42 protein-coding genes, 1 tRNA gene, 10 pseudogenes and 1 CRISPR repeat array are annotated in these 57,242 nt (G+C 45.5%); of the genes and pseudogenes, 36 read left to right on the top strand and 17 right to left on the bottom strand.

The annotated features are described in order from the left end of the window. The 9 genes and pseudogenes from JCM12259_RS06245 to JCM12259_RS06205 all read left to right on the top strand — a co-directional run. A pseudogene (locus JCM12259_RS06245) lies at nucleotides 1–670 on the top strand (relaxase/mobilization nuclease domain-containing protein); the annotation flags it as partial. A 376-nt stretch (nucleotides 671–1,046) separates the two neighbouring features. Next, entirely contained in the window at nucleotides 1,047–1,517 is a 471-nt protein-coding gene (gene msrC / locus JCM12259_RS06240) for a free L-methionine (R)-S-oxide reductase MsrC (protein ID WP_025065804.1), read from the top strand. Between the two features lie 96 nt (nucleotides 1,518–1,613). Further along, nucleotides 1,614–2,174, top strand: a complete 561-nt coding sequence (frr, locus tag JCM12259_RS06235) for a ribosome recycling factor (RefSeq protein WP_025065803.1) — start codon at nucleotides 1,614–1,616, stop codon at nucleotides 2,172–2,174. Between the two features lie 90 nt (nucleotides 2,175–2,264). Beyond that, nucleotides 2,265–3,197, top strand: a complete 933-nt coding sequence (gene rsgA / locus JCM12259_RS06230) for a ribosome small subunit-dependent GTPase A (RefSeq protein ID WP_025065802.1) — start codon at nucleotides 2,265–2,267, stop codon at nucleotides 3,195–3,197. 79 nt (nucleotides 3,198–3,276) lie between these two features. Next, nucleotides 3,277–5,316 carry a TonB-dependent receptor plug domain-containing protein gene (locus tag JCM12259_RS06225; RefSeq protein ID WP_025065801.1) on the top strand — a complete coding sequence of 680 codons (2,040 nt, stop codon included), beginning with the start codon at nucleotides 3,277–3,279 and terminating at the stop codon, nucleotides 5,314–5,316. Nucleotides 5,317–5,491: 175 nt separating this feature from the next. After that, nucleotides 5,492–7,524: pseudogene (locus JCM12259_RS14185) on the top strand (glycoside hydrolase family 20 protein). A gap of 658 nt (nucleotides 7,525–8,182) precedes the next feature. After that, nucleotides 8,183–9,748, top strand: coding sequence for an acyl-CoA carboxylase subunit beta (locus JCM12259_RS06215; RefSeq protein WP_021583959.1), 1,566 nt, complete (start codon nucleotides 8,183–8,185; stop codon nucleotides 9,746–9,748). A 52-nt stretch (nucleotides 9,749–9,800) separates the two neighbouring features. Beyond that, nucleotides 9,801–9,959: a hypothetical protein gene (locus JCM12259_RS16920; RefSeq protein WP_021583957.1), complete on the top strand. Its 159-nt coding sequence runs from the start codon at nucleotides 9,801–9,803 to the stop codon at nucleotides 9,957–9,959. 6 nt (nucleotides 9,960–9,965) lie between these two features. Beyond that, the gene (locus JCM12259_RS06205) at nucleotides 9,966–10,394 is read left to right on the top strand and encodes a biotin/lipoyl-containing protein (protein WP_025065800.1); all 429 of its coding nucleotides are present in this window, start codon (nucleotides 9,966–9,968) and stop codon (nucleotides 10,392–10,394) included. A gap of 213 nt (nucleotides 10,395–10,607) precedes the next feature. Here the strand turns inward: JCM12259_RS06205 and JCM12259_RS06200 are convergent, their stop codons facing one another. Then, nucleotides 10,608–11,585 (bottom strand): ROK family protein, encoded by a 978-nt coding sequence (locus JCM12259_RS06200; protein ID WP_025065799.1) that lies wholly within the window; start codon nucleotides 11,583–11,585, stop codon nucleotides 10,608–10,610. A 214-nt stretch (nucleotides 11,586–11,799) separates the two neighbouring features. On the opposite strand from JCM12259_RS06200, the gene JCM12259_RS06195 reads away from it, so the two are divergent. From JCM12259_RS06195 to JCM12259_RS06180, 4 genes are read left to right on the top strand one after another with little or no spacing between them, the layout of a single operon-like run. Beyond that, a complete protein-coding gene (locus JCM12259_RS06195; protein WP_025065798.1) occupies nucleotides 11,800–12,468 on the top strand; it encodes a LysE family translocator in 669 nt (222 codons plus the stop codon). A gap of 59 nt (nucleotides 12,469–12,527) precedes the next feature. Next, the gene (locus JCM12259_RS06190; protein ID WP_025065797.1) at nucleotides 12,528–13,076 is read left to right on the top strand and encodes a DUF4924 family protein; all 549 of its coding nucleotides are present in this window, start codon (nucleotides 12,528–12,530) and stop codon (nucleotides 13,074–13,076) included. A 13-nt stretch (nucleotides 13,077–13,089) separates the two neighbouring features. Next, entirely contained in the window at nucleotides 13,090–13,971 is an 882-nt protein-coding gene (gene rfbD, locus JCM12259_RS06185; RefSeq protein ID WP_148299586.1) for a dTDP-4-dehydrorhamnose reductase, read from the top strand. 15 nt (nucleotides 13,972–13,986) lie between these two features. Then, nucleotides 13,987–15,552 carry a peptide chain release factor 3 gene (locus JCM12259_RS06180; RefSeq protein WP_025065795.1) on the top strand — a complete coding sequence of 522 codons (1,566 nt, stop codon included), beginning with the start codon at nucleotides 13,987–13,989 and terminating at the stop codon, nucleotides 15,550–15,552. Nucleotides 15,553–15,820: 268 nt separating this feature from the next. Here JCM12259_RS06180 and JCM12259_RS06175 read toward each other — a convergent pair whose 3' ends face one another. From JCM12259_RS06175 to JCM12259_RS06165, 3 genes are all read right to left on the bottom strand, one after another. Beyond that, nucleotides 15,821–16,429, bottom strand: a complete 609-nt coding sequence (locus JCM12259_RS06175; protein WP_025065794.1) for a UpxY family transcription antiterminator — start codon at nucleotides 16,427–16,429, stop codon at nucleotides 15,821–15,823. A gap of 120 nt (nucleotides 16,430–16,549) precedes the next feature. After that, nucleotides 16,550–17,113, bottom strand: coding sequence for an anthranilate synthase component II (locus JCM12259_RS06170; protein ID WP_025065793.1), 564 nt, complete (start codon nucleotides 17,111–17,113; stop codon nucleotides 16,550–16,552). Beyond that, complete coding sequence (locus JCM12259_RS06165) at nucleotides 17,114–17,827, bottom strand: phosphoribosylanthranilate isomerase (RefSeq protein ID WP_025065792.1); 714 nt, start codon at nucleotides 17,825–17,827, stop codon at nucleotides 17,114–17,116. It abuts the gene before it with no gap. Nucleotides 17,828–18,074: 247 nt separating this feature from the next. On the opposite strand from JCM12259_RS06165, the gene JCM12259_RS17530 reads away from it, so the two are divergent. Together JCM12259_RS17530 and rpe are read left to right on the top strand one after the other, a co-directional pair. Next, a complete protein-coding gene (locus tag JCM12259_RS17530; protein ID WP_257720271.1) occupies nucleotides 18,075–18,200 on the top strand; it encodes a hypothetical protein in 126 nt (41 codons plus the stop codon). A 13-nt stretch (nucleotides 18,201–18,213) separates the two neighbouring features. Next, nucleotides 18,214–18,900: a ribulose-phosphate 3-epimerase gene (gene rpe / locus JCM12259_RS06155; RefSeq protein ID WP_025065791.1), complete on the top strand. Its 687-nt coding sequence runs from the start codon at nucleotides 18,214–18,216 to the stop codon at nucleotides 18,898–18,900. On the opposite strand, the gene JCM12259_RS06150 is transcribed toward rpe, so the two are convergent. The 3 genes from JCM12259_RS06150 to nspC form a co-directional block, all read right to left on the bottom strand. Continuing rightward, complete coding sequence (locus JCM12259_RS06150) at nucleotides 18,876–19,472, bottom strand: RNA polymerase sigma factor (RefSeq protein ID WP_025065790.1); 597 nt, start codon at nucleotides 19,470–19,472, stop codon at nucleotides 18,876–18,878. The two genes, rpe and JCM12259_RS06150, sit on opposite strands and share 25 nt — an antisense overlap. A 582-nt stretch (nucleotides 19,473–20,054) precedes the next feature. Then, nucleotides 20,055–20,867 (bottom strand): hypothetical protein, encoded by an 813-nt coding sequence (locus tag JCM12259_RS14180; RefSeq protein ID WP_036888642.1) that lies wholly within the window; start codon nucleotides 20,865–20,867, stop codon nucleotides 20,055–20,057. A 112-nt stretch (nucleotides 20,868–20,979) separates the two neighbouring features. Beyond that, nucleotides 20,980–22,149, bottom strand: a complete 1,170-nt coding sequence (nspC, locus tag JCM12259_RS06140; RefSeq protein WP_025065789.1) for a carboxynorspermidine decarboxylase — start codon at nucleotides 22,147–22,149, stop codon at nucleotides 20,980–20,982. A gap of 116 nt (nucleotides 22,150–22,265) precedes the next feature. On the opposite strand from nspC, the pseudogene JCM12259_RS14175 reads away from it, so the two are divergent. The 11 genes and pseudogenes from JCM12259_RS14175 (at nucleotide 22,266) to JCM12259_RS06080 (ending at nucleotide 34,775) form a co-directional block, all read left to right on the top strand. Next, nucleotides 22,266–22,873: pseudogene (locus JCM12259_RS14175) on the top strand (thiamine phosphate synthase). 41 nt (nucleotides 22,874–22,914) lie between these two features. Continuing rightward, nucleotides 22,915–23,852 (top strand): annotated as a pseudogene (locus JCM12259_RS14170) (ribose-phosphate pyrophosphokinase). A gap of 296 nt (nucleotides 23,853–24,148) precedes the next feature. Next, nucleotides 24,149–24,922, top strand: coding sequence for a CRISPR-associated endoribonuclease Cas6 (gene cas6, locus JCM12259_RS06125; protein WP_025065788.1), 774 nt, complete (start codon nucleotides 24,149–24,151; stop codon nucleotides 24,920–24,922). An 18-nt stretch (nucleotides 24,923–24,940) separates the two neighbouring features. Next, nucleotides 24,941–25,510 carry a hypothetical protein gene (locus JCM12259_RS06120; RefSeq protein ID WP_025065787.1) on the top strand — a complete coding sequence of 190 codons (570 nt, stop codon included), beginning with the start codon at nucleotides 24,941–24,943 and terminating at the stop codon, nucleotides 25,508–25,510. Beyond that, nucleotides 25,507–27,647: pseudogene (cas3, locus tag JCM12259_RS14165) on the top strand (CRISPR-associated helicase Cas3'). Before JCM12259_RS06120 ends, cas3 begins: the two are co-directional and overlap by 4 nt. A gap of 4 nt (nucleotides 27,648–27,651) precedes the next feature. Next, nucleotides 27,652–28,956, top strand: coding sequence for a hypothetical protein (locus JCM12259_RS06110; protein WP_025065786.1), 1,305 nt, complete (start codon nucleotides 27,652–27,654; stop codon nucleotides 28,954–28,956). Then, entirely contained in the window at nucleotides 28,953–30,011 is a 1,059-nt protein-coding gene (locus JCM12259_RS06105; protein ID WP_025065785.1) for a hypothetical protein, read from the top strand. The genes JCM12259_RS06110 and JCM12259_RS06105 overlap by 4 nt, the downstream gene beginning before the upstream one ends. Before the next feature lie 314 nt (nucleotides 30,012–30,325). Next, complete coding sequence (gene cas4 / locus JCM12259_RS06100; protein ID WP_025065784.1) at nucleotides 30,326–30,838, top strand: CRISPR-associated protein Cas4; 513 nt, start codon at nucleotides 30,326–30,328, stop codon at nucleotides 30,836–30,838. After that, entirely contained in the window at nucleotides 30,835–31,848 is a 1,014-nt protein-coding gene (gene cas1b / locus JCM12259_RS06095; RefSeq protein ID WP_025065783.1) for a type I-B CRISPR-associated endonuclease Cas1b, read from the top strand. The genes cas4 and cas1b overlap by 4 nt, the downstream gene beginning before the upstream one ends. 15 nt (nucleotides 31,849–31,863) lie before the next feature. Then, nucleotides 31,864–32,127: a CRISPR-associated endonuclease Cas2 gene (gene cas2 / locus JCM12259_RS06090; RefSeq protein WP_025065782.1), complete on the top strand. Its 264-nt coding sequence runs from the start codon at nucleotides 31,864–31,866 to the stop codon at nucleotides 32,125–32,127. A 215-nt stretch (nucleotides 32,128–32,342) separates the two neighbouring features. Continuing rightward, nucleotides 32,343–34,382: a CRISPR direct-repeat array (repeat unit 29 nt; unit sequence GGACTAATTGTACATTATTGAATTGAAAT). Nucleotides 34,383–34,698: 316 nt separating this feature from the next. Continuing rightward, nucleotides 34,699–34,775, top strand: a tRNA-His gene (locus JCM12259_RS06080). 134 nt (nucleotides 34,776–34,909) lie between these two features. Here the strand turns inward: JCM12259_RS06080 and JCM12259_RS06075 are convergent. Both JCM12259_RS06075 and JCM12259_RS06070 read right to left on the bottom strand, forming a co-directional pair. Then, nucleotides 34,910–35,353, bottom strand: coding sequence for a lipocalin-like domain-containing protein (locus tag JCM12259_RS06075; RefSeq protein ID WP_025065781.1), 444 nt, complete (start codon nucleotides 35,351–35,353; stop codon nucleotides 34,910–34,912). Between the two features lie 7 nt (nucleotides 35,354–35,360). After that, on the bottom strand, nucleotides 35,361–36,923 hold the full coding sequence (locus JCM12259_RS06070) for a capsule assembly Wzi family protein (RefSeq protein WP_025065780.1): 1,563 nt from the start codon (nucleotides 36,921–36,923) through the stop codon (nucleotides 35,361–35,363). A gap of 158 nt (nucleotides 36,924–37,081) precedes the next feature. Here JCM12259_RS06070 and JCM12259_RS14160 point away from each other — a divergent pair. After that, nucleotides 37,082–38,187 (top strand): annotated as a pseudogene (locus JCM12259_RS14160) (hypothetical protein). A gap of 197 nt (nucleotides 38,188–38,384) precedes the next feature. Here JCM12259_RS14160 and JCM12259_RS14155 read toward each other — a convergent pair. From JCM12259_RS14155 to JCM12259_RS06045, 4 genes and pseudogenes are all read right to left on the bottom strand, one after another. Beyond that, nucleotides 38,385–38,890 (bottom strand): annotated as a pseudogene (locus JCM12259_RS14155) (histidine phosphatase family protein). Nucleotides 38,891–39,176: 286 nt separating this feature from the next. Beyond that, nucleotides 39,177–39,569: a hypothetical protein gene (locus tag JCM12259_RS06055; RefSeq protein ID WP_025065779.1), complete on the bottom strand. Its 393-nt coding sequence runs from the start codon at nucleotides 39,567–39,569 to the stop codon at nucleotides 39,177–39,179. 123 nt (nucleotides 39,570–39,692) lie between these two features. After that, nucleotides 39,693–40,400, bottom strand: coding sequence for a hypothetical protein (locus JCM12259_RS06050; RefSeq protein ID WP_025065778.1), 708 nt, complete (start codon nucleotides 40,398–40,400; stop codon nucleotides 39,693–39,695). A gap of 13 nt (nucleotides 40,401–40,413) precedes the next feature. Beyond that, entirely contained in the window at nucleotides 40,414–41,004 is a 591-nt protein-coding gene (locus JCM12259_RS06045) for a hypothetical protein (RefSeq protein WP_025065777.1), read from the bottom strand. Nucleotides 41,005–41,437: 433 nt separating this feature from the next. Between JCM12259_RS06045 and JCM12259_RS06040 the strand changes: the two genes are divergently transcribed. From JCM12259_RS06040 to JCM12259_RS14145, 5 genes and pseudogenes are all read left to right on the top strand, one after another. Then, nucleotides 41,438–42,091 carry a DUF308 domain-containing protein gene (locus JCM12259_RS06040; RefSeq protein ID WP_025065776.1) on the top strand — a complete coding sequence of 218 codons (654 nt, stop codon included), beginning with the start codon at nucleotides 41,438–41,440 and terminating at the stop codon, nucleotides 42,089–42,091. 108 nt (nucleotides 42,092–42,199) lie between these two features. Further along, a pseudogene (locus JCM12259_RS14150) lies at nucleotides 42,200–43,970 on the top strand (hydroxymethylglutaryl-CoA lyase-like TIM-barrel protein). A 21-nt stretch (nucleotides 43,971–43,991) separates the two neighbouring features. Beyond that, a complete protein-coding gene (locus tag JCM12259_RS06030; protein WP_025065775.1) occupies nucleotides 43,992–44,252 on the top strand; it encodes a SemiSWEET family transporter in 261 nt (86 codons plus the stop codon). 127 nt (nucleotides 44,253–44,379) lie between these two features. Further along, the gene (locus JCM12259_RS06025; protein ID WP_025065774.1) at nucleotides 44,380–44,916 is read left to right on the top strand and encodes an HDIG domain-containing metalloprotein; all 537 of its coding nucleotides are present in this window, start codon (nucleotides 44,380–44,382) and stop codon (nucleotides 44,914–44,916) included. A 104-nt stretch (nucleotides 44,917–45,020) separates the two neighbouring features. After that, a pseudogene (locus tag JCM12259_RS14145) lies at nucleotides 45,021–47,851 on the top strand (putative LPS assembly protein LptD). A gap of 80 nt (nucleotides 47,852–47,931) precedes the next feature. Here the strand turns inward: JCM12259_RS14145 and JCM12259_RS06015 are convergent. The 3 genes from JCM12259_RS06015 to JCM12259_RS06000 form a co-directional block, all read right to left on the bottom strand. Continuing rightward, nucleotides 47,932–49,305 carry a hypothetical protein gene (locus JCM12259_RS06015; RefSeq protein WP_025065773.1) on the bottom strand — a complete coding sequence of 458 codons (1,374 nt, stop codon included), beginning with the start codon at nucleotides 49,303–49,305 and terminating at the stop codon, nucleotides 47,932–47,934. A gap of 397 nt (nucleotides 49,306–49,702) precedes the next feature. Further along, a complete protein-coding gene (locus JCM12259_RS06005) occupies nucleotides 49,703–50,356 on the bottom strand; it encodes a DUF4230 domain-containing protein (protein ID WP_025065771.1) in 654 nt (217 codons plus the stop codon). Further along, entirely contained in the window at nucleotides 50,337–51,017 is a 681-nt protein-coding gene (locus tag JCM12259_RS06000) for a DUF4230 domain-containing protein (RefSeq protein WP_025065770.1), read from the bottom strand. The genes JCM12259_RS06005 and JCM12259_RS06000 overlap by 20 nt, the downstream gene beginning before the upstream one ends. A gap of 82 nt (nucleotides 51,018–51,099) precedes the next feature. On the opposite strand from JCM12259_RS06000, the gene JCM12259_RS05995 reads away from it, so the two are divergent. Continuing rightward, nucleotides 51,100–51,678, top strand: coding sequence for a DUF4738 domain-containing protein (locus JCM12259_RS05995; protein WP_025065769.1), 579 nt, complete (start codon nucleotides 51,100–51,102; stop codon nucleotides 51,676–51,678). Nucleotides 51,679–51,735: 57 nt separating this feature from the next. Beyond that, nucleotides 51,736–52,503, top strand: coding sequence for a tRNA (guanosine(46)-N7)-methyltransferase TrmB (trmB, locus tag JCM12259_RS05990; RefSeq protein ID WP_025065768.1), 768 nt, complete (start codon nucleotides 51,736–51,738; stop codon nucleotides 52,501–52,503). Between the two features lie 5 nt (nucleotides 52,504–52,508). Here trmB and JCM12259_RS05985 read toward each other — a convergent pair whose 3' ends face one another. Further along, entirely contained in the window at nucleotides 52,509–54,581 is a 2,073-nt protein-coding gene (locus JCM12259_RS05985) for a glycosyl hydrolase 115 family protein (RefSeq protein WP_051559203.1), read from the bottom strand. 675 nt (nucleotides 54,582–55,256) lie between these two features. Here JCM12259_RS05985 and JCM12259_RS17525 point away from each other — a divergent pair. Further along, nucleotides 55,257–55,391, top strand: a complete 135-nt coding sequence (locus tag JCM12259_RS17525) for a hypothetical protein (protein ID WP_262499173.1) — start codon at nucleotides 55,257–55,259, stop codon at nucleotides 55,389–55,391. Nucleotides 55,392–55,424: 33 nt separating this feature from the next. After that, nucleotides 55,425–57,027, top strand: a pseudogene (locus JCM12259_RS14135) (hypothetical protein). Nucleotides 57,028–57,242: the final 215 nt, after the last annotated feature.

The raw sequence follows: 57,242 nt of genomic DNA, 5'->3' as shown, positions 1-57,242 counted from the left end.
CAAGGCAGCAAGGGTGACTGAGGAAGTAAGCAGGGAGAAAGACTTGACCATTGCAAAAGAGGTCAAGGCGGAAAGGAAACACCAAAAGGTAAAAGCCAATCCCACGAGAGAACAGACAAAGCAACAAGTACAGAATATCTGCTACACCTTGCTTGACAAGTACAAAGGTACAAGCATCACCGGGCATTCCATGTTCCTTTACGAGTTGAACAAGAACGGCATTACCATAGAGCGTATGAAGAACAAGCAGGGCAAGGTCTATGGTTTGAAGTTCTCATACGGAGAACATACATTCAAGGCATCCGAAATCGGCAGAGAGTTCGGCTACCGTTCTTTGCAAAAGAATTTTGAACCAACTAACAAGGAAGAGTCAAGGAAACCACATCAAACAGTACAAGAGCCAACAGACAAGAACAAATATCCCGATACAGGTTATCAACTCATACCTCCAAGCCGCTCCTCAATTTCACGAGACAATGACACACCACAAGTGCAGAATCCCATTGGTGCGGTGGCAGACACCATCGTTAGCGCAGCCGATGAAGTTGTGGAAGAGTTAGGCGATTTGATTACACCTACTACGCAAGGCAATGACTATGCCGAAGCTGCATGGCAGCGCAAACTCAGATACCAAGCTAACAGAAAGAAAGGACGTGGAAGAGGATTATAACCCTAATCTGAACAAAAATGCAAAAAGAAGAATATCTCATTAAAAACGCTTGCTATTCGGTAACAAAGTATTATCTTTGCAAACGGAATAACAAGCGTTCTTTGTTAGGCAGAAAACAGCGAAGCCGAGTAGTTCGCTCGTTTCTAAATCGTTACCTGTTTAGTTATACTAACAATGTAACTTCTTTATTTTCAATTAGATACATTTTAATAATTATCTTGCACGACGTTTAACGGTTAGTTGGCCGACAACTAACCGTTAATCGCAGGGCAATTTATTTTTTATGTTTCATCCATTGATCAAAAGCCCTGTGTTGACCGCTAATTTTTCATGATGAGAATTGCACAATAGTTGGATTTATATTACCTTTGCAGGCATGGAGACAAAGGAAGAGCGATATAGAATGTTGTACTCGCAGATCAGCGAACTGATTGCCGGCGAACACAATGAAATGAGTGTCTTGGCCAATGTCGCGGCTGCTATGCACGATGCTTTTGCCGATTGCTATTTTTGGGTAGGCTTCTATTTGGTGCGCGACGGGGAGTTGCAGCTCGGTCCGTTTCAAGGTCCGGTGGCCTGTTATCGTATCAAACGCGGGCGCGGTGTGTGCGGAACGGCTTGGGATAAGGCGCAGACTCTTGTGGTCTCCGATGTGGAACAATTTCCGGGACACATCGCTTGCAGTAGCCAATCGAGGTCAGAGATCGTGGTTCCGATATTCGACAAACGGGGCGAAGTGTATGGCGTGATCGACATCGATAGCACGGAAGTGGGCACATTCGATGCTGTCGATCGGCAGTATTTGGAGGAGTTGGCCCGCCTTGTGGCCGAGTCTCTGGCTCGTTGACATCGATCGTGATCTTTAAAAACTTGGAGAAAGTGTTGGCTAATTGCTAATTAATCTCTAAATTTGTGCATCATTGTAACTAACATAGACTTAAATATGATTGACGTTAAAGCAACACTGAAAGACGCAGAGGAGCGTATGGAGATGGCTGCGATATATTTGGAGGAGCAGCTCTCACGTATTCGGGCCGGTCGGGCCAATGTAGCGATTCTTGATGGAGTGCGTGTTAACTCTTACGGATCGATGGTTCCGCTGAACCAAGTGGCCAATATCTCTACGCCGGATGCTCGTACTATCGCCATCAGACCATGGGATAAGAAAGCCATCAAAGACATCGAAAAGGCTATTATGGATAGCGATGTGGGGATCACTCCTGAAAACAACGGTGAGATTGTGCGTTTGGGCATACCCCAACCCACGGAGGAGCGCCGCCGCGAATTAGCTAAGCAATGTAATAAGATCGGCGAGAAGAGCAAGGTGGAAGTGCGCAATGTGCGTTCGGAAATCAAAGAGAAGTTCAAGAAAGCCATTAAAGACGGTTTGTCGGAAGATAACGAGAAAGATGCCGAAGCTGATTTGCAAAAGATTCATGACAAGTTGATCAAGAAGATAGATGACTTGTTGGAGATGAAGAATAAGGAGATTATGACCGTATAGAAGTGAAAAAGTGAAAGGGAGGAAAGGTGAAAAGACAGTTTGTATGAACCTTTTCACCTTTCTCCTTTTTTCCCTTTCCCCCTTTAACCCATGCGTGGACTTGTTATTAAAAACACCGGAAGCTGGTACACGGTGCGTACGGACGACGGACAAATCGTGGAGAGTAAGATCAAGGGTAACTTTCGGTTGAAAGGTATTCGCAGTACAAATCCCGTTGCCGTGGGCGACTATGTCGAACTGATTCGTAATCAGGAGGGCACAGCCTTTATCTCTTCCATCGAAGAACGGCGCAATTATATCATCCGAAAGGCCTCTAATCTGTCGAAGCAAAGCCATATTTTAGCGGCCAATATAGATCAAGTCTTCCTCTTGGTGACGGTGAATTATCCGCAGACCAACAGTGTTTTTATCGATCGTTTTTTAGCTTCGGCGGAGGCTTATCGTATTCCTGTGTGCCTGATATTCAACAAAACAGATATTCTTTCGGCCGAAGAGCAACATTATCAAGATATGATGATGACGCTCTACGACACCGTCGGTTATGCTTGTCATGCGATTTCGGCAACTTCGGGAATGGGAATTGAAGGTTTGAAGACATTGCTCCGAGATAAGGTTACGCTGTTGAGCGGCAATAGTGGGGTAGGGAAGTCCACCCTGATCAATACGCTCATACCAGACGTACATCTGCGAACGGCCGAAATCAGCGATGCTCATAACACCGGGATTCATACCACAACGTTTAGTGAAATGCTTGCAGTGCCCGGCGGGGGATATGTTATCGATACGCCCGGAATCAAAGGGTTCGGCACTTTTGATATTGAGCCCGCAGAATTGACAAGTTATTTCAAGGAGATATTTCACTTCTCCAAAGAATGTCGCTTCAGCAATTGCACGCATACGCATGAACCTGGTTGTGCCGTGCGTAAGGCCGTTGAAGATCATTATATAGCCCAAAGTCGCTATCAATCTTATCTCAATATGCTTGCGGATAAGGACGAAAATAAATATCGCGAGGCCTATTGAGTCATGCGGAAAAGACCAAGATGTATCTTCTCTTTCTTTCCTTTTTACTACCTTTGCACTCGTTTTAATAAAACGAGTAATGAAAAAAAACAGTTTTAACAAGCGCTCGATTATCCGATTCAAGCACTTCTCTCGCAAGGGCTATGCGCTCTTCAACTGTTTGGGAAGAGAAGTTGTTGTGGGTACGCTGAGCATTGCGACCTTGACTTATGCCAAGGCTGACAGTGCAGCAGTGAGATCCATGATGGCTGCCGACTCTCTAAACAGACAAGAGTTGAAGCTCGATGAGGTGGTGGTGACTGGTTCGCGAGCGCCGCTGACTGCCTTGCAGTCGGCCAAAGTGGTGGCTGTCATTACGCGCGAAGATATTCATCGTGCGGCGGCAGCGAGTATCAACGATGTAATGAAATTAGCCACGGGCGTGGATGTCCGTCAACGCGGTGGCTTTGGAGTACAGACGGACATTTCGATCAATGGCGGAACGCACGATCAGGTAACAATTCTTCTGAACGGCGTCAATATCAGTAATCCGCAAACGGGTCACAATGCAGCCGACTTTCCTGTTTCCTTAGAAGATATCGAGCGTATTGAAGTGCTCGAAGGTGCATCGGCCCGTATCTTCGGTTCGTCTGCTTTCAGTGGAGCAATTAATATTGTGACACGTAGCAAGATCGATGGCGACAGGCTCAGAGGTAGCGGTGAAGGTGGTTCTTTCGGTACATTCGGCGGCAGTGTAGGTTATGAAATGGGGTATTTGAATGTGGGACATCTTTTAGCAAGTGGCGGTTACACGCGGTCTGACGGTGGAACGCCGCACAGCGATTTTGAAAAGGGACATTTCTATACCAACTTCCAATTAGGTAAAATCGACTTATTCAGACTCAATTTTCAGCTTGGATTGAATACGCAACGGTATGGTGCCAATACGTTTTACAGCCCGAGATTTGATAATCAGTTTGAAAAAACGGCGCATCTGATTACTTCCACATCGTTGACTCTTCACAACCTGGTCAAAGGATTAGACATTGTAGCCGGCGGCAGTTTCAATCGGTTTAAAGACCATTTCCAGCTGATTCGTGGGAGAGAAGGGGCTGCCAACGGTGAGAATTATCATCGCTTAAATGTTTATGGAGGTATGCTCAATGCCAATATGGCGTGGACATTGGGCAAGACAGCTATCGGAATCGATTACAGTCATGAACAATTGTTGAGCACGGCTTATGGTGAAGAGCTTGCACCCGACGATTATCGCCATATCAGCGGAAGTGATCGTCAATACACACGCAAGGGTCGACGCGACAACACCAATCTCTTTTTAGAGCACAATGTGGTGCTGGATCGTTGGACTTTCTCGGCCGGACTCTTAGCCAATCGCCATACGGGGCTTGATCATCGATTCCGTTTTTCTCCCGGTATTGACATTGCTTATCGTCCCGATGATCATTGGAAGATTTTTGCTTCATGGAATCAAGCGATGCGCATACCCACTTACACCGATCTCTATACGGACAATAAGGCGCAGAAAGGTGATAAGAATCTGAAGCCCGAGCGTAATTCAACATTTAAACTCGGTGCGCGTTATCGCACTACCGGACTTGAAACGACAGTCAACTCCTTTTATAGTCGAGGACAAAATATGATCGACTGGGTGTTTGAAAATGCTACTGCCACGCGCTATCATGCGTTGAATATCGGAAAACTCGATAATATGGGAGCTTCCATCGATGCTTCCGTCTATGTGACTGAAATATCTTCGCATTCGTTTCTCACGCGTATCAAAGCCGGATATGCTTATATTCATCAGACGCATGAAACTTCACAACCGATCTTCAAGTCGCTTTATGCGTTGGAATATTTGCGTCATAAGGTCACGTTGACAGTGGATCATCGCATTTGGTCACATCTGTCAGCGAATTGGGCATTGCGTTGGCAACAGCGGATGAATGGTTATCATCCTTACACGAAGATCGATTGCAAGGTGCAATGGGATGTTCCGACCTACAATCTCTATATCAGAGCCGATAACCTCACGGCTCACAGATATTATGATATTGGCGGAGTTAAGCAACCGGGATTATGGTTGATGGTAGGCGGCGCAATCAAGTTAGAACTCAATTAACGGTTAATCAGCGTGCAACTAAGCGTTAAATGGCGTGCAACTAAGTGTTAGTTGTCGGGCGATAAACGCTTAGTTGCGAATTATAGGCGTAGGAAACGTTTTGATCTCTGAATTTATTTGTAATTTTGTGAACTGATAACTAAGACGATTCACAATATTAATAATTCATCAATTTATGAAGAAGAGATTGCTCGTTTTTCTTTGTGTCTGCTTCGGAATCGTGTTTGCGGTGCAGGGACAGAATGTCATTCCGCAACCCAATCAATTGATGTGGGACGACGGCGAATTTGTTTTCGATGTCCATACAGCACTCTATACCAATCTCAAAGGCCGCGACAGAAAATTCATCCGTGCGTATGCGGCGGCTTCATTGCCTGTCAAGCGAGTGAAAACCAAGTCCACAGAGACGCGCAATACGGTGCAATTGCTGTTGACCGACACTGCTCCCATGATGGAAGCAGAGGGTTATCGGCTCACGGTTAGACCTGAGTCGATAATTGTGCGGGCTGCTTCTGCTGCGGGATTGTTCTATGGTTTGCAGACGCTGCGCCAACTCTGCGACAGCGGGCACATCCGAAGTGTTTCGATCACAGATTCGCCTCGTTTTGCTTATCGCGGTGTGATGCTCGATTGTTCGCGTCACTTTTGGTCCAAAGACTTCATCTTGAAACAGATCGATGCACTGGCTTACTTCAAGCTCAATCGCTTACATTTGCATCTGACGGATGCCGGCGGCTGGCGAATGGAGAGTAAGAAATATCCCCGACTGACGTCCGAAGGTGCTTATCGGACACAGAGCGACTGGCAGAAATGGTGGAATGAAAACGATCGTCGCTATTGTCACAAAGGCGATTCGGGCGCTTACGGAGGTTTCTATACGCAACGCGAATTGCGCGAAATCGTGCGGTATGCTGCACAAAGACACATCACCGTGATTCCTGAAATCGAAATGCCGGGCCACAGCAATGAGGTCAACCATGCCTATCCTGCACTTTCTTGCACCGGTGAAGCACTCTCGGATCTCTGCGTGGGCAATGAGAAGACGTTCCGATTTTTGGAAAATGTGCTCACGGAAGTGATGAAGATATTTCCCTCGGAGTATATACACATCGGCGGCGACGAGGCTTCGCGTGAGGCTTGGCAGAGTTGCCCGAAGTGCCAAAAAAGGATGCACGACGAACAACTCGCCACCACTGCCGAACTCCAAAGTTATCTCACGGCTCGCATCGAACGGTTTCTCAATGCGCACGGACGCAAATTGTTGGGTTGGGATGAGATTCTCGAAGGGAGGATCGCACCCCATGCAGCTGTGATGTCATGGCGAGGCGAACAGGAGGAATTGATGCTTCTCATGCCGGACACCATGTGATTATGTCTCCCGGAGGCACTTGTTATTTCGACAAAGCGCAAGATGTGCCGTGGACACAACCCAAGTCATTTGGTGGTTATCTGCCTTTGGAGAAGGTGTATGGTTATGATCCCGTGCCCGATAAGTTCAAAGGCACTCAAGTGGAGCGGTTTGTCAATGGTTTGCAGGGCAATCTCTGGACCGAATATGTGACCACTGAAAATCATGTAGAATATATGCTCTATCCCCGTCTGTTGGCCATTGCCGAACGAGGATGGACTCGCCGCCCGGCTCCCTATGCCGATTTTCATCGTCGGGCGCTTGCTGTGGTAGCCTGGATGCAGCAAAATGGGTATCATCCTTTTGATTTGAGTAAGGAGATCGGGCGTCGTTCCGAATCTCGACAACCCATTAATCATTTGGCCCGCGGTAAGAAAGTGATCTATTATGCACCTTATGAGGAGAAATATAAAGCTGCCGGCGAAGGCTCGCTGACAGATGGATTGCGCGGGAATTGGGATTTCGGCGATGGTGTTTGGCAGGGTTTCATCGGCGAGAGACGCTTGGATGCTGTTGTAGATATGGGTACTCTGACAACCATTCATCGTGTTTCGGCCGATTTCTTGCAGTCCATTGGTCCCGATATTTTTGCTCCCGCCGATGTCATTATCTCTGTTTCGGACGACGGAAAACATTTTACACCTATATATAATAGGCACACCAACCGAGACAAACAGCGTGAGTTTTTCATCGCTAATCATCGATGGACCGGTGATGTCACTGCGCGTTACATCCGCTTCCAAGCCCAAGCCGATCGACAAGGAGGCTGGATATTTACCGATGAGATCATAGTGGAATGATGTTGATACCTCTTCCGAGCATGAAAATAGATATTAGTGTTAAAATAAAAACAGACCATCCGATACATCATAATAGGATGGAGAAATGGATATTTTACCATAGCCGATGTGTTGGAAGTTAACCAATTAGCTATCCGGTTAATTTCCGACTAATCAGAAATTAACCGATCAGCCAGTCAGTTAATTTCTGACACCCATTTTGATCAGAAAAATAAAATTTGATCTATTTCGACCTCTATTTTGATTAGAAAATAGAGAAAAGATTAGTTTCTGTCATCTTTTTTGATGTGATCTTGACGTATTATAGGTGTTCGTAAAGTTAGGATTAGTGAAATCTTGATATTTATGTGTTCGTCGAGCGCATATTATATAAATCAGTCGGATGCACTTAGGAGAATCTTTCTGCCCTTTTGTTGCTATTGAATTTACGGTATGAAGATGTTTGGGCGTCATTCTGCCAGATAATCAAGGAGTGGAAATTGATGGCATGGAGTATTGAATTAGATTGTCTTGGTCGCAAGAGTTATTGATTTTCGTTAGCTCCGACTTCTATTCATTTGATACACCGGTATGGGTGTTATTTTCTGTTTTTTTTCCATATTACGATGATTCTTCGTATCTTTGCGCATATTTTGTGACAAAGAACAATAATTAATTTATGAGTAAGCAAACAGAGAAAATCAAAGAACTTGTCGCCAAACGCGAGCAAGCTCGTCTCGGTGGTGGCGAGAAAGCCATCCAAAAACAACACGAACGGGGCAAATATACTGCTCGTGAACGTATTGATATGCTTGTCGATAAAGGAAGTTTTGAAGAATATGATATGTTTAAACTCCACCGTTGTCATAACTTCGGAATGGAGAAGAAGCAGTATCTCGGCGACGGAGTCGTGGCCGGCTCTGCTACGATAGACGGCCGGTTGGTCTATGTTTACGCCCAAGACTTTACGGTAAACGGCGGTTCTCTGTCAGAAACGATGTCTCAGAAGATCTGCAAAATTATGGATATGGCGATGACGATGGGAGCTCCTGTGATCTGTATGAACGATTCGGGCGGTGCCCGTATACAGGAAGGCATCTGCGCATTGGCCGGTTATGGCGAGATATTCGAGCGTAATATCCTGGCTTCGGGCGTTGTTCCGCAGATCTCGGCTATACTCGGTCCGTGTGCAGGCGGTGCCGTTTACTCTCCTGCTCTCACCGACTTTACGCTGATGATGGAGAATACCAGCTATATGTTTCTTACCGGTCCAAAAGTCGTTAAAACAGTTACAGGCGAAGACATCGACTCGGAACATTTGGGAGGAGCATCTGTTCACTCCACGAAGAGTGGTGTAACACACTTCACGGCGAAAAGTGAAGAAGACGCAATGCAACAAATCAAGACATTGTTGAGCTATATTCCGTCGAACAATACAGAAGAGGCACCGCGCATCGAATGCAAAGACCCGATCGATCGGATGGAAGACAGCCTTAACGAACTGTTACCCGACGATCCGAACAAGGCTTATGATATGTACAAAGTGATTTCCGCAATCACGGATAACGGTGAGTTCTTCGAGGTTCAACCGAAATTTGCAAAGAATATCATCACCGGTTTTGCTCGTTTCAATGGTCAGAGCGTAGGTATTGTGGCTAATCAGCCAGCCAGTTATGCAGGCGTTCTCGATGTGAATGCGTCACGCAAAGGCGCCCGCTTCGTTCGTTTCTGCGACGCTTTCAATATCCCCATCGTCAGTTTAGTCGATGTTCCGGGCTTCCTTCCAGGTACAGGACAGGAGTATAACGCCGTAATTTTGCACGGTGCTCAGCTGCTCTACGCTTATGGCGAAGCCACAGTGCCCAAGATAACCATCAATATCCGCAAGAGTTATGGCGGTAGTCACATTGTGATGGGATGTAAACAGCTTCGCTCTGACCTTAATTTCGCTTGGCCGACAGCCGAAATTGCCGTGATGGGAGCATCCGGTGCCGTAGCCGTTCTCTGTGCGAAAGAGGCCAAACAGAAAAAAGATGCCGGCGAAGATGTAGCTACTTTCCTGGCCGAAAAAGAAGAGGAATACACCGAAATGTTTGCCAATCCTTATCAGGCAGCTCAATATGGCTATATCGACGATGTGATAGAACCGCGCAATACACGCTTCCGCATCTGTCGAGGTCTGGCACAACTGGCAACGAAACGGCAGAATCTTCCAGCTAAAAAGCACGGATGCATGCCAATGTAATTCATAATTCACAACTCATAATGCATAATTCATAATTCGGAATACATATATTATGTTGAAGAAAGACAAGCATATTTATGCGGCAATAGCATTGGCTCTGCACGAGTTCAGGGGCAATAACGTGCACGACAAAGAGCCGGGCATCATTACGATAGCGCCCCGTGCGACAATGTGGAATGCCAAATTCATTTCAATGACAGCTAAACCCTAAGAGCAAATGAAGGAATATAAATATACAATTGATGGCAAAGAATACAAGGTTGCCATAGGTGACATCGAGGAAAATGTTGCTAATGTAACAGTCAATGGTGAGGAATTCAAGGTTGAAATGGAGCCGGAACCCGAACAGGAAAAGAAAAAAGTAGTTGTCCAAGCAACTGCCCAACCGGCTGCTTCGGAAGAGAATACAGCGTCGGCAGCACCTGTCAATACGGCTAATGCAGTGAAAGCACCGCTGCCGGGCGTAATTACTGAAATCAAAGTTGCCGTTGGCGATGAAGTGGCTGTGGGCGATACGGTCGTTGTTCTTGAAGCAATGAAAATGGCTAACAATATCGAAGCCGAGAAAGCGGGTAAGGTTACGGCTGTCTGTGTGAAGCAAGGCGAGAGCGTGATGGAGGATACTCCGCTTGTGGTTATCGAATAATTACGAGCGCATAAGCTCAGTCAGATCAGTGCATGCACGAGTTAGAGTCAGTGCATGCACTCTTTTTGTTTAGTGCATGCACTGTTTTCATTTAGTGCATGCACTAATTTTTATTTGCTCATTCACTGATTTTTCAAGCGATATAGAATGCATCAAGCCGAATAACATGCGTTATTCGGCTTGACAGTTTATTGGGTGTTGTTTCGGAGATCTCTATAAATCCCATCCCACGGCAGATGCGCCGAGCACGGCAGTAGAGCTTCCATCGAGACTACTCAACAAGAATTTGGCTTTGCCCTTGAAGATTTTCAAGACATGTTTATTGTAACTATCCTCGAAAGGTTTCATCAGGAGATCACCTGCTTTAGATAGTCCGCCAAAGAAAATGAAAGCTTCAGGAGAAGAGAATGCTGCGAAATCGGCACATGCTTCGCCCAAAATCTCGCCGGTGAAGTCATATACCCGAAGTGCCAGTTTGTCTCCTTGGTTGGCTGCCATGAACACATCGAGTGAGGTGATGTCCGCTGCTTTCATTTCGCGCAATAGTGAAGGCTCGCTCGACTTGGTGAGAAACTCGCGAGCCGTGCGTGCTACACCCGTTGCCGAACAATAGGTTTCGAGACATCCTTTGCGTCCACAGCCACAGGTACGGCCGTTTTCGCGACGGATGATCGTGTGTCCGAGCTCGCCTGCAAAACCGTCACTGCCATAGACAAGCTGTCCATTGACGACGATTCCAGATCCTACGCCCGTGCCCAGCGTGATCATAATAAAGTTTTTCATGCCGCGAGCCACACCGTAAGTCATCTCTCCCACGGCCGCTGCATTGGCATCATTGGTCAGCGCAACGGGGATGCCCAGCTTCTCGGAAAACATATCGGCCAAAGGCACTACACCGTCGTGGCCCCACGACAGATTGGGAGCGAATTCGATGGTGCCGCTGTAATAGTTGCCGTTGGGTGCACCGATGCCCATGGCTTTGATTGTGTCAATGCCGCCCACTTGGTTGATGATCAGTTGAAGCGCCTCGTTCGAAGCATTCACATAGTCTTCCACTTTGTCATAACCCTGTGTCTTGATGGATGTAGTGGCCTTGATTTCGCCGCGGCTATCGACGATTCCGAACACCGAATTGGTGCCGCCTAAATCCAAACCGATTACATACGGTTTAATCTCTTGTTGCGTGTTCATGTTCCTTTATATTTTTTTAGTTATCGTTTAATGGTCGTTTGCTTTGTATTCAACGGTCTTTCGCGTTACGTTTAGCATGCTTTTGCATGCCGATTAAGCGTTAAACGCAGCGCAAATCATTTGTAGCGCAAAGATAAGAAAAAACTCTTAGCAGGCAAACTTTTAATTAGAAAATTTGTCCAATCCGCATAATTTTTGCAATTTTGCATCCATTATGTCATTTCCATTTCATATAGACATTCTGAGCCTGATATTCAAGGGGATTTTGATCGGTATTATTGCGTCTGCACCGATGGGTCCGGTGGGCATTCTATGTGTGCAGCGAACGCTTAACAAGGGGCGTTGGTATGGTTTCGTGACAGGTATCGGTGCCGCTGTGAGTGACATGATTTACGCGCTAATCACGGGTTTGGGAATGAGTTTTGTGATGGATCTTATCAAGAATCCGCATAACAGTTTCGTTCTTCAAATCACTGCCAGCATCATTCTTTTGATCTTCGGCGTGTATTGTTTCAGAGCGAATCCAACGAAAAATATGCACATCAGCGGCAGCAAGAAAGGCACATTGATTCACAACGGCGTGACTGCTTTTCTGGTGACTTTCTCCAATCCGCTGATCATCTTTATGTTTATGGCGCTGTTTGCGCAGTTCACTTTTGTCATTCCCGACCACAAATTCGAGATGAGCATAGGCTTCACGGGGATTGTCTTCGGCGCATTGCTGTGGTGGTTTGGGCTGACTTGGCTGGTGGATAAGGTCAGAGGCAAATTTGATAATGATGGAATCCTGTTGATCAACAAGATCATCGGGGCTGTGGTGATTGTCTTTTCGCTGGTGGTTCTTGTGGGGACGATCTTCAATATTTACACGTTTCATTACTGAATCCGCTGTTAGGAGTAGATTCACAAAGTATTGATCGGATAACGAAAGCATTTCACAACATGTATATCGCACAACAACTGAGACAAAAAAGCATTGCCGAATATCTGCTCTATATGTGGCAGGTGGAGGATTTGATACGTGCTTATGGCTGTTCGTTGGCCCGAATCCGTCGCGAATATATCGACCGATTCGATTACACGGAGGCGCAAAAAGACGAGATGGCAGATTGGTATGGTAATCTGGTTAGGATGATGAACCAAGAGGGATGTCGTGAAAACGGGCATCTGCAAATCAACAACATCCTGCTGCAAGATCTCGTGGAATTGCATGTCCAACTCTTACAAAGCAGCAAATTCCCGTTTTATAACGCTGAATATTACAAAGTTTTGCCGTTTATTGTGGAGTTGAGAAACCGTGGAGAAAAGGATATCAACGAGATCGAAACATGCTTCAACGCACTCTATGGTGTGATGATGCTGCGCCTGCAAGGCAAAGAAATCTCGCCCGACACCAATCACGCCGTGAGCGAAATCACGACTTTTATCGGTATGTTGGCCGACTATTATCACAAGGATAAGACAGAAGGGCTCGTCTTCGAAGACGAATAAACGGGCTGACTATATAAATCAAGGAGTAAAAACAAGAATTATGAATATATTGATTACAGGTTGCAACGGCCAGTTGGGCAATGAAATGCAACTGCTGGAAAGAGAGAATCCGCAACACAAGTGGTTTAACACGGATGTCGACGAACTCGACATCACCAATCAAGCGGCTATCGAGAGTTATGTCGCCAACCATGACATCAACGGTATTGTCAACTGTGCCGCTTATACGGCAGTGGACAAAGCCGAATCGAATAAGCAACTTTGCACGGCGCTCAACACCGAAGCACCGGCTTATTTAGCGATGGCCATGGAGAAGCGAAGCGGCTGGTTGATTCAGATTTCGACCGATTACGTGTTTGATGGAACCAAACATACGCCTTATACAGAGACCGACACGCCTTGCCCCGACAGTGTGTATGGCAGCACAAAGTTGGCCGGCGAGCTGGCCGTTCAGAAACTCTGTCGCCGCACAATGATTATCCGCACGGCATGGTTGTATAGCACCTTTGGTAATAATTTTGTCAAGACGATGATCCGTTTGGGACAAGAAAAAGATCGATTGGGCGTGATTTTCGATCAAATCGGTACGCCGACATATGCGCACGACTTAGCTGTTGCGATCTTGACAGCCATAGAGCAGGGTGTGGAGTCGGGTGTTTATCACTTCTCCAATGAAGGAGTCATCAGTTGGTATGACTTCACCAAGGCCATCCATCGCATTGCCGGAATCACCAATTGTGATGTTTCCCCTTTGCACACGAGTGAATATCCCACACCGGCGAAGCGTCCGGCCTATTCGGTCTTGGATAAAACCAAAATCAAGGAAACGTTTCATCTCACGATTCCTTATTGGGAAGAGTCACTCGAAAAGTGCATCAAGCAATTACAAAAATAAGCTGAACAGCCACGAATGAACGAAATAGAAAGAAGACGAACCTTTGCGATTATCTCGCATCCGGATGCCGGTAAGACCACACTGACGGAAAAATTTCTGCTCTTTGGAGGACAGATCCAAGTGGCTGGAGCCGTCAAAAGCAATAAGATTCGCAAAACGGCAACATCCGACTGGATGGAAATCGAAAAGCAGCGCGGTATCTCTGTGTCTACATCTGTGATGGAGTTTGATTACGAGGGGTATAAAGTCAATATCCTCGACACGCCCGGTCACCAGGATTTTGCAGAAGACACGTATCGCACTTTGACTGCTGTTGACTCGGCAATTATCGTTGTCGACAGTGCGAAAGGTGTTGAGACACAAACCCGCAAACTGATGGACGTGTGTCGGACACGCAATACGCCGGTCATCATTTTTATCAATAAAATGGATCGCGAGGGGCGAAATCCATTCGATTTGTTGGATGAACTCGAAGCCGAGTTGCATATCAAAGTGCGCCCGTTGTCGTGGCCCATCGACCAAGGAATTAAATTCAAGGGTGTGTATAACATCTATGAAAACAAGCTCGATCTGTTTAAACCGGATAAACAACGTGTCACCGAAAAGGTGGAAGTGGCTATCGAAAGCAAGGAGTTGGATCAACACATTGGGGGAAAAGAGGCTGCTCAGTTGCGCGAAGATTTAGAATTGGTGGCCGGAGTTTATCCTTCGTTCGATATCGAAACTTATCGCGCAGGCGAAGTTGCCCCCGTTTTTTTCGGAAGTGCATTGAATAATTTCGGTGTCCAAGAGCTGCTCAATTGTTTCGTAGAGATTGCTCCCCCGCCCGGAGCCACTCAGGCAGAAGAGCGCAAGGTGTTTCCCGACGAGCCGAAGTTCACGGGTTTTATCTTCAAGATCACAGCCAACATCGACCCTAATCATCGTTCGTGTATCGCTTTTTGCAAAGTTTGCAGCGGGAAGTTTGTTCGCAACCAACCATATTTGCATGTCCGGCAGGGTAAGACGGTGCGTTTCAGTTCGCCCACACAGTTTATGGCGCAACGCAAAAGCACCATTGACGAGGCTTACCCCGGCGATATCGTCGGTCTTCCGGATAACGGAATCTTCAAAATCGGTGATACGTTGACCGATGGCGAACAGTTGCATTTCCGCGGATTACCGTCGTTCTCGCCCGAAATGTTCAAATACATCGAGAATGACGATCCCATGAAGACCAAGCAACTCAATAAAGGTATCGAGCAACTGATGGATGAAGGCGTGGCGCAGTTATTCGTCAACCAGTTTAACGGGCGCAAAATTATCGGCACGGTAGGCCAATTGCAGTTTGAAGTGATACAATATCGGTTGGAGAACGAGTATAATGCGAAATGTCGTTGGGAGCCTGTGCATCTCTATAAAGCCTGCTGGATCGAGGCAGATGATGATCAGGAATTAGACAACTTCAAGAAACGTAAGTATCAATACATGGCCAAAGATCGCGAAGGCCGCGATGTTTTCTTAGCCGATTCTGGCTATGTGTTAAGCATGGCACAGCAAGATTTCAAGCACATCAAGTTTCATTTCACCAGCGAATTCTAATGCCAGCTTTGGGGATAAGCACGCACGCAAAACAAGAAATATCAGTTTCATCCACGGATAATTGACTCAAATTCGTAAAAATGGGTTTTCATCCGCGGATAATTGACTCAAAATCGTAAAAAAGGGTTTTCATCCACGGATAATTGGTTCAAAATCGAAAAAATGGGTTTTCATCCGCGGATGATTGGCTCAAAATTGCAAAAACAAGGTTTCATCCCTGGATAATTGGCTCAAAATCGTAAAAACAGGATTTCAGCACCTGATGATTTCACATAGACTGACAACACCAACGGCTCACTTTGATCATCACACCTATTCCCGGCACTTCTTTCAGCAAATAATACTTTTTGCTCTGTCGCACGAGTTTGCCGCTCAAACCTTTCAAAGGTCCGTATTTCACGGTAACGGGGCTACCAATCTTCAGCTTGGCATCGTCTCCGCTAATGTATTTTCGTATTTCCAATTCAGGATTACACATCAACTGAAATTCTTTCATTTGCTTAGCGGGAATTTCATAATAATCAAGATGCTCGCGATCTTTGCGTATGATAGAGATTTTATGTGGTATTTCGTTGACAATCTTACGGATTGCTTTCTCTGAAATGACTTTTTCTATAAACGCAAGATTACGAACAACAGGTTTCAGGATCTGGCGTTTGTGATTCTCTTTATCAACAATCCATGTGTATTCCATCGGTATAAAACAAGTTATTCCTTTTGCTTCGAAGTAGTCGGCGATTTCTTTTTGCTTAGATGAAAAGATACGCACGGCATACCACGGGTTAGCCATCTCTTGATTTTTCTGCGCTTCATCAATCACATTTTCATTTGAGTTTGGCTCCATCTCTGCCTGATTTTCCGATAAATTACAGTTCATATATAACTCTATTCTTGTGCTGCAAATATAAAGAAAACGTTTGAATAAAACGAGGCGAACATCTATCTTCTTTCTCAAATCTATCTTTTTGCTCGCTGATATGTCCTTTGTTTCTGCCTATCACATAGCCAACCAATTCCGCATAATGGTGCGACCTTGTGGCGTAAGGACGCTTTCGGGGTGGAATTGAATGCCGCGGAGATCTTGATTTTTGTGTTTCAATCCCATGATTTGCCCATCATTACTGAGGGCGGTTACTTCCAGAACTTCGGGAAGGCCGGTGCGATCCACCACCCAACTGTGGTATCTTCCCATTGCGATTTGTGACGGAAGAGCTGTGAAAATCGGATCGTTTCCCAGTTGAACTCCCATCGTTGCAATGCCGTGATAGACTTCGGGAAGATTCAAAAGGCGGGCACCATACACTTCGGCAATAGCTTGATGTCCCAAGCACACACCGAGAATGGGTTTGCGACCGGCATAAGTGTTGATGACATCGAGCAGCAAACCCGCTTCTGACGGGAGTCCCGGACCAGGACTAAGAAGGATTTTATCGAATGTGGCAAGTTGTGAAAGACTGAAACAGTCATTGCGCCAAACAGTGACATCAGCACCGAGTTCTTTCACCAAATGCGCAAGATTATAGGTGAAAGAGTCGTAATTATCGATGATAACAATTTTCATCTATCTTTTGTTCTGCCTGATTTTGCTGATAAAAGCATTTAATTTGTCCACATCTTTCACCGCAGGAGCGATCTCGAAATACAGATTGAGATTAATGCCGACACATTTAGGATGGTCGAAATCAAGGACTTTATCTGTATCGTCAGGGCCAATTCCACCGCTCAAAAGAAAAGGAATCTCACCATCATAGTGTGCCAAAAGCGTGGGATCGAAATGTTTCCCCGTGTCGTCCGCAGTGTTGTTGCGCGTGTCGAAGATAAACAAATCCACAGCCCCCTCATATTCCCGACATTGGTTCAGATCACTTTCTGTTCGCACTCGAATCGTTTTGATGATCTTGATTCCGGGTCGGATGTCGGGATCAATCGTGCTGCGGAGATTATCGCAAGTGGTACGTGGCTCGTTGCCGTGGAGCTGCACGTAATCCAATTGATAATTATATACCCGCGTAATGATGTTCTGCGGCATATCATCGATAAACAAACCGACGCGCTGCAATCTCTTTCCTTGATTCCGTTTAACCGCCTCGCTGCTGCCAGAAACACTCTCCAAACGCTCCTGACTATAATCGGGAACGATGCCGGCGCCTGATGGAATCATCCGCACAAAGCGCGGACTCTTAGGATAAAAGACGAATCCCAGCAGGTCGATATCCAATGCCGATACAGCGCGAATATTCTCGGGATCACGCATTCCACATACTTTGATGATCATAGTTATATCGTAAAGATCTGTTTGAAAGAAAAAGCCTGTCGTGAGAAAACGGCAGGCCTCTTCATTGTTTTGTATAAATGTTGGACTATTCATTAAACGATTGCAAAGGTAAGGATATTTTTTCAAACACCCAATATTCTCATTCTTTTTTCCTTGAAGCAATCAAATTTTTATTCGATAGACATATAATAAACAGGTCGTTGCATCGTTAGATAAGCATTATGAATCATGAATAAAAGATTTGCCTATGACTATTTTTACTCCTGAAAAAGCTGTTCCGTCAGAAAAAACATTGAATTTCATCCGACAAGTGGCATACAGTTATCGCGTGATCAAGATCAACGGGAAAATCCAAGTGTACAGTTTGAATTAAAAGAGCAACAGCAATGAGCGTATTAGTATCTCCCTCTCTGCTCTCGGCCAACTTCTTAGAGCTGGGCCGTGAAATAGAAATGATCAACCGGAGTGAAGCCGATTGGCTACACCTTGATGTGATGGATGGCGTTTTTGTGCCCAACATCTCGTTTGGCTTCCCCGTTTTAGAAGCTGTATCCAAGGTTTGTAACAAACCGTTGGACGTGCATTTTATGATCGTTCATCCCGAGTTTTATATTCATCAAACGGCTCGAACGGGTGCCATGATGATGAGCGTGCATTACGAAACCTGCATTCATCTGCATCGCGTGATACAAGAAATCCACGCTGCCGGCATGAAGGCGGGGGTCACTTTGAATCCGTCTACGCCCGTGAGTGTGCTCGAAGACATCATCAGAGATGTCGATATGGTGATGTTGATGAGTGTAAATCCCGGTTTTGGAGGACAAAAATTCATCGAGAATACGATCCGAAAGGTGCAGCGTTTGCGCCGAATGATAACCGAATCGGGCAGCAATGCCCTGATCGAAGTTGATGGAGGCGTACAGCAAGAGACTGCTCCCCGGCTTGTGCAAGCAGGAACAGATGTCTTGGTCAGCGGCAGCTATATCTTCAAAGCGGCCGATCCGCTTGCTGCCATCCATGGTTTGAAAGCTTTGGGAAACTCCTTTGCTCAGTCCAATTGCAAAACAACATGATGTTTTTGGGCCATTCGCCGCATATTCATCACGGCATAACGCATACGTCCGAGTGCCGTATTGATGCTGACATGAGTTAGTTCTGCAATTTCTTTAAACGACATTTCCTGATAAAACCGCATGAAAACGACCTCGCGTTGTGTGGGGGGAAGCAGATCCATGATCTTCTTCACGTCGCTCATCACTTGGTCGTTTACATAGTGATTTTCTATATTCAAATCGAGAAAATTGGTCGGATTGACATTCGTCAGATCATTGTCCCGACCTTGTTCCACTGTTTTGTCCGTTCGTTTTCGCCGATACCAGTCCATCATCACATTGTGAGCGATGCGTAATATCCATGCTCCGAACTTCCCGGTAGTGGTATATTTGCCCGCATGCAACTTGGTAATGATCTTCACGAAAGTCTCTTGAAACAGATCGTTAGCCAATTCACGGTCGCGAACCACGAATAGGATATAGGAAAAAAGCCTCGACTGATTACGCTCCAACAACACGTCGAAAGCCCTATTGTTACCATTTACGTATGCCAAAGCGAGTTCCTCGTCTGTCATATCCGTTAGATTCTTCATCTCTTACATGTTATGATTGAGTAAATGTTTACCAATAGGCGTTGCGAATTTATTGTATTGAGAACATTAAAAGTTGTTGCAAAGATAGATATTTTTGTGGATTTGTGCAAATATCTGGTGAAAATTGTCTGCTAAGTTTATCTTGATGTGAAGGTAGGGTGCACGTTGCTTTTTGGGCGGTTTTCACTTCTTCCCAAAGCAAATAACGCTTTTTTCGCGCGCTGAAAAGCTGTTAGTTGGCATGCAAAATACCGTGAGTTGGGAGCTGACTAAGCGTGAGTTGAAAGCTGTTTTGATGTGATCCTTTTCCTGTTTTAGGTCGACAAAAGAGGTTGGTGCAGGAAGCTACCAACCTCGAGGGACGATTTCGAAAATCTCGAAATCACAAAATATATCGGCAAATATAGTTTTTATATTCTAAAAAAACAAATTTTCGGGTCGTAATGTCGTATTTTTAACATTGAAAGCAGCATTTTGGTCTTGACGATCAGATGATAACCCTGCGTGTCATATACACAAAACGGGCCTATCAAAAATGCTTGATAGGCCCGTGTCGGATATCTGTCTGATGAAAAGCAAGCGTCAGAATCCTTCCTCGTCACTCACATCTTCGGCTTCGAGATCGAGATCTTCGGGCTCTGTTTCGAATGTCGTGCGATAACTCTCTTCCATGAGTTTGTCTTCATCATATGAATCCTCATCCTCGTCATTATATTTTCCCTCGCGCTCGGTTTGGTCTCCATCCTCGCTTTCTATATTCGGAAGACTCGACAATGCATCATCCTTCTGGTCTTTGATACGTGTTTGCGACTCTTCCAATTCGGATTTTTCTTTGGCAAAAATAGCTTCGATCCATGTGCCTTTGGGGATCTCTAACACATCAAAACCATCTTGTTTTTTCTTTTCATACATGCCTCCGGCTTTGTGCAGACGGTCTTTCGGCAGCGTGGTCGTACAGATTTCAAATCCGTGTTCGATCACATCTTTAATGCTTTGGGGCAGAGAATCCCATCCACCACCGAAGTTCCGATCTATCACTTCCAGGAGTTTGTGAGCCGAAATATGGCGAATATTTTCATAAGTGAGATCGGTAACGCGCATGATGGGGCGTTTCTTGATGGCCCATTTCACCTTTGCACCGTCTTCGGCTTTTATTGATCCGATTTTAAATCCGCGATCTTCATACTTCTTTATGATCTCAGGCTTGTCTGCTTTCACTTCTTCAATCTCGAAAGCACTGCGCAGAATATCAATGTAATGACGCATATTGTCTTTCAGATCGGCATCTTTTTCTGCCATTTCCCATAACCGAAAGACATCGTTTTCCTGAACATTCCAGACATTACTTTTGGTGAGTGTCTTCATCGTCAATGCATTCTTGCTTTTCTTAATCATACGTTTTGGTTCTCTGTGTTATATGCCTGCAAAAATAAATACTTTACACTTATCTCACAAACTTTTTCTTTAAAAAGTGAGGTTATCAATGTCTTGCAGAATGGGTGTTGACTTAATCCATTCGCATCTTATAATCATCGTAGCTGTATTCGCGCAGGATTTCGAGTTCGCCGTCTGTGTGTACGATACCGATAGACGGATGATGGATGCCGTTGAACATGCAAGTCTTGACGGTGGTATAATGTATCATGTCTTCGAAAATAATGTTTTCGCCGATAGATAAGGGGTGATCAAATTGCCAAGACGACATAAAATCACCAGACAAACAGCTGTTCCCACCCAATCGATATATGTTTTCGCCTGGCTCATCAACGGTATCTTCTTCAATGATTTTCGCTCCACGAACTTCTGGCATATAGGGCATTTCCAGACAGTCAGGCATGTGACAAGTGAAACTCACATTCAAGATAGCCGTTCGGATACCTCTGTCTTCAACCAAATCCACCACTTGTGAAACCAGCGGACCTGTCTGCCAGGCAAATGCACTACCTGGTTCTAAGATGATTTGAAGGTTGGGATGTCGCGATCGGAAGCCTTGCAGCAAATTGATGAGCATTGAGATATCATAGTCTTTGCGTGTCATGAGATGGCCTCCGCCGAAATTGATCCATTGCAAATGAGGCAACCAACGTCCGAATTTCTCTTCAATGCGTGCCAATGTTCGGGCGAAAACGTCTGCGCCACTCTCACAATGACAATGGCAATGAAAGCCGACGATATCGTCGGGTAATGTTTCGGGTAACTTGTCTGCACTTACGCCGAATCGTGTTCCGGGTGCACAGGGATTATAGAGTGCCGTCGCCACTTCCGAATATTCAGGATTGATGCGCAGTCCTAAACTGATAGCGGGATTGATTTCTCTGACGATGGTGTGATAACGAGCCCATTGCGACAATGAATTAAATGTGAGATGGCTTGAGCAATGAGCTATTTCTGTGATGTCATGATCCGTATAAGCCGGCGAATAAGTGTGTGCCCGACCTCCGAATTCACGATATGCCAGGAGAGCTTCGTTGAGTGAACTGGCTGTCGTAGCATGAATATACTCACGAAAAATGGGGAAAGTTTTCCACAAAGCAAAGGCTTTGAATGCTAAAATAATCTCTACATCGGCCATGCGCGCTACATTTCTGATCAGTTCGAGATTATGCCGCAGTCGCGCTTCTTCTATTATATAAATAGGTTTGTCGACCTCTTTAAAAGATTCTACATCAATCTTCATATCTTGGATTTGAATATTGCCAGGAGTATTTTCGCGCAAAGTTAGTATTTTATCACAGATAAATTGCAGGATCAAATGATTTTTCCTACTTTTGCAATCGTAAACGAATCCAGATAATGAAGCTTGTCATAATGACTAAATCCACATTTTTTGTGGAAGAAGACAAAATTCTTACTGCACTCTTCGATGAGGGTATGGACAACTTACACCTTTTCAAACCCGATTCATCTCCATTGTTTTCAGAGCGCCTATTGACTCTCTTATCTGATGAAGAGTGTCGGAAAATCACTGTTCACGAGCATTACTATTTAAAGAGTGAATACCGACTTGCCGGGATACACATTGATCAAATGGACGCCGAAGCCCCGAAAGGTTATCGCGGGCACATCAGCCGCAGTTGCACCAATATTGCTCGGCTGAAAGAGATGAAGAAAAAAGCAAACTATGTGTTTCTGCAAAACATCTTCAACAGCAAGTTAATTCCCAGCCAACAATCCACGTTCACGATGAGCCAACTCGAAGAAGCAGCCTCGCGCGGCTCATAGACCGCAAAGTTTATGCGCTTGGCGGGATGGATATCGATGCCATCCGCACGGCGCGCGAACTGGGATTCGGAGGCGTAGTCATCAGCGATGATCTTTGGGATCGATTCGACATCCACAACGAAACCGATTTCAAACCACTTCTCAACGAATTCGTCCGTCTGCGCCGAGCAGTAGGATAAACCGAGACCAACAAACATCAATCACATAAACGCAAAACAAAATGAGTGAAAAAGACTCCTTTTTAGTATTCTCGGGAACCAATACGAGATACCTTGCAGAAAAGATCTGCGCCAGTTTGGGATGTCCGTTAGGCAACCTCTTGGTAACAAGATTCTCCGACGGAGAGTTTGCCGTCTGTTACGAAGAATCCATTCGCGGACGCGATGTATTCCTGGTTCAGAGTACATTCCCCAATTCCGACAACTTGATGGAATTGTTGCTGATGATCGATGCAGCCAAAAGAGCTTCGGCGCGCAACATTATCGCCGTCATCCCTTACTTCGGCTGGGCCCGACAAGACCGCAAAGACAAGCCCCGCGTAAGCATCGGTGCCAAACTTGTGGCCGATCTGCTGAGCGTGGCCGGCATCGACCGACTCATGACCATGGATCTTCACGCAGATCAAATCCAGGGATTCTTCAATGTGCCCGTAGACCACCTCTATGGGTCGGGCGTCATCCTTCCCTATCTCCAAAGCCTCCAGCTCGACGATCTTGTGATCGCATCGCCCGATGTCGGTGGCTCCAAACGCGCCAACACCTACGCCAAATACTTCGGATGTCCGCTGGTTTTGTGCAACAAACGCGCGCTCGCGCCAATGAAGTAGCAACGATGCAGATCATCGGAGATGTGAAAGACAAAAACGTGGTCATCGTAGACGACATGGTCGACACTGCCGGAACGATCACCAAAGCGGCCGATATCATGAAGCAAGCCGGTGCCAAGAGTGTGCGGGCCTGCGCTTCCCATTGCGTGATGAGCGGACCGGCTTCCGAACGCGTACAAGACTCTGCCCTCGAAGAAATGGTTTTCACCGATTCGATCCCTTATTCCCACCGTTCGGCCAAAGTCAAACAACTGTCCGTGGCCGACATGTTTGCCGAGACCATCCGTCGCGTGGTCAACAACGAGAGCATCTCTTCACAGTATTTGATTTGATCCCTTGTACCAACATTTTCATCGAACGTGTTGATCAATCAAAGACAAATGGCATGACGGCAACAAAAGCCGTCATGCCAAACGTTTTATAGAAACGTAACCACACGCACAGCGTCCCCAGGCCCTCTCTACCCCTTTCTTATGAGTCACTCAGTAGTGTAAAAATGAAGTTTAATGGCTTCCGCGTGGCGTGGAAACGCGAGGGGAAAAATGGTTTTATAGAAAACTTATAGAAAATTTGGAGCATTTCCTTTTTTTTATTTAAATTTGCGACAGTAAACTAAAAACATTCAAAGATGAGATTCAAAATAACATTGCAAGTACACTCTCAACAATATGGAAATGCGTTTCCAATCAATTATCAATATGAGTTATCGGCAGCCATCTATCAGATTTTGTCGTACGCAGATAGTGATTATGCCGAATGGTTGCACAACAATGGTTTTCAGAGTGATCATGGAAGTAAAAGCTTCAAGTTATTTGCGTTTTCTCATCTAATCGTACCGAATTACGGAATTAATAAAGAGGATGAAAGATTACTCTTGAAATGTGACACCGTAACGTGGTTCATCTCGTTCCTACCCCAGAAGAGTACATGTAAATTCATTGAAGGAGTTTTCAAGGAACAGGTATTTCAAATAGGTGATCAGTTTTCAAAAGTAGAATTTGTGGTACGTGACATTGAAATCATGCCACCATTGGAATATAAAGAGACAATGACCTTTCAAACAATGTCGCCGGTATGTATTACCCAACGTACAGAAAACGGCAATACACAATATCTTTCGCCCGAAGCGCCAAATTATTCGGAGGCTCTATTAAAAGGATTACTGGCACGCTATGAAGCTCTCAATGGTGAAATCTACCAAGGTGAAACTTTCTGTAAAATGAATATCCTCAGCAAAATTAAACCCAAGTTGATTAAAATCAAAGCAGGAACTCGGGCACAAACGTTTGTCCGTGGCTATGATTTCTCGTTTTCTCTGTCACTCCCCGAACCACTCATGCAGATAGCATACGAAGGAGGACTTGGCGAAAAAACAAGCCTGGGATTTGGAATGATTATGTAAAAGTCTAATGATAACAATATGTTCGTAGTCAAGTATCAAGGAAAATTCGGTTTTATCAAACCTTGGACGGCTGTTCGCGATGGTTTGACTTATAGTCAGCAATTTCTGACACCATCCGTAATCGAAGGAATAGAGAAGAAACTTTTCCCAGAAATGTTGACTTATCCAGGGGTGATCGGCAAGATATTGCGACACAAACTTAGTTACAGTGCCATTGACATTCAGCAAGAACGTACGCAGGCACGGGGGTGGGACAAAAAGCCCAAGGAGAAGAGATGGGTGCGTAATCAATCTATTCTCAACCGAGGTGTAATGCTCAATCCTATTCTCCATCTCGCTTTTGCAGATAGAGATTCGGCAGAGATAGCAGCCAGACAGCATCTCTGTTTGTGTAGGAATGAAGATCTGATGCTGCCGAATGCAGAAATTTCAGAGATGGAAGAAGAAGAGTTTGCCACGATTGACGGTTTTGAATTGCGTTTCGGGCAATCGGAAAATTCTTTTCTTGTCGGTTATAATCGCTTTGATGATAATCGCCCGATGTACGGACGCTTGGAGGTAAGCGGAAATCCTGTATTCGGTTTATGAGTAGTGCATACGATCATATCCTGGCCAAACACGAAGACTCGGGACTTATAACACTGAAACAGCATCTTGAAGATGTTGCCCAAGTAGCCGTTATCATTGCAAGAAATCTGGGATTAGACGAGAATCTCGCACGGAAAGGGGCCTGGCTTCACGATATTGGCAAGGCGAGTCCCTTGTTTCAACAGACACTCAAACATGGATATGTGAGACCTCCAGGATTTATCTTTCGTCACGAGATTGCTTCTTTATTCTTTCTATCATTGGTAGAAGAGGAAGAAAGATTACCTATTATCGAAATGATTACGGCACATCATAAGTCATTATTTCGCAATGATCCCAAAAATAAAGGATTATTGGATTTGGATGAAAATACTGAAAGCTTTGAAATCCATAGTGGAAGATTCAACGAATGGAGCACGACAGCTTTGGGAATCTTATCGGAATTGGGCTTGAAGACACATGATATTGATATTAAAGAGGCACAAGCAAATTATAACTTTGTGGTAGACTCGTGTTGGACATTTAAGAACGGATGCTCGTTGTGGAAAGGATTGCTGATGGCTGCTGACCACTACGCTTCTGCTTTGGCAGACAAGACAGAGATCAATATAGACAGATTATTTATAAAGCCCGATTTATCATTTTATCAACGCCAAAATGAACTCTATCCGTTGTCTCTTATCTCTTCGGAAGATAGTCGTCCACACACTTTGGTAACAGCTCCCACAGGAGCAGGAAAAACCGATTTCTTATTGAAAAGATGCCGCGGACGTGTATTTTATACACTTCCATTTCAGGCATCTATCAATGCAATGTATGATCGTATTAAAACGGATCTTAATGATACTGACGCTCAAATCTATCTGTTACATGCAGCATCAAATTTGATTGCCGAAGACGGAACACTCGAAGAGGTGATCCTACAACGGCATATCGGTGCATCTGTTAAAGTGCTTACTCCGCATCAAATGGCATCTCTCGTCTTTGGAATCAAGGGTTATGAAGCAATGGCTGCCGACTTACAAGGCTGCGACATCATACTCGATGAGATTCACACTTATTCAGATACCATTCAATCGATCGTACTTCGGATTATAGAAATATTGCTTGTCCTGAACTGCCGGATCCATATAGGAACAGCTACGATGCCGTCCGTACTGTATGAAAAAGTTTTGTCGCTCTTGGGCAATAAAGAGAAAGTGTACGAAGTCAAACTTCCTAACGACACATTAGCGTCTTTTAATCGCCATATAATATATAAGGTAGAATCTTTCGACCAATGTGGAAACTTGTTATCCGATGCCATTGAACGTCAGCAAAAGATTCTTATCGTGTGCAATCAGGTGAAACGCGCACAACAGCTTTATCTCGAATTGAGTGACAGATATCCTGATGTGCAACGAATGTTGATACATAGCCGTTTTAAGCGAGGAGATCGACAAAGGTTGGAACAGGAACTCAAAAACAAATTCAACGCATTGTCTGAAACTTGCATTGTCGTGTCTACACAAGTTGTTGAAGTAAGTTTAGATATCAGTTTGATCTCATGATTACCGAATGTGCTCCTATTGATGCCTTAATACAACGATTTGGGCGTATCAATCGTAAGAGAAGTGCAGCTACAATCGGTAAATATAAGCCAATCTATGTCCTTGCTCCACCTGAAAATGAGCGTGAAGCACGACCCTATTCCTTACCTGTCCTGCAACGGAGCTATGAGGTGTTACCAGATGGTGCTATCCTCCATGAGACAGGAATACAACAGATGCTCGACAAGGTATATCCCGATATTACGATCACCAATATAGATTATAGTGGGGCTGTTTATACAGGTGGTAAATGGCAGCTGAAAAAACTCTGTCATTATTCTAAGTCGGCGTTGCTTGATGTCTTGGATATCGAATCGGCTATTTGTATCACGCAGACAGATCGCGATAGCTATAAAACAGATACGGCCATAGAGAAAGCAAAAGCCGAAATCCCTGTAAGTTACAGAGCCATTGCTTTTCGCAGGCTCGATAAGATAGAAGTTGGTCATCATCCATATATCATACCGGATAAAGCCTATTCAGAGGAGCTCGGGCTTCAAATGGATTACGCGAGTGCTGAATATTATAACACATTTGAAATTTTATAGACTTATGGTAACAACAAATATAGGACGAATCTTCCTGAAAGTCTACAAGGAAAAGATCGGAAAAGAATATCATGCAAAAGATTTCTTTGATGAAGTCTTTCATCCATTAGTCTTTGGTAGCAATAAATATCTGCAATGGGTTCAAAATTCACCTTTTGTACAAATGAAGAAAGGACAAAAGGTAGATAATCTAACGCCAAACGAACGACAAGAAAAGCTGGAAGATCTTCATGAAAAGATTTCCGCCGGGAGTAAAGATGCCAGCATAGCAATTGGCTATGCAGCATCGGAAGAAAAAGGATATGCCTCGACTTCCGGACAAGTTACAAATATTCCCATCTCAATTTCCGAAGACGATATCTATTATTCGTGGATCGGCTCCTGCTTGGCATTAGGTATTCAAGGAGGAGTATCGATCCTATTCGAAGATCCCGATATTTTATGGGACACGTTCATTGGTTGGAAATATTATCGCCAAATGGTTGATTCAAATGCTGCGATGAGAGGAAATCAGCTATCATCAGCCTGGAATGCGCAGTGGCTTGCACATAGATATTCCAAAATATATGATCCGGATAGTCCATTAGCTAATTTTTCACCAACAGAATTAAAAGGTGATGGACTTGGCATCGAGACGATTTCATGGACCAAACTTCTCATCGGTATTTGTAACCACTTTGAAAAACCTCAACTTTTAGGTTATGTTTTCAGCCTTGGACAAACGAATACGACGATCGGCTTTATTCCTTTTGCATTGGATCAGATTCGTCATCCACTTACGTTGTACAAGAAGTTGTTTGCAATGGACGGGAAGCAAGCGGAGGAATTATGGGGCACAGCGATGGGATTCCAGAAAGCATGCCAACGAGGTGCCATTGGCATCACGGCAATGGAACCGAAAGGGCTGCGCGACTATATCATGGGAAAGAAACTCCCGAAATATAAAGAAGATGAACAACAAACCATTTTATTTAATACTTACATAACTTGGATAATAGCTATGCTGAATAACGAAGATTTATGGGCTACGGCCCAAGAGTTTGCAAATGCGCTTCAAGCGTATGCAACCGCAGGACGACAGAGTAAGACAGGCAATTCCCGCAAGGTGGATGAGGTGATCAAGGCAACCAACAAGAATGCCTTTATCAGCGCATTAGTCAATATTATCGGCGATGCTGAAAATAAGGAGGCTATCGACACGATTGCACAAACAGTAAATGCAATGCCGACAGACAATGTCCCTTATTTTCTAACTCTTGTGCGCTTTCAATACGCAAAAATCAATAACAAAAAAATAAAACAACTATGAATCCTTACATTTACTTGCGTGCATTGAAGCACGCAGATCACACGGTGTTTTGTGTGTCTGATGGTCAGAAAACTTATTTTGATCCCCAATTCAATAGATCAGTTCCATTCTCAAGCGGACAACAAGTGAAGCGGTCTATTTTGCAAGCATTGACAGATGAATTGAATGTGCCAATGGCTCCGATTACATTCAATTATAATATCAATGCCAAGCACGAATTAGAAAATAAAGAGCCTTGGTCACCCTGTGATCCGAGATATGTAGATCAGCTATTAGGCGGGTGGATGAAAGCTGATGGGAATGGCCCGACTGTAAAACGTCGTAGTCCGCTTTCCATCTCGTCGATGCGTGCCATTCATCCTCTTCTTGCAGGAAGTTATAAAGAGAATCTGACTTTTGACCGCAGCGACCGCCCAGACTACAATCCCGTTAATGTTAGGATAGTTGGTAGCAACGAACTTCTGACAGAGGAACAGATCGAGGCTTATTTATTTGAGAATAAGCGAACACTGCCTCGCCGCAACTGGATTCCAGACAATAAGCGTGCAAGCGGTCTCTTCATATCAGACGTTGCCATTGATTTGCGTACACTGTTCTGTGTATCGACGAATCAACATGAACCCGAACTAACCAAAGAAAAAATTGAAGAACTGAAAACCGGAGGATGGATAGAGAGCGAAAATGTGTTCGGCAAATGTCTGGTGCTTCCGCGAGAAGAACGCGAAAAAGTGATTCCAGCTCTGGCCAATGCGCTCATCAACTGGCGTATCACTTCTAATCAGGCTCGCACTTTCAGCCTGATGGAAACCTTGGCTGTTGCTATCAGCGATAACGCCAATACTGTGCCAGCGGCCATTCGGGCTAAGTTGATTGACAACGGCGAAATACAGCGGGCCAAACCAATCATCGATGAAACGGCTGGGGCTAATGTATTCGTTACATTGCCCTGTGCAGGCTATGTACAGACAGAGTCGGAGTCGGCCGACGCCTTAGAAGCCGCAGAGAAGAAGTTGGTTGAAATGATGCTGGCATTTGATTACGAACATCAAGTATAATGGATTTAATCCCGGGCGTTCTCACCCGCAACGAGAACGTCCGGATCTTTCCAACTACTTGGAAAGCGCAAACGATCGCCTGGGAGCATTTCCAACTACTTGGAAAACGCAAATAGACCGCTGGCAACGTTTCCAACCCCTTGGAAAGCGTAAACAGACCGCTGGCAACATTTCCAACCCCTTGGAAAGCGTAAACAGACTGCTGGCAACATTTCCAACCCCTTGGAAAAGGAAAAAGATTCTGTACAGCTTCTCTCAACATAAGGGGAATATGGAATGATGATCTTTCACAAAATAGCAGTATTCCGAAGATTATGCAAATAACAGGAACCTGTTTCAATTATTTTCAAGTGTGCCATCGGAAGCTATGGCTCTTTGCCAATGGGATTACGATGGAACACAATTCTGATGCAGTAGAAGAGGGAATGCTGTTGCATGAAAAGAGTTATCCACAGCGATCTACCCAATATGAAGAGGTGGCAATCGATGGTATAAAAGTTGACTTCTTTGATTCGCGTAACCGTGTGATCCACGAATTGAAAAAATCAAATAAGATCGAAGTCGCACATGAATGGCAGCTGAAATATTATTTGTATGTGTTTCAGCAAAACGGTATTGCCAACTGCACCGGGATTTTAGAATATCCGGCTTTGCGGCGTACAAAGAAAGTCACGCTTGAGGAGGACGATATCTGTGAGTTGCAACGAATGATGGGCGAAATCGAGACAATCATTGCAGAAGAGCATTGTCCGCTAATCAAAAGGCGAGGATTTTGTAGGAATTGTAGCTATTTTGACTTTTGTTATTCTGAGGAGGAGCGTGAATGAAGCGAACTTTTTATTTGTTTAATCCTGGGATATTGGAGCGCCGTGATAATACGTTGAAATTTACTCCCGTGGTGGAAACCGAAGGAAAAGAGGAATTGGGACAAGCAAGATTTCTACCGGTCGAAGATGTGAATGAATTTTATTGCTTCGGTGCCTTGCGCGCCAATAGTGCGTTGTTCAATTTCCTTGGCCAACGAGATATTCCTGTACATTTTTTCGATTATTATGAGAATTACACGGGTTCTTTTATGCCACGCGATGGACTCTTGTCTGGAAAAATGCTGCTTGCGCAGACTGCTGCATATCGATCAATCAAGAAACGTCAGGTGATTGCCCGGAAATTTATTGAAGGGTCCGCTTTCAATATGCAGAAAAATCTTCAATATTACAATAGACGCGGCAAAGATATGGAAGAAAAGATGGAGATGATTCATGTTCTTGCCAACAAGATTGAAGAAACAGAATCTATTGAAGAATTGATGGGAATAGAGGGGAATATTCGGCAGATTTATTACGACGCATTCAACCTAATCATCAATGATTTCGAGATGGGCGGAAGAAGTAAGCAGCCGCCACGAAATGAAGTGAATGCATTGATCTCATTTGGGAATATGATGTGTTACACGCAATGTCTGCGTGCAATACATCAGACACAGCTTAATCCCACGATCAGCTTCCTACACACCCCCGGAGAGCGGCGTTTTTCACTGGCATTAGATGTCTCAGAGATATTCAAACCTATTCTTGTCGATCGCGTTATTTTTAAAGTGCTCAATAAAAAACTTATCCAAGAGAAACATTTTGATAGAAAACTTAATCGATGCCTACTCAATGCGAATGGAAAGAAGATTTTCGTACAGGCGATGGAAGATCGTCTGAAAGAAACGATTCAACATCGCGCGCTTGGGCGAAAGGTTAGTTATCAGCATCTAATGAAGCTCGAATGCTATAAGTTGGCAAAACATCTTTTGGAAATGGAAGAGTATAAACCTTTCAAAATGTATTGGTAATAGGGAGATTTTTTTATGTATGTGGTTTTAGTTTATGATATTGGAGAAAGACGTGTAGGTAAGATGCTCAAACTTTGCCGCCAATATCTGAGTTGGATTCAGAATTCGGTATTTGAGGGCGAGATTACCGAAGTGAAATTGAAGGCACTTCTACTACAAGCAGAGGAAATTATGGAGAAGGAACAGGATAGTATTATCCTTTTCAAAGGTAAATCCCAGTGGGTTTTAAATAAGGAAATTATCGGGTTGGAACGGTGTAGCACAGATAATTTTTTATAGTTGGAAGTTGTCGAACAAAAATAAACTTGTCCTTATTAAAGTATTTGAACTTATCACTTGTTCTTTGACTTATTGATTCACAACTATTTAGATAGAGTGTCGTTCCTCCACAGAAAAATACTTATCAAACATCGACACTTTTTATCAGTTATTTTCCATACCTTTGCATGCGAAAATAACTGAAAATCAGTGAACTCTTTCATGATTTATAACGGGGACTAATTGTACATTATTGAATTGAAATTGCATCTTCATTACGCAAGGCTGCGGAATTTTTAAGGACTAATTGTACATTATTGAATTGAAATTCATAATATTGGCGGTTGCAATCTCGTACAATACGGGACTAATTGTACATTATTGAATTGAAATCAAATCCTACTTTGACATTGATAATATTCTCAATTCCGGACTAATTGTACATTATTGAATTGAAATATGGGCTTACGGAATCGGCGATTACAAGATATATCGGACTAATTGTACATTATTGAATTGAAATTACATTCCTCTGTTTCTTTTTGAATCATTATCAGAGGACTAATTGTACATTATTGAATTGAAATACATTCGCCAGCGGCGATATGTGCGAGAGTCAAGTGGACTAATTGTACATTATTGAATTGAAATACCGAAAGTGAGCTGCTCACCATAACACTATCGACTGGACTAATTGTACATTATTGAATTGAAATAGCTTTTTGCAGAGAATTTATTTAAAGAGGGGGAAAAGGACTAATTGTACATTATTGAATTGAAATCCGCAACTACCATACGAGCCGCTTCGACGAATCCCGGACTAATTGTACATTATTGAATTGAAATTTGCGATACCTTTCAATAGCTCTTCGAGTGCGAGGTGGACTAATTGTACATTATTGAATTGAAATTACCTGCACACCGTTCAACTTGAATGAGTTCACCGGGACTAATTGTACATTATTGAATTGAAATCGATCACCTGTCTACACATAAAATCACCCCGAACGGCGGACTAATTGTACATTATTGAATTGAAATGGTAGTAAGGTTATTGATGTAAAGACGCTGCTGCCGGGGACTAATTGTACATTATTGAATTGAAATTCATCGAACAAGTATATCTATACTGCATCTCATCTACGCGGACTAATTGTACATTATTGAATTGAAATCGATAAAATGCGTGTAAAGCTGGGCGGAGACCAGGATGGACTAATTGTACATTATTGAATTGAAATCGTCAAGAAGTTATGCTGAAGGAAATTGTCAGGTGTGGACTAATTGTACATTATTGAATTGAAATTCGATAGATACATCTCCCTTGCCGGCAGCTTTCAGGGACTAATTGTACATTATTGAATTGAAATCACCTTGGCCTGACTCTGTGCGAGCTTGTCAAACACGGACTAATTGTACATTATTGAATTGAAATGGAAACTATTATCTGTTTAGTGAGGGATTTATACCGGACTAATTGTACATTATTGAATTGAAATTTTGACGAAAATAGTAATAGACTTGATGACAAAGAGGACTAATTGTACATTATTGAATTGAAATTCGGTATCACAAACTGCTAAAAGAAACCAGATCGGGGACTAATTGTACATTATTGAATTGAAATAACTCTCATTTGGATTCACCGATGAAGTCAGGAATCGGACTAATTGTACATTATTGAATTGAAATTGCGAATCTGTTTCGGGATGATCAGCGTCTTCACTGGACTAATTGTACATTATTGAATTGAAATCAGATTCGGATCGTTGGGCATCATGAACTGAACCCGGGGACTAATTGTACATTATTGAATTGAAATTGGATGCCGGCCGATGTAGTAATTATCATTCACATGGACTAATTGTACATTATTGAATTGAAATGGCTCTTTTATGAGGAGACCAATATCAACCAGCGCCGAGGACTAATTGTACATTATTGAATTGAAATTAAAAAACGGCGCTGTGAAGAGTCGGTCGATGCAGTGGACTAATTGTACATTATTGAATTGAAATGAAAAATAAGCTCATCGGGGAGTTTGAAGTCGAAGAGGACTAATTGCACATTATTGAATTGAAATAATATATCGGGGAATCCCAGTAAACGGCGGTTGTGGACTAATTGCACATTATTGAATTGAAATTTGTGAGCGAGAATCCCATGTACTTACAAAGGTGGGGACTAATTGTACATTATTGAATTGAAATAAAGGATTCAGAGTTCTTGGCAAGACAACAGAGGTAGGGACTAATTGCACATTATTGAATTGAAATCACTCACAGCCTTGTGCTCTTCTGCCAGCACTTCCGGACTAATTGTACATACCTAAGAACGCGAATTTGGATGAGTTCGGCCACAGGCGGTCATGAATATTCAAAAGAAGTTGAACCGAAGACCAAGAAAAAACTCAAATTCGACACACCGATAACTTGTTTCTGCAAGACTTTTCACCAATTTCGCATTTGCTGTTGGATTCTACAAAACGATAAAATGGCACCGTAAGAACAAAAAAACAGTCTAAAAATTTGGTCGTAACAAAGAAATGTTATATCTTTGCACCGCTTTCAATAGCAATAGATACCCAACACGGTGGCTGTAGTTCAGTTGGTTAGAGCGTCAGATTGTGGTTCTGAATGTCGTGGGTTCGAATCCCACCAGCCACCCCAAAGGAAATAGCACGTGCCAAGCAAGAAGATGATGAATCATCACTTTTTGCTTGGCACGATCTTTTTTACAACTTCCCTTCTTATTAAAAGTATCCGAGAATCCTGTCTATAACAACAAGGCGTGTCCCTCCGACTCAGAATTTACGAAATCTGAGACGCCAACGCGTGTTCGATAGAAGCATTTTCTGACCTGAAAGAAGCTCGATCTTAAAATGATCGTTGAGCGAATGGATGCCATAAGGAGCGAGGACGGCAGCATCAGATATCGCGATGTCGCCTTTCTCACGATTCGACTCATACGGATCAGACAAGAAGAGACTATCGCCCGTATCATTGAAGCGTAACAAATATTCGAGATGCTGCCAGTCTGCATCAGACAGACTCATCAGCCTGCGCTCGAAAGACCAAAACAACCGTCGATCCGACAAGTCACAGACTCCATTCGTCTGCAAACTATCCACCTGCTCCAAATGCCACATTCCCTCGACTCTTCCCGCTCTTTCCGTTTCCAGATCACAGGAAACAAACATACAGCCGATGATGAAATAACAAACCGATAATCGTATATTTCGTTTCATTTCTTGTTTACAAATTAAAGATTCCACGTTTAGCTATGGTGAATTGAACCCCGTAATTATGTCCCAGAATGTGACCTGCATCCATGCCGTAAGCTCCTGTCACAGACCAACCATGAGACAACTGCCAATCCATTTCCAATAAAATGCTCACGTTATGATGCGGTTTCGTATAAGGCTCTACATATGTTCCATAGCCTGTCTGATACGTGGTCAGCACGCGATAACCCAAACAGTCGATCGGCCGACCGCTAACCCCCAAATGATAGGCCACAAAACGATTATTCGCCACATCGATTCTGCCATTTCGGTTATAGATCGGCGAACGAAACAGTGGGTTACCCATCACCTGTCCCCAATGTTGCCAACCCATGTAAATCGCGTGGTTGTAATAATTATCTCGCCCACCAATATGATCAGGGATTGCTTGCGTATGATCGTGATACACCGGTCCGCTTTGATATTTCGTGTAGATATATTCGAAGACGATGTCTCTCAACCAAGATCCATACTTGACATTCAACTCCATTCCCAGCATCCAGTCCTTGAAATCATACAACAGATAACGTCGCTTCACCCGCTGATTCCATTCACCACCCGTGCCGTAGCCGTCGTAGTCTAATTGTAGCATAGCCGAGTGGTCCTCGAAGAATTTATCGGCATAGGCCCTCAGGCACCAAGTGTCAACATCATAGTTCAGTCGGATGAGCCAACTGCCCAACTGATTACCCTCTGCATTTTGATAAACCGTACCCTTTTCGATCACTTCGGAACCGCCCGGTACCAAGGCTTTCCAGTAATTCCGCAATCCTGTTCCCCCTTTGATGACACGCATTGAGCCGTCATCCTGCGGCAAATAAACCGTACCGCCAAACGTGGAAGCCATCTCAAGCCCCAGTTCCAACGACCACGGACAAAACACATCTTCATTACCCACTTTCAGATAGCCTGCCTTGCTATGATAGAGCACCTTGTCGGCATATCGTTGCCGACGGTCGGTGAAGTCGTGTTGCCACCCATCATCGGTCATCCTGCCATAGGCGAGATGTCCTTTCAGGCGTAGCCATTCCCCGCCGAAAGGCAGAATCCAATAATCAGGAAGCGACAGACGAATCTGCGGGACGGGTCTGGCGTTGATGCCTAAGGCCTGCGATCCACTACTCAATGCGTTGTTTTTAAATTCCATCGGCACCTGTTTGCTACCCACAGACAGCACCCCATGCAGCCATCGCAACTCAACGAAAGCCTGCTGCACCACCACCTTACTCGTATAGTGATATGGGAGAGCGACATCCAGACTGTAACCGAGTCCCCATTTACGACCAGAATCTGTCTGTAAAGGGCGTTCGAGCGCCGCACGTAAATAGCCGTTCGCCTTTTCGAGCGAACTCAATCCGTATCGGTTAGCATTCAGCCACAATGGTGTCTGCCCCTTAGCTGTCGAAGTCTGCACGCCAACCATATAGTGCAATCCGCTCCACGGTCGCATCGGCTGTGGCTGCTCGTCTTGCCACTGTGCGCTCACCGTCAAGGCCATCACGAGCCATGCCGCGAGTAAAGACCATCTTTTCATCAATACCTTATTATATAAGGTATAACGCCATCGTGCTTCCTTTATTATAACGATATAGGGAAAACCCCGTCCGATATAGGGAAAATCCTTTTCGCAGCCTGTTTCCCGAGATTAATTTTGCAGCAGATAAAAGATTAAGAACTTAAAAGCCTACGATTATGAAGAAGATAATGGCAATCCTCACAGCACTGTTCACATTCACAGTCTGTGCACAAGCGATGAGTTATCGACAGGCAAGAGAACAGGCTCTGTTTCTTACCGATAAGATGGCTTATGAACTCAATCTGACGGATGATCAGTATGAGGCTGCTTATGAGATCAACCTCGATTATCTGATGAGCATCGATGATTATGCCGACCTTTACGGAGCATATTGGCGTCAACGCAACATCGATCTCGGTTATATCTTACTCGACTGGCAGTATCGGGCTTATTGCAGAGCCAACTACTTCTATCGACCCTTGTATTGGATGAAGGTTACTGGCACTTCGGCGTTTACGCACGTTATCCGCATAGAGATTACTTCTATTTCGGTCGTCCGACATTTTTCAGTGTATATTGCGGAGATCACAGTTGGCGGATGAATGGCGGACGGAGTTGGTATAGCGGACGCACTTTCAGACCTCATTACAGTGAACATTACATCGGGATGCGCGACGGATTTGATCGTGGAGACTTCGGACGAGGCTCCGTGATGATCGTCAACTCCGGTAACACGCAGTTTATCAAATATGAGAACGCCCGCGATTACCAGCGCAACAGCCCGTTCGGCAACAACCGCTCATTCGGCGAGGGAAACCGTAATATCGATAGACCGCGCTCATTTGGAGGAGGAAACAGAAACATAGATCGTCCCCGCTCGTTCGACAACGGCAATTATGAAACTGCCCGCTCCCGCTCGTTCGGACAGGAATCGGCTGGCAACAACCGTGTACGTTCCTTCGGACAAAGCAGCACAAGAACCACCGTGGGTTACGGTTCGGGGATGCCGCAGAGAGAGTTTGGCGGCTCAGAAACCCGCCGCAGTTTCTTCGACAGCCGCAACTCGCGTAGCAACAACACCTTTGGCGGCGGCCATTTCGGCGGCGCGTCCCAACAGAGCACTTTCACCCGATCGTTCGGCTCATCGTCACGCAGCTTTGGTGAATCCGACAGCAGCATGACAGGCCGGAGTTTCGGAGGTGGCAATAGCAATGCATCCACCCGCAGTTTCGGCAGTAGCAGCAACAGCGGTGGTGGCGGACACTTCGGCGGACGAAAATAAAATAGACAGCTTTCCAATAGTAGAGTTATAAAAAACAAACAGTAGAGTTATAATATCAGCGTTCTAAATTAGATCAATAGGATTAGGAAAAAGATGGAATCAGGATAGATGTTAATCAATGGTAATAAATCAGAGAGTTATTAATGAGAGAGAGGGGACAGCCTGTGACAGGCAGTTCCCTTTTCCATTTTATAGTATCAGAGCTTTAACACCCGCACTTCCGCGTTAGCCATCTTTTGTATTTCGGTCATAGGTTTACCATAAAAGACACTCTGAATGGCTTTATTGATAATGCCATGCCCCACGGCCAGCACCGTCTGGTTGGGATAATCGGATTTGAGTTTATCCAGAAACCGTTGGGCACGCGCCTTGATGGCATCCAGCGTCTCCACATTGGCAGGCCACGTCTTCCCTTTCAGGTCGGGGATAAAAGCTCCCGTGAAGTCGCCCCAGTCGCGCTCACGGAGCAGACTGCTTGTCCTCACCTCCTTGTGGTGAGGTTTCGCAATGATTTCGCACGTGGCATAAGAGCGAGCCAAATCACTGGCTATGAAGCATCGATAGCCACCTCGCGCATTTTGTCGCACACCGCTTGGGCCTGTCTGACACCCGTATCGTTCAACTCGCCGGGTCTCTGCCCCTGCAAGATCTGCCGTACATTGTCCACGGTCTCACCATGGCGCACCAAATATAATGTAGTCATCTGTCCTTATTCCTTTTATTGATCGAACTGCGCAAAAATACACAAAATAATCGGGACAACAAAAGAATCACCCCCAATCGACTCATTTCCCACCAAATGAGAAGTATAGGACTTGTGGGGCACAAGTCCTATACCTGTGCCCCACTTCTATACGACTACTCATAAACACTGATAGAGGCTATCGGCCGCCAGCCTCTATCAGCGCATGTAAAGAATAGCCACCTCCCCCCGCTACATTCACGGCAATCGCTCGTGTATGCACTGCTGCGAGTTGGTGGTTCGGCATTTAATTCATCTCATGTCCTCGGTCTTTCAAACCGAAGATCACACTCCAGCCCGAGCGCCTATCCTTCCTGATCGACAGGGCTAAATAAATCCATAGTGCCTGAACAAGGAATCCGGCAAAATTAAGCATCACATCGTGCGTCCCCATTCCCAAGTGAAGAAAGGCGGCACACACAAAGTTGACGATCAGTAAAGCATAAAAGCCGATTACGCCCCATCGCTGCCTACAATAGATTCCCACGAGGCAGGCCATGACACCTAACCTGAAACAAAAGTCATATGTATTGGATTCCAAAGTGAGGGCACCCAATAAGGGGACAATAAGATAGATTATGTCTAATAACAAGATCAATCTTACCCAGATACTAAGCGGATTTTCGTGTGTTGTTGTCATAAATGTTAAATTTTAATTGTTTGCTAATATCGTTATCCGATTATAGAGAGTATCATATTATTTACAGAATTGGCAGAATTTCTAACGAGAGGATAATATTCAAAAACTGCCAAATAGTTATAGCTAACATCTCAGAACACATGCTGCAGCTGCTGCTGCAATCATTGAACCTGTACAACCTCCTCTTGTAAGGAGGTCTGGCGTTACACACATAATGTGACACCGTGGATCCTTGGCACAACTCTCAGACGCAGTTTGAAATACCCGACGAACACAATTAGACCAAGATTCCTTTCCTTGTGGCGGAGGTAACATTCTTGTTAAACAACTAACCTCGGTACCCTTATCTGAATATACCTTATCAAGTTTAAAACTAATGTTGTTTTCTTTGTGTGTTACTCGATAATCAGCAAGCTCCGTTCCATCACTAAAAGAGACACAAGCCTTAGAGCTATTTGAAATCAGTATATCAGAAAGGTCCATATAGATCGCATAATATTGTGAGTGCTTATAATCTGCACAGACTACCATTGTTCCCTTAGGAGTATCTTCATCCCCGACAGGAATTATATAGCTATCTACATAATAGTCATCATATGATTGTTTACTCACATGATTCAAGTTTATACTACCAAGATCAAGTCCATGACTACGAACCATTAATTGGAAATCACTTGTTTTAAAATAATTGGAGAGCTCTGCATTGTCACTAGATAGGCTTCCCTTCATTTCAGAAACATCTGTTGTTCCATCTAACTCATCTTGCGAACAAGAGAAAACGATTATGCCCAATAAAGCACAAAACGCCGTAATTAGAAAAGTCTTTTTCATTTTAATAATTTATTTAATTATTAAAGAAATATGTATTAAGTAGGCCACTATCCTCCCTTAGCGGTCTTAATACTTTCGTTATTCTCCCATCTTTTGTAGCCATAAAAAGGTATGGTGCAGAACTATCATCAACTGGACGAGGCTGTTTGCCTTTAATCAAGTACACATTGTTTTTAATCTTAGAATATAATAGAAATGCCCTAAGCATCTCTGGATCATAGTAGTGTATTAAGTAGATTACATTCTTATCTTCCTTATGTGCTAAAATATAGTTTTGAAGAGATAAAACGCACGACCAGCAATTGTCTGTCGATAGGCTAGCATATACTTTTTTATCACTAAGAATATCTGCAAATAGAATTTCTCTACCTTTGCTTACTAATTTAATCGAATCAGATCTTAGTTTACGATTCTGTAAATCCCAAGAAAGACCCATAATATCACGATAATTTACAATTGTGCTATGGGCATATCTCAACTGAATTTGAAGAGAATCTTCCACCTTCTCCAAGCAAACAATTTTATTTCTACCATATATACAGAGAGCAATGAAAGCACTCAGGAATATGATCATTAATACAGTTAGTTGTAGTTTTCCTTTCATAGTAAAACCTCCATTCTGTTATTATTTGATACATTCTTCAGCAAAGATATGAAAAAAGTGATATTGGTTGTTCACTTAACGGTAACTATTTTCCATAAATACCTATTTATTAGGATAGACTGTGAATAAAATAGTAATTCACAGGTCGTATATACTAATAAATAGTGATCTTTTGGACTACAATACTGTCTTAATACACTGATCAATCAATCTCTCAAACTCCTCATAGCATCAGCTCATTTCCCACTCAATGAGAAGTATAGGACTTGTGGGCCACAAGTCCCATACCTGTGCCCCACTCCTATACGACTTCTCACAGCACATAAATATGGGCGATTTCTGTCGGTTTTACATGGATTCTTCGTACTTTTGCAACCGCAAGATGACGCCGCAGTGACAGGCGACCATCGAGTTTAATAAAAATCAAGAGGTTATGAAATTGATCCAAACATCTTTCTTCCGTGCAGCCGTCGCGCTAATTGTGGGTGCACTGCTGATCAAATACCGTCAGGATATGGTGACATGGCTCACGGTGAGTATCGGCATACTGTTTTTTCTCTCAGGACTCATCACCTGCATTGTTTATTATGTGTCGCTGCATGATGATCGGGCCACTGCGACCGACGTGCCCGAAGCGGCGCAACCCGACAGCAAACCCACCTTTCCCATTGCCGGTTTAGGGAGTTTGATCCTAGGTGTTATCCTCGCGTTGGCACCAAATACGATAGTGGATTGGATGACCTATATTCTCGGTGGCATTCTCATCCTGGGCTCCATCGGCCAATATGTGATGCTGGCCGGCCTCGCCAAGCACACCCGTGTGGGCATGATCTATTGGCTGATGCCCACGCTGGTGTTTCTCGTGGGCCTGACGGCCATAGTCAAACCCGACTGGATAAGCACGGCCCCACTGTTTGTCATCGGTTGGACGATGATTCTCTACGGCATCGTTGAGTGTATCAACGCATTCAAGATCATGAACATGCGGCGACAGATGGCTCGCCAGGCACAGTCGGGCGCTCCGGTCGACGCAGTGGCAATCGAGACACAGACCGGAGAAGAGACGCCGCAGGAGCCGGCAGACTGACAGGCCGGCAGCGACAGGCCACCGGAAAAAAAGTAACGGGATGGTCTGTCATTTGATATTTTTTGCCTACTTTTGCAGGCTGTATAGCGAATGAATATAGACAGAATTATGAAGAAGAAAATACAGTTTAGTCTCGTTTATCGAGATATGTGGCAGTCTTCCGGGAAGTTTCAGCCACGCAAGGATCAACTGGAGCGCATAGCACCAGTCATTATCGAGATGGGATGTTTCGCCCGTGTGGAAACCAATGGTGGTGCTTTCGAGCAAGTCAACCTATTGGCCGGCGAGAACCCCAACGATGCGGTGCGCGCCTTCTGTAAACCTTTCAACGAAGCGGGTATCAAGACGCACATGCTCGACCGCGGTCTGAACGCGCTCCGCATGTACACCGTGCCCGACGACGTGCGGGCCATGATGTATCGCGTGAAGCATGCGCAAGGCGTGGACATCCCTCGCATCTTCGACGGACTCAACGACGTGCGCAACATCATCCCCAGTATCAAATGGGCCAAGGAGGCGGGAATGACACCGCAGGGCACACTCTGCATCACCACCTCTCCGATCCACACGCTCGAGTATTATACGAAGATCGCCGATAAGCTCATAGCTGCCGGCGCCGAAGAAATATGCCTGAAAGATATGGCCGGTATCGGTCAGCCTGCACTTTTGGGCAAGCTTACTAAAGCCATCAAGGACAAGCATCCGGAAATCATCATCGAATACCACGGCCACTCGTCCGGGACTCTCGATGGCATCGATTCTCGAAGTCTGTAATAACGGTGCCGACATCATCGACACGGCGATCGAACCGCTCTCTTGGGGTAAGGTTCACCCGGACGTCATCTCGGTGCAGAGCATGCTGAAAAACGAAGGATTCGATGTCCCCGAGATCAACATGAACGCCTATATGAAGGCGCGCGCGCTGACGCAAGAGTTCATAGACGATTGGTTGGGTTACTTCATCAACCCTCAAAACAAACTGATGAGTTCACTACTCTTAGGGTGCGGCCTGCCCGGCGGTATGATGGGATCGATGATGGCCGATCTGGGGGGCATTCGCACCACGATCAACAACATCCGCAAGAAGAAAGGAGACCCCGAACTGTCTATGGACGACATGCTCGTGAAACTCTTCGACGAGGTGGCTTACGTATGGCCGCGCGTGGGCTATCCCCCACTTGTGACACCGTTCTCACAATACACCAAGAACATCGCCTTGATGAATCTCCTCACCCTGGAACAGGGCAAGGGCCGATTTGTCATGATGGACGACTCGATGTGGGGCATGATCCTCGGCAAGAGTGGTAAGATCCCCGGCGAGGTGGCTCCCGAACTCGTGGAGTTGGCCAAGAAACAAGGGCGCGAGTTTACCGATGCCGATCCGCATACGCTGTTGAAGAACAACCTCGAAGATTTCAGAAAAGAAATGGACGAGAACGGCTGGGATTACGGACAAGATGAGGAGGAGCTGTTCGAACTCGCCATGCATCCCGAGCAGTATCGTAATTATAAGAGCGGACAGGCCAAGAAGAATTTCCTGGCCGACTTGCAGAAAGCCAAAGACGCCGCACTTGGCAGTAAGGTTACACCCGAACAGTTGTCTGCTTTCAAGCACGCCAAGGCCGATGCCATCGTTGCACCGGTTAAGGGTCAGGTGTTTTGGGAGTTCAATGGCGACGGCGAATGTGCTCCGACGGTTGAGCCATTCATCGGCAAAGACTATCGCGAGGGCGACGCATTCTGCTACCTGCAAGCACCCTGGGGCGAATTTGTTACTGTTCCGGCAGCACTGGGTGGCAAACTCGTTGAGATCAATGCCAAACAGGGTGCCAAAGTGAACAAAGGAGATGTGATCGCTTATATCGAAAGAGCGCAATAATAATTTAAATAAAGTACAATTATGGACAAGAGCAAATTTTTTGAACGTGTAGGCTGGGTCGGCATGGTGACATCCATATTGATGTATGTCTTTTACTTCCGCGTGATCCAGCAGAATCTGAGTGGACATCCGGGCGACCCACTTCAACCGTTGATGGCCGGTATCAACTGCACGCTGTGGGTGTGCTATGGCCTCTTCAAGGAGAAACGCGACTGGCCTATCACCATCGCCAATGCACCGGGTGTGATCTTCGGTTTCATCGCAGCTTACACATCGTTTTAAAATAAAGGGCGAATCGATCAGCATCATATCACAGCCAACGCTGTGGTAAGGTGCTGATTGTCGTTTCAGTCAGTGGCAGGAAACGATGCCCGATGCCATCAAGCAGACCGAACCACGTATTGAGGATATGGATTATCAGAAGATTATAGACAAATACTATACAGAGGATAACGAATTACGGCATATTCTGCTGACACACAGCAAGAGCGTGACGGCACGCGCGCTGCGCATTGTCGACCGCCATCCTGAATTACAGGTAGACCGACGCTTCATCGAAGAAGCTGCCATGCTGCACGACATCGGCATCATTCATTGCGATGCGCCGGGCATTCAATGCTTCGGTACGCAACCTTACATCCGTCATGGCATGCTCGGTGCGGAAATGCTGCGGGCCGAAGGATTCCCGAGGCATGCTCGGGTGTGCGAGCGACACACGGGCGCCGGAATCTCGATCGAAGACATCCGAAGTCAGGGACTACCCTTGCCCGAACAAGATTTCCTGCCCGAGACATGGGAAGAGCAAGTGATCTGCTACGCCGACAAGTTTTACAGCAAAACGCATTTGGAGCAAGAGAAGACTTTGGAGCAAGCCCGCCAGAGTCTTGCCAAGTTTGGGACAGCAGGTTTAGCACGCTTCGATAAGTGGGTAAAGATGTTCGAATAGATTGAGAAGGTGTCTACTCGTCAACTCGTTTGCTGATGAGATGATACGTTAAAAATAGAAAATCAGACGCACATTCCTTATTAATTAAGTACATTTGTAGCCCAATGAGAAGAAAGTCACTGATTGTTTTATTACTGTTTGCCGTTGTTTTTGTGATGGCAAGCACATCTCTTCCTCTCTTGCAGCGCAAACGGAAGAGTGTGCAGCGCGATTCGGTGGCGATGAACGATTCTGTCCGTCGAGACACCAACAATAGCGTGATCCCTGACACAACCCAAATGGATTCGTTGCAGTTGGCCGTCTACCATCATAACAAAGCTATTGACGACTCAATTCACTTAGATTCTCTTAACCGGAAAAAGAAAAACGGCATTGATGCGCCTGTGGTTTACTCTGCATCCGACTCTCTCGTCTACTATGCTGCCACCAATACAGCCTATCTATTCGGCTCCTCAAAAGTGAAGTACGAATCGATGGACCTCGCCAGTGATAAAATCTATATGAGCTTAGACAGCAGCCTGGTTCACGCAACGGGATCGCGAGACACCACGGCTAAAGACGGGTTGAAGAATAAGCCCGTGTTTAAGATGGGGGGAAGCGAGTATGAGAGTGACACGATGGCGTTTAACTTCAAGACCAAGAAAGGACTCATCGAGAACGTTCGGACACAGCAGGAGGAAGGATTCTTGTTCAGCAAACGGTCGAAACGCAATGAGAACGGCGATATTTATTTGGAACACGGCCGCTATACCACCTGCGATAAGGATTGCCCCGACTTCTATATCTCTCTGTCTCGGGCCAAGGTGCGCCCGGGGAAGGATGTTGTCTTCGGACCGGCTTACTTGGTTGTGGCCGATGTGCCGCTGCCGTTGGCCATTCCGTATGGTTTCTTTCCTTTCTCAAAGAAATACAGCAGCGGTTTCATCATGCCTTCTTACGGCGATGAGAGTACACGCGGTTTCTATCTACGCGACGGCGGCTACTATTTCGCTATCAGCGACATCTGGGATCTGAAACTGCTCGGTGAGATTTACACCAAGGTTCGTGGGGACTCTCCGCAGCCAGCAACTATAACAAAAGATACCGCTATTCGGGTAGCCTTTACCTGAGTTATCAAGATACGAAGACCGGAGACAAAGGCCTGCCCGATTATGCTCGCCAACAGAGCTACAAGATTCAATGGAACCACCGGCAAGACTCCAAAGCCAATCCGTTTAGTACTCTCTCGGCAAGTGTCAATTTCGCTTCGTCCAGCTATGAGCGTAACAACTTGTCGAGTCTTTATAATCCGCAGACACTCACGCAGAGCACGCGGACGTCTTCGGTCAACTGGTCGGTCAATTTTTCGAGCATTGGCATGTCGTTGAGTTCCACTGCCAATCTGAATCAGAATATGCGCGACTCGTCTATTGCAATGACACTGCCCGACTTGAATATCTCTATCAGTCGGTTTTATCCATTCCGTCGTCGTCATCAGGCCGGAAAAGAGCGATGGTATGAAAAGATCTCCATGAGTTATACGGGCCAATTGTCTAATTCGATCAACACAAAGGAAGATCAACTGATGCACTCCAATCTGATCAAAGACTGGAGAAACGGCATGCAACACAGTATCCCGGTTAGCGGAACCTTCACACTGTTTAATTATATCAACGTCAATCCCTCATTTAATTTTACAGACCGAATGCTCTCCAACAAGATCAAACGCTCATGGGATGCCTTCGGTCAGAAAGAAGTTAAAGACACCGTCTATGGCTTTCACAACGTGTATGATTGGCGGATGAGTGTCAGCGCGAGTTCCAAGCTGTATGTTTTCTATGTCCCCAACCGCAAACTCTTCGGCGATAAGATTCAGGCCGTTCGCCACGTCTTCACACCGCAGGTGAGTTTCAACTACGCACCAGATTTCGGCTCACGTCGTTACGGCTACTATGATTCGTATTTAAAGACCGACGCCGATGGCAATGTCTCGCTCGTTGAATATTCGCCCTTCCAGGAAGCACTGTACACGGCACCGGGAAAAGGCAAAACGGGAAGCATATCCTGGGATGTCGCGAACAACATCGAGATGAAAGTCAAAAGCGATAAAGACTCCTCCGGTTTCAAGAAAATCAGTATCATTGACGAGCTTGGGGCCACGATGTCGTATAATATGGCAGCCAAAGAGCGGCGATGGAGCGACCTCACGATGCGCGTCCGGCTGAAATGGTGGAAGAGCTACACCTTTAATATGAATGCCGTATTCTCCACTTACGCTTACGAGTTAGATGATAATGGTCAGCCGTATGTGGGCACTCACACCGAATGGGGAAAAGGACGATTCGGCCGATTCCAAGGCATGTCACAGAATATATCGTTCACCCTAAGTCCCGAACAGTTGAAGAAATGGTTCGGCGGCTCGGATAAGAAAGAGGAGGATAAAAAGAAGAAGCCAAACGACGACGAAGGCATGGACACCGACATCGAGAGCAACGTAGACGACAGTATGATCGAAGGACAGCGCGGCGCCAAAAAGCATGACGAAGCAGGTAAAGCCGAGACCGATGCCAATGGATATATGAAGTTTAAAATGCCGTGGTCGCTCACCTTCGGATATGGAATCACGATGCGTGAGAATACCGGTGGCACGTTCAATACCAACACCATGCGCTATCCTTACAAGTTTACGCAGACGCTGAACGTGAGCGGCAACATACGCATCAGCGACGGATGGAACATCAGTTTCTCGTCGGGCTACGACTTTGAAAACCATGCTATCAGCATGACCACAGCCTCGTTACAACGCGATTTGCACTGTTTCAACATGAGTTGTTCGGTTGTTTTGGCTCCTTACACCAGTTACAACTTCACTTTCCGGTGCAATGCCAGCACCCTGACCGACGCACTTAAATATGACAAACGCAGCAGTTACAACAGTGCTGTGCAGTGGTATTGATTCTGTGATGAAAGATAAACATCGGATTACTCCAACCAGAGTAATCCGATGTTTGTATGATGAGGGCAGCGTTATGCTACTTATTCCTTAATCAGATGCACGCGCAAAGGCACGACCACGCCTTCCACGGCAGTCCCATTGACACTTGTCAACTTCAACTTCAAATTCAGGAAGATACCTTCTTTGCGAGCCTCCACAATCTCAAAGATCGGATTCTCGAAATAAAGATCAAGCGTAGAACCACTTCCCGAAGCCGGCTTCCACACGGTGACAATAGAACTCCCATTGCCCCTTGTCTCCTTTTCAGGCCACAAATCAATATGATTCCCATCACGGCGAACACCCATTTGCACCTTCTCTATCCACGCCCGCACAGGTGAAGCACTCATCTGCGCGAGTTTGTCGCCGTCGGGCGTAGTCCGAAACTTCTTTCCGAAATATTTGCCTAACTCCGTGCTATTGGCCAACAGCAGATCTTTGTTCAGGTCGGCGAGGGGCTTAAATCCGTTAAGCGTTTGTTCAAACTGAGCCAGCTCCGTTTCCTTCCCATCGTTGGCCAAGAGTTTCAGCGTCACAGATATCGTGTTGTCGCCGTCATTTTTTATTTTATGTAAGATGCGGGGAATAAACTTCGCGTGATCATATTGCAGCAATCCGGCATAAAACACGTCGATATGCTCATACACGCCACGCATATAAAACCCTTTGACAGCCTCTGTATGGAGCGAAACCTGATGCTTGTAATACGCATTTTTATCAAACGACAGCTGTGGCGCACCATTCACGCCGCTACCCGTGTTACCTTTGATGCCTTTATAGGTGACGACAAACGAAATTGTCCCCGCACGACTTCCCGATGCAGAGAACCGAATATCGCTGATCGTGGTTTGCGCAAGATCTTCCGGCGTAAACACATAGCGACGAGAACCATCGGGGGCCGACGCCGTGAAATCTACAAACTGCGACCAGTAAGCCGTGGTGAATTTAGACAAATCGCCGAGGCGATAGAGCGTGTCAAAATCAAAATCCTTCTGAAACGCTATGTTGCTTTTCCACGTCGCCACTACGCGTTTGGCCATCGCCTCATCCGTGGGCTTCTGTGCAAATCCATCAAAGTTAACGTTCTTGTTAAATGCCTTGCCTGCCACAGTGCCCGCCACCACCACCGTGAATGAGCCAGCTTGCTCGTCGCGGCTCACCTCGTTGACAGCAGTGACATGGATCTGTCTGCCGTCGACAGTCTTCGCACCCTTCGTGGCTTTCACCTTCTCCAAAGCCTGATAAACGGTGAGACCTTGATTCAAATCAAAATATTTGGCTAATTCCTCATTCTTCACTTTCTGCATTTCGGTATTCGGCGGTGTCGGAGTGTGTTTCCCATTGTCGATAGGCTCGTCTTTGCTGCAAGCCGACATCACGGTGCATAAAGCAATAGCTATTAATACTTTCTTCATCTCTTACTACTTTTCGTGTTATTAAAAAAAACGTCATCCTGATTTGATCTACACTCAACTTGTTGCGTGCAAAGGTAATAATAAAATTCCATTTCCCTATCTACCCTGATCTATCGCAGCTACGAAATCTCCCTCAACACAGCAAAAGGGCGAAAAACAGCTCCCCTCAGCCAGCCACCCGTTCTTGTTTTTCTGATTTTTTGCTCGTCGGGATTCTCCGACAGCTCATTTCTCTTCCGAGCAGCTCGTCGGGGCATCCCGAAACGCTGTTTTTCTGATTTTTGCTCGTCGGGACTCCCCGACAGCTCATTTTTCTTCCGGACAGCTCGTCGGGGTATCCCGAAACGCTGTTTTTCTGATTTCTTGCTCGTCGGGACTCTCCGACGCTTTATTTTTCTCAATTTGGACGTTTGGGGATGCCTATTGATGGTTTTTCAACTTGAATGTTCACTTTTTTATAGCCCATCGACAGCATCAGTTTATGAAATTGGTTGCGAGCATTTTGCTCGGCAGTGTTGATATTTTGACGCGTCAGACATCGGCGGAGCATCGCTTGATAAGCTCGCTGATAGAGATTTTCACGATCTTGCCCCGTCCATGTGCCGCTTTCGAAAAACGAAACCGTGCGCGCTTCATCGATAAAGTCTTGATCTAAGAGTCGGACGGATGGCAATCGAACGGCAATAGAATCTTTCTCAACTTTGATCCAACCCGGTTTGGCTTCACGAAGATTGATCCCAAGGCGCAGCGTACCATAATATATACGTACCAATTCGCTGTCGCCGAAGAATCCGTAGGAAACCGTATCGATGAGTTCTTCGTCACTGATGGAGAGAAACTCCCATTCGCCGATTTCTTCGATAGCACGTATCTGGGTGGGGGTTACGCTGATTCGATCGTTTTGTTCGATACCGACCGAAGTGCCTTTAAGCAAAAAGAAAACGATGATCAATAAAAGAATGGGTGCTGCGATGGCAACAATGAGTGACAAGCCATGCAGACGCGACATCCAATCGAGCACGGAAAGGAATCTATGGGTTGACTTTTTCATTTCGTTCTGACGTTTGATTCAAGAGTGAAGTGAGATCATGGAGGGAGAATTGTTTGCGGAATGTAACGGTGATATCTTTTTCGTCATATCCCATTTGCCGAAACATCGGGATGAGAATGTGAGCTGCACTGGCTTGTGCTTGTTCGATAATCCCCATCCGTGGAATATCATTGATAATGGCTTGTCGACCTTGTCGTTCGTAGGATGACAGTTCTTCGTCGGTGAAATGCGATCGAGTGAGCGCCACAAATTGTCTGACATCACCATTATTGATACGACTCGACGTGAGGACAACGCGCGGATCTGGAAGAATGATTTCGATCTTTCGGCCGTTGCGATGAATATGATCAGCCGAGAAATCACTGAAATCCACATAGGCTTTTAGAGTTGCATCCATCGGGATTGCTACTTTTCGCTTGCCCAAAGGCAGATTGATACTGAAGTCATGGTGCAGAAACGAGCCGGTAAGTTTCTTTTGATCATCGTGCGTAATGATTTTATGCACACGAAATTCTGTGGTGTATAAACGCGAACATTTCTGGATCTGCAACACCATCATCGGTAGGGTATCCACAGGATCGGTCTTGTCGGCCGTCTTTCTCCGTGTACAAGAGAAAGCAACGAGTGTGATCAAGGATAGAAACAACAGGCTTTTCTTCATCTTCTCGACTGATTAATTTGTTTGCAAAGATAAGCATTTACGGTCAATTTTAGTACCTTTGCACGCAAAGCGATATAAAACGATGAGAAAGATTCAATTTATATGTCTGTGGATGCTGATAATCGGGGCGCTGACAGCATGCCACAGCAAGCGTAATTCTAATGAGATCATTGCCAAGAAACCCTCTGTTGTGCGGTCGACAAAAACACTCAAGATGGGTGATTATGTGCAGACGCGCCAGATAGAATGGCTGGGAAGCATTTATACGATTACCGTTCGGTTTGCTGCGGATCCGTCGTTGCCGACTGTTTCAGACGACAATCAAAAATATTTCGACAATCGAATCGAGCTTCAGATATTGAGAAAAGACGGCAGCGAGTTTTTCAGTCGTAGTTTTACCAAGGCCGACTTCCAGGGTTCTATTGATGAATCATACCGCAAAAACGGTGCTTTACTGGGCATCGTTTTCAATTGTGCAGAAGGCGACAATCTTTATTTCGCAGCCAGTGTGGGGTCACCCGACAAGTCAAGCGATGAGTATGTGCCTCTGGTGTTGAAGTTATCCAAAATGGGAGGAGTCACCATCAGCAAAGACAATCAGTTGGATACGGGCAGCGATGTTGGCTCTGATAAAGAGGAAAATGATAACGACGGCGTATGAGCACGCATCAAACGCAGATCTTACAAAGAGTAGATTTCCCGCTATTTTTTACATGCTATGAGTAAAGGCAAGTTACAGAAGTTTGCTGAAATGGAGACATTCAGCAATGTTTTTCAATATCCTTTCGCTGCCATGGAGGGTGTTTCGTTCGATATGCAAGGTTTTTGGCGTGAACGATTCTTTCACAACGATCATCCCATCATACTTGAATTGGGTTGCGGCAAAGGCGAATACACTGTGGGATTGGCCAAACTTTATCCCGAAATCAACTTCATCGGAGTGGACATCAAAGGCGCAAGAATGTACACGGGCGCTAAACAAGCACTGGATGAAAACCTACAAAATGTAGCCTTTTTGCGCACCAATATTGAGATCATCGACCGTTTTTTCGGGCCTGATGAAGTGCAAGAGATTTGGTTGACATTCAGTGATCCGCAGATGAAAAACGTGCACAAACGACTCACGAGTACGTTTTTCATGGCGCGTTATCGCCGCTTCTTGACAGACCGGGGCATTATTCATTTGAAAACCGACAGCAATTTTCTCTTCACTTACACCTCGTTGATGGTAGAGCACAATCATCTTCCGCTTCTTTTCAAGACCGAAGATCTTTATCATTCGCAGTTATCCGAAGAGCATTCGCCGTTGCTCGACATTCGCACTTATTATGAATCAATGTGGATGGAGCGCGGACTGAATATCCGATATCTGCAATTCCAACTCCCGCACGACGGTCAATTGACCGAACCCGAGGTTGAAATTCCGCTCGACGAATACCGTAGTTATCATCGTTCGAAGCGCAGCAGCCGCTCCACCAGCAAGTAAATGATTTATTGAGCAGGTCTGATCGGGAAGATATAGAATGCCCGATTGGGCGTGAAGTCGAGCATCCATTGATCGACAATGATTGTTGCTCCCACGGCTTTCAACGTCAGCGTGTGACTTCCTTTCGCGATATTGATCGGAAGATTGAGGCGCACTTGCCCCTGCAACACATTGTTTTCCCAATCCTTAGAACGATAATCTGTTTCCACCGGGATGGTCATCGGTGTTGCGCCATCCATGCCGACGGCGAGCAACCGCGTGTGTTTCGTGTCCGTAGGAGTGGGTATCAGCGCGATGCGCAACACGGCATTGCCGCTCCGCTCGGCGTAAAACGAATAAACCAGCGAACCGTTTTGCGGAATCAATACGGCTTTCACACTGTGTCCCAGCATGTCAATCTGCTGCACGTCGGGTGTTGACGAGACATATTCACACGCATTTTTGACCGTGCATCCGTCGAGATTCACTTTGGATTGGGGCACTTCTGTCGTTGCATATTGTTTGATTTCCTGTTCCGAAAGACGATCGGGCAAATTCGGTTCGGCAAACACCGGCAGGTTGCGCGGCGCCATATTCATCAGTCCTTTCCATTTTCCCCCAGCCAGTTTGTCGTTATAATAGGCCGTGAGTTGCTGAATCTCGCGATAAGCTTTGACGCTGTTGGCAGCCGAAGCGAGGGCTTCGCTGTCATGATGGAACGACTGCGGACGCGCCAATTCGCGCGCTTCCTGCGCTTGAAGTTGCTTGTTGGCCATGGCGGCGGCAGCCCAAACGGGATATTTAACAGCCGCAAAAAACGCATCGCGAAGCATTGCCGGAACATCTCGCTCGATTTCCTGCACAGCCACTCGCAGCCTGTCATAGTTGCTCAGATAGGTTTCCAACTCATCTCCAAACGCATTTGCATTCAATGCCGTGTGCTGAATGGCCCGCAGCTGACCAGCCGAGCGATTCCATCCCATCCACTCCGGTCGACGAATACCCGTGAGATGATAAAACTGTTGCATCACAGGGCGCAGACGATCAGCGGCTTTTCGCCCTGCAATTTGCTGTAAAACGCCGTCTACATAGCGGTTAGTCGCATCGCGTTTGACGGTATTTGGATTCCATGCCAGATCCATCGCGAGCGACAACGGGATTATGGCTGATTTGGGATTCGTCACATGCACCACCCACAACTGGTTGATTCCACGCTCGTAAGCAGTCTTCAATTCATGGCAGACAAGCCCCGGCTGAATCGTGGTGAGCCACAGATCATCGTGCGGACGACCGGCAGCGTTGAGGTGATAAGACAAGGCGCTGTGAGCGTTGGGCCGCTTATGAACACCCTCGGAATCGCTCGTGAGATAACCGAAACCGTCGTCGTGCAACATGAAATGTACGGAAATCGATTTCTTCTTGCCCTTGACATAAGAGAAAAGATGTGTCTTCGTGCCGACGAACAGATCGAAATTGTCGGCCAACTCCACATTATCTTTGATGGCGGTGAAGTCGTCCCACGCAGCCTCTTCACTCCAAAGCGTGTTGGCGCGCAGCCGCAGCATCAGCTCGAAAAGGCGCCGATAAGTAACCGGCCCGAGTCTTTTACTCGCCGATTGGCGATCGATCGTAGCCTGGCTCCATGGAATCAGGTTGACATCTTGCTCATCGAAAGCAATGGCCCGATGCTCAACGGCCGGCGACTGAACAGTGCTGAATTGCTCGTTCATCACCAATCGCTGTTGGCGCTCAGGCACGATGTCGCCCCACCACACCCAAGGCGAAACACCGGCAATGCGCGACAGTTCGAGCACACCATACGCCGTGCCGCGCGCATTGCTGCCCATCACAATGATCTTACCCTTTTTCACACCGATATAAAAGGCATCCGGCTTGGTGATAATCTGACCGACAGGAAGCCGAAGATTGTCGATCTGCTTAAACTCTTTGTTATTCAGCAGATCGAGTTGATAAATCTCGATAGGCGCATTGACACGTGCTGCAGCCGGAAGTCCCGTGACCGCCTGCATGTCTGATGCAAACATGTCGAGCGCAATACCCACAACGGGCGATAATTTTTCTTGTGTGGAATACGTCACTTGTGTTGTTCCGTCAAACCAAACCACGTTGCAGCCATCGAAACGTTTGGGAAAAGCAGAATAAAAAAAGCAATAAACAGTCTGAAATTCATCATCTTCATTTGTCGTTGATTGTCATGCAAAGTTACGCAAAAAACAATGTATTCCATCGTTAAGTATAAATTTCTTTGTGAAACATTTGCCCGTTTAAGAATCTTTACTTACCTTTGCCCCCGGTTTTTCGCCTTCGCCCCCTAAGTTAGGGGGATGGGGGTCTGAACAAGCGAGGCCGATCAAAAAGAGCAATCAAGATATGATAAAACAAGCAAATATAAACAGCAATAACGTGATGCAAAAGAACAGCAACTCTCTTGCATCTTTTAACGGTTTATATTTGCATATCTCGGAAAAAGTCTTAACACACACACACACACACACATCTTACCTGGCATAAATGCCTTTCACGTCTCACCCTACGCGCGCGCGAGGGGAGACGACTAACCCCCAATAAACAAAGGGCTTCTCGGAGTTCCCTTTGTTCGCTTTTTTATGCCCTTTTGTGAACTCAATTTAAAACAAAATAAGAACGAAATAACAGCTATTTTAATCAAGAAAGTTATGAGAAAAGAACAAGCTAAGAGGGATTATTCTGCACCTAGTTGCATGATCATCCAAATGAACGAAACCACTAATTTGATGGACACGTCTTTCCCGACTACTCAGCACAGACCAGGTCATCATGGCGGCACCATTTCAAGTGCTAAGTCATCAATGCCATGGGAGGATGAAGATGAAGACGAGGACGAAGAGAATCCATCATGGGAAGACTAACAGAGAGTTATTAACAAACAGAACAAAGTAACAATGAAGAAAACAATGAAACAACATTCATTTACCGCACGACTAAAGTCTTTGGCTTTCGTGTTCGGCATAGCGATGGTATTTGCTTCCTGTGCTAATGAGGATGTAGACCAGAACCCAACGAACACCAATGAGGATAACGACAAGAACCTCACTACTTTTGTTACTGGTGACGAGACTAAGACCCGCACCTCAATGGATTACAACAGTGGAAACTTCTATTGGGAGAAAGACGATTATATCTACGTAAAGGACGACGACGGGGTATTGCAAAAGAGTACGAACGCTCCAACGAGCAAGGTAGCTGCTTTTAAGTATATGGTTCCTGGAAAGTTTACTGCAAGTAGTAGTTATAAGGTTTATTACTTGGGCAAGAACAGCAGCGGCAACTCAGTAAGTATCTCAACGGCCCAGAGCCAAACAGCTCCAGACAATACTGCGCACTTTGGCACAGCAGGCGATTACGGTACTGCAACTGCAAATAAGGTGACAGGCAAAAATCAGTTTGCGTTCGAATTGGAGCATCAGCCAGCTTACTTGGTTTTCCAGCCTTACACAAGTAACACTGTACTGCAAGGCTGCTACTTAACAAAGGTGGAGGTAAGCTCCGACAACGATATCGCTGCGACCTACACTGTCAACGCAACAACGGGTGCTTTAGATGCTTCCACAGTAACAGACGGCACTAAGATATCTTAACGACACAAGACGCAACAAGTGGTAGCAGTTACAACAATGGCTTCCCACTGACTAACAGCGCAGCCAGCGTAACAACTAACGGAGCTTACATGGTGATTAAGCCAGGAACTCATACTTTAAAGGTACGTTACTGGGTAAAGGACATGGTAACAAATGTGGAGGGCACCATAACCAAGACATATCCATCTACAGCATACGCTTCGAACACTTACTACGATATGACCGCACAACTTGACGTAAAGAACTACGAGGGCGACAAATACTATATGTGGGACGCACAGGAACAGTACTGGAAGGGGCATGAATGGAACCTTGGTGGCAGCCAGCCAACACTGACGACTCAGTCTGCCAGCAGCGACTACCCCAAGAGCAACACAGACCCACGTTACTACCACGAGGGCGGCGGTTCAGGTCGCTTCGATGCTACCCGCAGTTCATTTAACAACGTACCAAACGTTAACGAGATGTCTTGGTATTGCATGTACGGCGATCCACGTTGGGACGCAGACGAGTTATGGACTACTATGGGTCATTTATATAAAGGCGGCATGTGGTTTAAGAAGAAGTCCGTGTTACAAAGCAAGGGTCATTACAGTACCGAGAAATCTGCCGACGGTACAACCGACCTGCGTACAACGTACAAGAGCTATAGCAACAGCAATAGTAGTATTAACAACTCTGGCCTCCCTTCCGCAGTCGACGCAGGTAATTACTTCTATCTGCCGCCTTGGGTTTCTACAACTCTGGGCAGCTGAGCGGCGTTGGCTTCATCGGCATCTATTGGTCGTCAAGTGCTGACCCAGTGCTCAGCAACCGCGCGTACGTCCTGAGCTTCGCCAGTGGTAGCGTCGGCGTGAGCAACGGCTACGGCCGCGACGGCGGGTACAGGGCAGAGGCGTGGGAGTGAGCCGGGCGAATATTCTTTTACTGATGGCGCACAGAATAATTCTTATGTATGAGTCCGTGCACCGGCTGCATGAACCAAAAAGAATTTCCGACGGGGCCATGCACCTGCTGCACGGACCAAAAAGAATTTCCGACGGGGCCACGCACCGCTGCACGGACCAAAAAGAATCTCCGACAGGGCCGTGCACCGGCTGCACGGACCAAAAAGAATCTCCG

It is taken from the genome of Hoylesella enoeca JCM 12259, assembly GCF_000613405.1.
GTDB classification, from domain to species: domain Bacteria; phylum Bacteroidota; class Bacteroidia; order Bacteroidales; family Bacteroidaceae; genus Prevotella; species Prevotella enoeca.
This window is presented reverse-complemented; position numbering and strand designations above follow the sequence as displayed.

Bases quoted from the DNA above. Each gene is read 5' to 3' on its own strand.
- nspC (WP_025065789.1), bottom strand. From the start codon at position 22,149: ATGAAGATTGATGTAGAATCTTTTAAAGAGGTCGACAAACCTATTTAT.
- cas4 (WP_025065784.1), top strand. From the start codon at position 30,326: ATGCAAATAACAGGAACCTGTTTCAATTATTTTCAAGTGTGCCATCGG.
- JCM12259_RS06070 (WP_025065780.1), bottom strand. From the start codon at position 36,923: ATGAAAAGATGGTCTTTACTCGCGGCATGGCTCGTGATGGCCTTGACG.
- JCM12259_RS06000 (WP_025065770.1), bottom strand. From the start codon at position 51,017: ATGAAGAAAAGCCTGTTGTTTCTATCCTTGATCACACTCGTTGCTTTC.
- JCM12259_RS06170 (WP_025065793.1), bottom strand. From the start codon at position 17,113: ATGAAAATTGTTATCATCGATAATTACGACTCTTTCACCTATAATCTT.
- cas6 (WP_025065788.1), top strand. From the start codon at position 24,149: ATGAGATTCAAAATAACATTGCAAGTACACTCTCAACAATATGGAAAT.
- JCM12259_RS06030 (WP_025065775.1), top strand. From the start codon at position 43,992: ATGGACAAGAGCAAATTTTTTGAACGTGTAGGCTGGGTCGGCATGGTG.
- JCM12259_RS06200 (WP_025065799.1), bottom strand. From the start codon at position 11,585: ATGAACACGCAACAAGAGATTAAACCGTATGTAATCGGTTTGGATTTA.
- JCM12259_RS17525 (WP_262499173.1), top strand. From the start codon at position 55,257: ATGGACACGTCTTTCCCGACTACTCAGCACAGACCAGGTCATCATGGC.
- rpe (WP_025065791.1), top strand. From the start codon at position 18,214: ATGAGCGTATTAGTATCTCCCTCTCTGCTCTCGGCCAACTTCTTAGAG.
- JCM12259_RS14180 (WP_036888642.1), bottom strand. From the start codon at position 20,867: ATGATTAAGAAAAGCAAGAATGCATTGACGATGAAGACACTCACCAAA.
- JCM12259_RS06150 (WP_025065790.1), bottom strand. From the start codon at position 19,472: ATGAAGAATCTAACGGATATGACAGACGAGGAACTCGCTTTGGCATAC.
- cas1b (WP_025065783.1), top strand. From the start codon at position 30,835: ATGAAGCGAACTTTTTATTTGTTTAATCCTGGGATATTGGAGCGCCGT.
- JCM12259_RS06180 (WP_025065795.1), top strand. From the start codon at position 13,987: ATGAACGAAATAGAAAGAAGACGAACCTTTGCGATTATCTCGCATCCG.
- cas2 (WP_025065782.1), top strand. From the start codon at position 31,864: ATGTATGTGGTTTTAGTTTATGATATTGGAGAAAGACGTGTAGGTAAG.
- JCM12259_RS06005 (WP_025065771.1), bottom strand. From the start codon at position 50,356: ATGAAAAAGTCAACCCATAGATTCCTTTCCGTGCTCGATTGGATGTCG.
- JCM12259_RS06175 (WP_025065794.1), bottom strand. From the start codon at position 16,429: ATGAACTGTAATTTATCGGAAAATCAGGCAGAGATGGAGCCAAACTCA.
- JCM12259_RS06045 (WP_025065777.1), bottom strand. From the start codon at position 41,004: ATGAAAGGAAAACTACAACTAACTGTATTAATGATCATATTCCTGAGT.
- JCM12259_RS16920 (WP_021583957.1), top strand. From the start codon at position 9,801: ATGTTGAAGAAAGACAAGCATATTTATGCGGCAATAGCATTGGCTCTG.
- trmB (WP_025065768.1), top strand. From the start codon at position 51,736: ATGAGTAAAGGCAAGTTACAGAAGTTTGCTGAAATGGAGACATTCAGC.
- JCM12259_RS06055 (WP_025065779.1), bottom strand. From the start codon at position 39,569: ATGACAACAACACACGAAAATCCGCTTAGTATCTGGGTAAGATTGATC.
- JCM12259_RS05995 (WP_025065769.1), top strand. From the start codon at position 51,100: ATGAGAAAGATTCAATTTATATGTCTGTGGATGCTGATAATCGGGGCG.
- JCM12259_RS06105 (WP_025065785.1), top strand. From the start codon at position 28,953: ATGAATCCTTACATTTACTTGCGTGCATTGAAGCACGCAGATCACACG.
- JCM12259_RS06195 (WP_025065798.1), top strand. From the start codon at position 11,800: ATGTCATTTCCATTTCATATAGACATTCTGAGCCTGATATTCAAGGGG.
- JCM12259_RS06165 (WP_025065792.1), bottom strand. From the start codon at position 17,827: ATGATCATCAAAGTATGTGGAATGCGTGATCCCGAGAATATTCGCGCT.
- frr (WP_025065803.1), top strand. From the start codon at position 1,614: ATGATTGACGTTAAAGCAACACTGAAAGACGCAGAGGAGCGTATGGAG.
- JCM12259_RS06025 (WP_025065774.1), top strand. From the start codon at position 44,380: ATGGATTATCAGAAGATTATAGACAAATACTATACAGAGGATAACGAA.
- JCM12259_RS17530 (WP_257720271.1), top strand. From the start codon at position 18,075: ATGACTATTTTTACTCCTGAAAAAGCTGTTCCGTCAGAAAAAACATTG.
- JCM12259_RS06225 (WP_025065801.1), top strand. From the start codon at position 3,277: ATGAAAAAAAACAGTTTTAACAAGCGCTCGATTATCCGATTCAAGCAC.
- JCM12259_RS06205 (WP_025065800.1), top strand. From the start codon at position 9,966: ATGAAGGAATATAAATATACAATTGATGGCAAAGAATACAAGGTTGCC.
- JCM12259_RS06050 (WP_025065778.1), bottom strand. From the start codon at position 40,400: ATGAAAAAGACTTTTCTAATTACGGCGTTTTGTGCTTTATTGGGCATA.
- JCM12259_RS06040 (WP_025065776.1), top strand. From the start codon at position 41,438: ATGAAATTGATCCAAACATCTTTCTTCCGTGCAGCCGTCGCGCTAATT.
- JCM12259_RS06110 (WP_025065786.1), top strand. From the start codon at position 27,652: ATGGTAACAACAAATATAGGACGAATCTTCCTGAAAGTCTACAAGGAA.
- JCM12259_RS06075 (WP_025065781.1), bottom strand. From the start codon at position 35,353: ATGAAACGAAATATACGATTATCGGTTTGTTATTTCATCATCGGCTGT.
- JCM12259_RS06015 (WP_025065773.1), bottom strand. From the start codon at position 49,305: ATGAAGAAAGTATTAATAGCTATTGCTTTATGCACCGTGATGTCGGCT.
- msrC (WP_025065804.1), top strand. From the start codon at position 1,047: ATGGAGACAAAGGAAGAGCGATATAGAATGTTGTACTCGCAGATCAGC.
- JCM12259_RS06190 (WP_025065797.1), top strand. From the start codon at position 12,528: ATGTATATCGCACAACAACTGAGACAAAAAAGCATTGCCGAATATCTG.
- JCM12259_RS06120 (WP_025065787.1), top strand. From the start codon at position 24,941: ATGTTCGTAGTCAAGTATCAAGGAAAATTCGGTTTTATCAAACCTTGG.
- JCM12259_RS06215 (WP_021583959.1), top strand. From the start codon at position 8,183: ATGAGTAAGCAAACAGAGAAAATCAAAGAACTTGTCGCCAAACGCGAG.
- rsgA (WP_025065802.1), top strand. From the start codon at position 2,265: ATGCGTGGACTTGTTATTAAAAACACCGGAAGCTGGTACACGGTGCGT.